The 56,458-nt window shown below is 44.6% G+C and carries 52 protein-coding genes; 30 read left to right on the top strand and 22 right to left on the bottom strand.

Going from position 1 to position 56,458, the window contains the following annotated elements; translation table 11 throughout:
* The coding region (locus MHM87_RS17790) for a valyl-tRNA synthetase (protein ID WP_081333992.1) at window positions 1–86 on the bottom strand (86 nt) is incomplete at its 3' end.
* Window positions 87–1,362: 1,276 nt separating this feature from the next.
* Here MHM87_RS17790 and MHM87_RS17785 point away from each other — a divergent pair.
* Window positions 1,363–1,860, top strand: coding sequence for an Hsp20/alpha crystallin family protein (locus MHM87_RS17785; RefSeq protein ID WP_239260453.1), 498 nt, complete (start codon window positions 1,363–1,365; stop codon window positions 1,858–1,860).
* Between the two features lie 40 nt (window positions 1,861–1,900).
* Window positions 1,901–3,274 (top strand): glucose-1-phosphate adenylyltransferase, encoded by a 1,374-nt coding sequence (gene glgC / locus MHM87_RS17780; protein WP_239260451.1) that lies wholly within the window; start codon window positions 1,901–1,903, stop codon window positions 3,272–3,274.
* Between the two features lie 86 nt (window positions 3,275–3,360).
* On the opposite strand, the gene MHM87_RS17775 is transcribed toward glgC, so the two are convergent.
* Window positions 3,361–4,014: a GNAT family N-acetyltransferase gene (locus MHM87_RS17775; RefSeq protein WP_044556927.1), complete on the bottom strand. Its 654-nt coding sequence runs from the start codon at window positions 4,012–4,014 to the stop codon at window positions 3,361–3,363.
* 221 nt (window positions 4,015–4,235) lie between these two features.
* Window positions 4,236–4,601, bottom strand: coding sequence for a DUF3192 domain-containing protein (locus tag MHM87_RS17770; RefSeq protein ID WP_014997556.1), 366 nt, complete (start codon window positions 4,599–4,601; stop codon window positions 4,236–4,238).
* A gap of 301 nt (window positions 4,602–4,902) precedes the next feature.
* On the opposite strand from MHM87_RS17770, the gene MHM87_RS17765 reads away from it, so the two are divergent.
* Window positions 4,903–5,214, top strand: coding sequence for a hypothetical protein (locus tag MHM87_RS17765; RefSeq protein ID WP_049585976.1), 312 nt, complete (start codon window positions 4,903–4,905; stop codon window positions 5,212–5,214).
* Between the two features lie 60 nt (window positions 5,215–5,274).
* On the opposite strand, the gene syd is transcribed toward MHM87_RS17765, so the two are convergent.
* Window positions 5,275–5,817, bottom strand: coding sequence for a SecY-interacting protein (gene syd, locus MHM87_RS17760; RefSeq protein WP_156086041.1), 543 nt, complete (start codon window positions 5,815–5,817; stop codon window positions 5,275–5,277).
* A gap of 146 nt (window positions 5,818–5,963) precedes the next feature.
* On the opposite strand from syd, the gene queF reads away from it, so the two are divergent.
* The 7 genes from queF to MHM87_RS17725 all read left to right on the top strand — a co-directional run bounded on the left by queF (window position 5,964) and on the right by MHM87_RS17725 (window position 13,907).
* A complete protein-coding gene (gene queF, locus MHM87_RS17755) occupies window positions 5,964–6,824 on the top strand; it encodes an NADPH-dependent 7-cyano-7-deazaguanine reductase QueF (RefSeq protein ID WP_049585974.1) in 861 nt (286 codons plus the stop codon).
* 73 nt (window positions 6,825–6,897) lie between these two features.
* Entirely contained in the window at window positions 6,898–8,454 is a 1,557-nt protein-coding gene (locus tag MHM87_RS17750; protein ID WP_239260449.1) for a GGDEF domain-containing protein, read from the top strand.
* A 10-nt stretch (window positions 8,455–8,464) separates the two neighbouring features.
* Entirely contained in the window at window positions 8,465–9,829 is a 1,365-nt protein-coding gene (ppnN, locus tag MHM87_RS17745; RefSeq protein ID WP_049585972.1) for a nucleotide 5'-monophosphate nucleosidase PpnN, read from the top strand.
* Window positions 9,830–10,028: 199 nt separating this feature from the next.
* Complete coding sequence (locus MHM87_RS17740; protein WP_014948536.1) at window positions 10,029–10,403, top strand: DUF3192 domain-containing protein; 375 nt, start codon at window positions 10,029–10,031, stop codon at window positions 10,401–10,403.
* 11 nt (window positions 10,404–10,414) lie between these two features.
* Window positions 10,415–12,025, top strand: coding sequence for a histidine kinase (locus MHM87_RS17735; RefSeq protein WP_239260447.1), 1,611 nt, complete (start codon window positions 10,415–10,417; stop codon window positions 12,023–12,025).
* A gap of 230 nt (window positions 12,026–12,255) precedes the next feature.
* Window positions 12,256–13,263 (top strand): isocitrate dehydrogenase, encoded by a 1,008-nt coding sequence (locus MHM87_RS17730; protein WP_014948534.1) that lies wholly within the window; start codon window positions 12,256–12,258, stop codon window positions 13,261–13,263.
* Between the two features lie 329 nt (window positions 13,264–13,592).
* Window positions 13,593–13,907: a helix-hairpin-helix domain-containing protein gene (locus MHM87_RS17725; protein WP_061484972.1), complete on the top strand. Its 315-nt coding sequence runs from the start codon at window positions 13,593–13,595 to the stop codon at window positions 13,905–13,907.
* Window positions 13,908–14,052: 145 nt separating this feature from the next.
* Here MHM87_RS17725 and galU read toward each other — a convergent pair whose 3' ends face one another.
* The 4 genes from galU to wecA form a co-directional block, all read right to left on the bottom strand.
* The gene (galU, locus tag MHM87_RS17720) at window positions 14,053–14,946 is read right to left on the bottom strand and encodes a UTP--glucose-1-phosphate uridylyltransferase GalU (RefSeq protein WP_239260445.1); all 894 of its coding nucleotides are present in this window, start codon (window positions 14,944–14,946) and stop codon (window positions 14,053–14,055) included.
* A 261-nt stretch (window positions 14,947–15,207) separates the two neighbouring features.
* Entirely contained in the window at window positions 15,208–16,104 is an 897-nt protein-coding gene (locus MHM87_RS17715; RefSeq protein WP_239260443.1) for a glycosyltransferase family 2 protein, read from the bottom strand.
* Window positions 16,101–16,988, bottom strand: a complete 888-nt coding sequence (locus MHM87_RS17710) for a glycosyltransferase (protein ID WP_101563627.1) — start codon at window positions 16,986–16,988, stop codon at window positions 16,101–16,103. Before MHM87_RS17710 ends, MHM87_RS17715 begins: the two co-directional genes overlap by 4 nt.
* Window positions 16,989–17,102: 114 nt before the next feature.
* Complete coding sequence (wecA, locus tag MHM87_RS17705) at window positions 17,103–18,164, bottom strand: UDP-N-acetylglucosamine--undecaprenyl-phosphate N-acetylglucosaminephosphotransferase (RefSeq protein ID WP_239260441.1); 1,062 nt, start codon at window positions 18,162–18,164, stop codon at window positions 17,103–17,105.
* Window positions 18,165–18,726: 562 nt separating this feature from the next.
* Here wecA and MHM87_RS17700 point away from each other — a divergent pair.
* The 8 genes from MHM87_RS17700 (at window position 18,727) to galE (ending at window position 26,706) form a co-directional block, all read left to right on the top strand.
* Window positions 18,727–19,125 carry a hypothetical protein gene (locus MHM87_RS17700; RefSeq protein ID WP_239260439.1) on the top strand — a complete coding sequence of 133 codons (399 nt, stop codon included), beginning with the start codon at window positions 18,727–18,729 and terminating at the stop codon, window positions 19,123–19,125.
* A 4-nt stretch (window positions 19,126–19,129) separates the two neighbouring features.
* The gene (locus MHM87_RS17695) at window positions 19,130–20,962 is read left to right on the top strand and encodes a polysaccharide biosynthesis/export family protein (protein ID WP_239260437.1); all 1,833 of its coding nucleotides are present in this window, start codon (window positions 19,130–19,132) and stop codon (window positions 20,960–20,962) included.
* Between the two features lie 2 nt (window positions 20,963–20,964).
* Entirely contained in the window at window positions 20,965–21,744 is a 780-nt protein-coding gene (locus MHM87_RS17690; protein WP_239260435.1) for an ABC transporter permease, read from the top strand.
* Complete coding sequence (locus MHM87_RS17685; protein ID WP_039230569.1) at window positions 21,741–22,415, top strand: ABC transporter ATP-binding protein; 675 nt, start codon at window positions 21,741–21,743, stop codon at window positions 22,413–22,415. Before MHM87_RS17690 ends, MHM87_RS17685 begins: the two co-directional genes overlap by 4 nt.
* 12 nt (window positions 22,416–22,427) lie before the next feature.
* The gene (locus MHM87_RS17680; protein ID WP_239260433.1) at window positions 22,428–23,546 is read left to right on the top strand and encodes a capsule biosynthesis protein; all 1,119 of its coding nucleotides are present in this window, start codon (window positions 22,428–22,430) and stop codon (window positions 23,544–23,546) included.
* A gap of 217 nt (window positions 23,547–23,763) precedes the next feature.
* On the top strand, window positions 23,764–25,284 hold the full coding sequence (locus MHM87_RS17675) for a peptide MFS transporter (RefSeq protein WP_239260431.1): 1,521 nt from the start codon (window positions 23,764–23,766) through the stop codon (window positions 25,282–25,284).
* Between the two features lie 100 nt (window positions 25,285–25,384).
* Window positions 25,385–25,687: a DUF6170 family protein gene (locus tag MHM87_RS17670; RefSeq protein WP_014975838.1), complete on the top strand. Its 303-nt coding sequence runs from the start codon at window positions 25,385–25,387 to the stop codon at window positions 25,685–25,687.
* Window positions 25,684–26,706 (top strand): UDP-glucose 4-epimerase GalE, encoded by a 1,023-nt coding sequence (gene galE, locus MHM87_RS17665; RefSeq protein WP_239260429.1) that lies wholly within the window; start codon window positions 25,684–25,686, stop codon window positions 26,704–26,706. The genes MHM87_RS17670 and galE overlap by 4 nt, the downstream gene beginning before the upstream one ends.
* Before the next feature lie 167 nt (window positions 26,707–26,873).
* On the opposite strand, the gene MHM87_RS17660 is transcribed toward galE, so the two are convergent.
* From MHM87_RS17660 to ccmA, 10 genes are all read right to left on the bottom strand, one after another.
* Window positions 26,874–27,836: a VacJ family lipoprotein gene (locus MHM87_RS17660; protein WP_239260427.1), complete on the bottom strand. Its 963-nt coding sequence runs from the start codon at window positions 27,834–27,836 to the stop codon at window positions 26,874–26,876.
* Between the two features lie 2 nt (window positions 27,837–27,838).
* A complete protein-coding gene (ccmI, locus tag MHM87_RS17655) occupies window positions 27,839–29,128 on the bottom strand; it encodes a c-type cytochrome biogenesis protein CcmI (protein WP_239260425.1) in 1,290 nt (429 codons plus the stop codon).
* A complete protein-coding gene (locus MHM87_RS17650; RefSeq protein ID WP_239260423.1) occupies window positions 29,125–29,616 on the bottom strand; it encodes a cytochrome c-type biogenesis protein in 492 nt (163 codons plus the stop codon). The genes ccmI and MHM87_RS17650 overlap by 4 nt, the downstream gene beginning before the upstream one ends.
* Window positions 29,617–29,618: 2 nt before the next feature.
* Window positions 29,619–30,320: a redoxin family protein gene (locus MHM87_RS17645; RefSeq protein WP_239260421.1), complete on the bottom strand. Its 702-nt coding sequence runs from the start codon at window positions 30,318–30,320 to the stop codon at window positions 29,619–29,621.
* Entirely contained in the window at window positions 30,320–32,377 is a 2,058-nt protein-coding gene (locus MHM87_RS17640; RefSeq protein ID WP_202941061.1) for a heme lyase CcmF/NrfE family subunit, read from the bottom strand. The genes MHM87_RS17645 and MHM87_RS17640 overlap by 1 nt, the downstream gene beginning before the upstream one ends.
* A gap of 3 nt (window positions 32,378–32,380) precedes the next feature.
* The gene (gene ccmE, locus MHM87_RS17635) at window positions 32,381–32,875 is read right to left on the bottom strand and encodes a cytochrome c maturation protein CcmE (RefSeq protein WP_039223316.1); all 495 of its coding nucleotides are present in this window, start codon (window positions 32,873–32,875) and stop codon (window positions 32,381–32,383) included.
* A gap of 74 nt (window positions 32,876–32,949) precedes the next feature.
* Window positions 32,950–33,159, bottom strand: coding sequence for a heme exporter protein CcmD (ccmD, locus tag MHM87_RS17630; RefSeq protein WP_014975830.1), 210 nt, complete (start codon window positions 33,157–33,159; stop codon window positions 32,950–32,952).
* A 1-nt stretch (window position 33,160) separates the two neighbouring features.
* Window positions 33,161–33,952: a heme ABC transporter permease gene (locus MHM87_RS17625; RefSeq protein WP_014948513.1), complete on the bottom strand. Its 792-nt coding sequence runs from the start codon at window positions 33,950–33,952 to the stop codon at window positions 33,161–33,163.
* The gene (gene ccmB, locus MHM87_RS17620; protein ID WP_069943849.1) at window positions 33,952–34,617 is read right to left on the bottom strand and encodes a heme exporter protein CcmB; all 666 of its coding nucleotides are present in this window, start codon (window positions 34,615–34,617) and stop codon (window positions 33,952–33,954) included. The genes MHM87_RS17625 and ccmB overlap by 1 nt, the downstream gene beginning before the upstream one ends.
* Window positions 34,617–35,240, bottom strand: a complete 624-nt coding sequence (gene ccmA, locus MHM87_RS17615; protein ID WP_049585958.1) for a cytochrome c biogenesis heme-transporting ATPase CcmA — start codon at window positions 35,238–35,240, stop codon at window positions 34,617–34,619. The genes ccmB and ccmA overlap by 1 nt, the downstream gene beginning before the upstream one ends.
* Window positions 35,241–35,520: 280 nt before the next feature.
* Between ccmA and MHM87_RS17610 the strand changes: the two genes are divergently transcribed.
* Both MHM87_RS17610 and MHM87_RS17605 read left to right on the top strand, forming a co-directional pair.
* On the top strand, window positions 35,521–38,118 hold the full coding sequence (locus tag MHM87_RS17610; RefSeq protein WP_239260419.1) for a flagellar hook-length control protein FliK: 2,598 nt from the start codon (window positions 35,521–35,523) through the stop codon (window positions 38,116–38,118).
* 11 nt (window positions 38,119–38,129) lie between these two features.
* Window positions 38,130–38,447, top strand: coding sequence for an EscU/YscU/HrcU family type III secretion system export apparatus switch protein (locus MHM87_RS17605; RefSeq protein WP_239260417.1), 318 nt, complete (start codon window positions 38,130–38,132; stop codon window positions 38,445–38,447).
* 152 nt (window positions 38,448–38,599) lie between these two features.
* Here MHM87_RS17605 and MHM87_RS17600 read toward each other — a convergent pair whose 3' ends face one another.
* The 4 genes from MHM87_RS17600 to MHM87_RS17585 all read right to left on the bottom strand — a co-directional run bounded on the left by MHM87_RS17600 (window position 38,600) and on the right by MHM87_RS17585 (window position 42,624).
* Complete coding sequence (locus MHM87_RS17600; RefSeq protein WP_239260415.1) at window positions 38,600–39,796, bottom strand: ABC transporter permease; 1,197 nt, start codon at window positions 39,794–39,796, stop codon at window positions 38,600–38,602.
* Window positions 39,780–40,601, bottom strand: a complete 822-nt coding sequence (locus tag MHM87_RS17595) for an ATP-binding cassette domain-containing protein (RefSeq protein ID WP_239260413.1) — start codon at window positions 40,599–40,601, stop codon at window positions 39,780–39,782. The genes MHM87_RS17600 and MHM87_RS17595 overlap by 17 nt, the downstream gene beginning before the upstream one ends.
* Before the next feature lie 316 nt (window positions 40,602–40,917).
* Window positions 40,918–41,964, bottom strand: coding sequence for a recombinase RecA (gene recA / locus MHM87_RS17590; RefSeq protein WP_014948506.1), 1,047 nt, complete (start codon window positions 41,962–41,964; stop codon window positions 40,918–40,920).
* Between the two features lie 120 nt (window positions 41,965–42,084).
* Entirely contained in the window at window positions 42,085–42,624 is a 540-nt protein-coding gene (locus MHM87_RS17585) for a CinA family protein (RefSeq protein WP_075176078.1), read from the bottom strand.
* Window positions 42,625–42,767: 143 nt separating this feature from the next.
* On the opposite strand from MHM87_RS17585, the gene mutS reads away from it, so the two are divergent.
* The 10 genes from mutS to MHM87_RS17535 all read left to right on the top strand — a co-directional run.
* A complete protein-coding gene (gene mutS / locus MHM87_RS17580) occupies window positions 42,768–45,389 on the top strand; it encodes a DNA mismatch repair protein MutS (RefSeq protein ID WP_239260455.1) in 2,622 nt (873 codons plus the stop codon).
* A 156-nt stretch (window positions 45,390–45,545) separates the two neighbouring features.
* A complete protein-coding gene (locus tag MHM87_RS17575) occupies window positions 45,546–47,177 on the top strand; it encodes a CTP synthase (RefSeq protein ID WP_239260412.1) in 1,632 nt (543 codons plus the stop codon).
* Window positions 47,178–47,236: 59 nt separating this feature from the next.
* Window positions 47,237–48,529, top strand: coding sequence for a phosphopyruvate hydratase (gene eno / locus MHM87_RS17570; RefSeq protein ID WP_049585952.1), 1,293 nt, complete (start codon window positions 47,237–47,239; stop codon window positions 48,527–48,529).
* Between the two features lie 145 nt (window positions 48,530–48,674).
* Window positions 48,675–49,409, top strand: coding sequence for a hypothetical protein (locus tag MHM87_RS17565; RefSeq protein ID WP_239260410.1), 735 nt, complete (start codon window positions 48,675–48,677; stop codon window positions 49,407–49,409).
* 451 nt (window positions 49,410–49,860) lie between these two features.
* Window positions 49,861–51,420 (top strand): 2-isopropylmalate synthase, encoded by a 1,560-nt coding sequence (gene leuA, locus MHM87_RS17560; protein ID WP_239260408.1) that lies wholly within the window; start codon window positions 49,861–49,863, stop codon window positions 51,418–51,420.
* On the top strand, window positions 51,421–52,518 hold the full coding sequence (leuB, locus tag MHM87_RS17555) for a 3-isopropylmalate dehydrogenase (protein WP_049585949.1): 1,098 nt from the start codon (window positions 51,421–51,423) through the stop codon (window positions 52,516–52,518).
* A gap of 9 nt (window positions 52,519–52,527) precedes the next feature.
* Window positions 52,528–53,928 carry a 3-isopropylmalate dehydratase large subunit gene (gene leuC, locus MHM87_RS17550; protein WP_239260405.1) on the top strand — a complete coding sequence of 467 codons (1,401 nt, stop codon included), beginning with the start codon at window positions 52,528–52,530 and terminating at the stop codon, window positions 53,926–53,928.
* A gap of 3 nt (window positions 53,929–53,931) precedes the next feature.
* Window positions 53,932–54,537 carry a 3-isopropylmalate dehydratase small subunit gene (gene leuD, locus MHM87_RS17545; protein WP_239260403.1) on the top strand — a complete coding sequence of 202 codons (606 nt, stop codon included), beginning with the start codon at window positions 53,932–53,934 and terminating at the stop codon, window positions 54,535–54,537.
* Window positions 54,538–54,882: 345 nt separating this feature from the next.
* Window positions 54,883–56,079 (top strand): HD-GYP domain-containing protein, encoded by a 1,197-nt coding sequence (locus MHM87_RS17540; protein WP_239260401.1) that lies wholly within the window; start codon window positions 54,883–54,885, stop codon window positions 56,077–56,079.
* Between the two features lie 99 nt (window positions 56,080–56,178).
* On the top strand, window positions 56,179–56,458 hold a 280-nt coding region (locus MHM87_RS17535; protein WP_239260399.1), incomplete at its 3' end, for a helix-turn-helix domain-containing protein.

Below are 56,458 nucleotides of genomic sequence, written 5' to 3'. Positions count from 1 at the left end.
TCTACACGCTCAACTACACCCAATTTAAAAGCTAAGGTGTAATCACGCTGTGTACGCTTAGGTCTTTGATTACTTGAAGTTGTCATAAAGAAATCCTCTTTATGTCAACGTATTTCAGGACGGGACAACAACGCAAAAAAAGGGGAACCTAGCGGCTCCCCTTTTTCCTGGAATTTTGAGTATCCTTCTCCGCGATCCTTTGCGACTAAAATCTTCCCGATTAAAATCCGTATACGCCCCTTTCCATCTACTCTCGCGCCTTCCTGTGCGAGCTACACTTCCATGCGTAGGTCCCTTTCCTTTTTTCCTAAATTACTGCACATCCTACATGCAGTGTTCCTCATCCTGAGGCTGTCCTTGTCAGGCTCCGCTGACGATCCCTTCCTTCGTTCCATTTTTCGCTGCACATCCTGCTACAGCTTTGCTAATCCTTTAGCATGTCCTTCTTTCATCCTTGGTTTGCTCGTCCATGCAAACTAGAAATTCCTTGATGGCTCTCCTGCCGTTGGCTCCTTGCCTCTAGCTCCTTGCTAGCTTTAGTCCCTTTATCCCTGCAACGTCCTGTTTGTGATGTCCTATCACGTTTCTCGTCCTTGAATTCCTTTATTCCCTATCAAATCCGTTTTCAACGTCCGTTTAATGCAGCATCCTATCTGCTTTCTCTTCCCTTTACTCACTGCCTTGTGAGAGTCTCATCCTTAAGTTGTCCTAACTTATTCCGTTGATGATTCCTTACTCAATCCGTGACTCGTCGTGTTTCCTTGTGACATGTTCATAGTATCCCTTCCAATTATTACCGCCATATTGAATTACAGGGATTTAAGAAAGTTTTTTGTACGACTTTCGACTACTTTTAAAAATATGCAATAGAATCAAAGACTTTATACTTTAGTATAATTTTTTCTTTCAGAATTTAGGTAAGATCACTCACAGCGTTTGTGGGAAATGTCTTACAAGCGAATGAGGCAAAAATGCATTTTTGTAAATATGCTAGGAAACGAGAGGACAACCAAGAAAGCGTTAACAAAGTTTACCTACATCTTGAGTTACTTTGAAAGCTAAGCTTGTGACTACAAGTTTAATGGACGGTACTTTTCCTCAATGGCATAGCAATGCAGACGACATATTAGTTATAAGCATATAAGAGCGAATATCTAATCGTGCTCCGTTTACGCTTGTCTAAAGCGCGGTGAAAATTTGCAATACCTTTTCCACTATCGATTAAAAAATAAACTATTCTTATATTGACTGGGATCAATATCATTAGCGATTAAATCTTGTTAACTATTAGCAGCTGATAAGTCAAAGCTTAGGTAGTTCGGCTCACCATAATCTACTTATTATTGCGATAGGAGACTTATTATGAGTAATTTACCCATAACTAATCGTTCCAGTGACAGTAAATCAAACAGCTTCTTGTCTAGCTTCTTTGGACAAAAGGCCCTTGATAACTTCTTTCAAGATTTTTCTAGTCATTTTCCCTTTTCAAAAGAGTCCTCCGGTCTTATAGACACCAAACTAGATTTCGTTACGCCCAAGGTCGATATTGTTGAGCGTAAAAAAAGCTATGAATTGACTGCGGAATTACCGGGGTTAGAGAGTAAGGACATAAAACTATCGCTGTCAGACGACATTCTCACTATAAGCGGGGAGAAGAAGTATGAAAGCGATGAAGATAAAGAAGACAACATACACGTGATGGAACGTAGTTACGGCAGTTTTCAGCGTAGTTTCAGGTTACCTGTGAGCGTAGAGCAAGATGCTATTAACGCAAATTTTAAGAAAGGAGTACTCAAGATACTTCTTCCTAAATCGGCTAAAACACAGGAATTACAGCGTAAGATTGAGATAACAGACTAGATACAAATAGCGCCAGGGACGGCTGAATTCGGAGCCTGATATGAATGCTGAAACAGATATTTACCAGATAATGAAAGATACCTTAGTTTTAGTCTTGGCCGGTGGCCAGGGCTCAAGGTTGAAAGAATTAACCAAAATGCGCGCTAAGCCTGTACTAGAGTTTGGGAGCCACTGTCGTATTATAGATTTTCCATTATCGAACTGTGTTAATTCAGGTCTAAAGCAAATTGCCGTGCTGACTCAGTATAAGTCACAGTGTTTAATTCGCCATTTGATGCAGCATTGGAGCCCGTTGAACAACAGCTTTGGCGGTCGATTGGATATTTTAGCGGCATCACAACAACGGTCTGAAAGCTGGTATCAGGGAACGGCAGACGCGTGCTATCAGAACATGGGTTATATTAAGTCGGTGGCTCCGAAAAACGTTTTGATTCTTTCAGGAGATCATGTCTATAACATGGACTACCGTAAACTCTTAACTACCCATGTGAAGAGTAATGCTGAAATGACAGTGTCATGCATCGAAGTGCCTACTGAGTTAGCCGTGAATCAGTTGGGGGTGTTAAAGGTTGATTGCAATAGTCAAATTACCGCATTTGATGAGAAGCCCCGCGTTCCCCATGCACTGGTCGATGCTCCTGACTATTGTTTGGCTTCCATGGGTAATTATGTAGTTAACGCTGATGTATTGTTCAAATTACTCACCGAAGATGCTGGCTCGCTTAACTCTGAGCATGATTTCGGCAAAGACGTCATACCTTCAATTATTGCTCAGCATCGAGTTTTCGCTCATCGCTTTCGTAGCCCCAATGGTGCGCAAATTCCCTATTGGCGAGATGTGGGCACCTTGGACAGCTATTGGCAAGCTCATATGGACTTGCTGAATAACTCAAGTTTATTAAACCTATCCGATCCCACGTGGCCTATTTGGGGAAGCTCTTTTTCACGGGCGCCCACCGAAATTACTAATGGTAGCCACTCGACCTGCTGTGAACTTAAACAAGTATTAGTGGGTTCAGGCTGTAAGTTAAACAGTTGCTCTGTGAGTCAGTCAGTTTTGTCATCAAATGTTAGTATTGGCACAGGGTCAATAATAGATAAAAGCGTGTTGCTACCCGAGGTAAATGTAGGCAGTGAAGCCAGGTTAGCTAATGTAATTGTTGATAAAGGGGTAAACATCCCGCCTAACTTCGTAATTGCTGATACCGCTATAGCAAAACAACAAGGCTTCACAGTTACCCGAGAAGGTGTCATTTTAGTCACTCAAAAAGTTATCGATCGAATCAACGGCTCGTTAGCGGATATCGATAATATACAAAGATTTATGAAATCGAGTTATACCGGCCCTTTACCGGCGAGAATTGTAACTCCGAAAAGTCACGAGTTCCGCGATTACGTACTGTCCGAAAGGTAAACAGTGTTTTGTTTAATGCGTTCAATTCTGAACGCATTAAATTAGAACCCATTTTAGAACCTCAGTATAGGTGTCCTGGCAATATACTAGTTTTGTTTTTTCCTAAACATTATATCGCCGTCTATATGTGACAAATGAAGTTGACTAACGATTTGATAATTGTCGTCGTTAAAGAAGTGACGATGGGAAGGCACGGTGACAAAAACCGCGATGCCTTCGCTTTTGGCGTCTTCTTCTACAACGCTGTCAATTGCACCTAATAAAATATGTCCAAGACCATGGTGCTGATAATCAGGATGTACTGCGATAAAGCTCAACATATGGAAATTGTCGGCGGGTACTAAGGCGCGTACTTTTTCTTCTTTTTCTAACATTTGCTTAGTACCAAATAATCCGGCCGTCAAAAGCATTCGCAATCTCCAATGCCAGTAACGTCCTGAACCAAATGCCGCATCGGGTGCGGTTAAACACGCCACAGCGATAAGCCTGTCGTCATCAAACAGACCTATCATGGGTTGTTCTGCAACCCAGAATGCGTTGAGTTCTTCGCGAATCGCGGAACGAAGGCGGCTTTCATAGCCTTCTTTCTCTGCTTGAAAAATGTCGATGAAAAGGGGGTCGTCTACGTATGCATTGTAAAGAATGGAGGCAGCAACTTTCAGGTCATCAACAGATAAGTAGATAGCTTTAACCGTATCTTGCAAGGGGGCTATTGCGTTATTAATCGCATCGGTATTCATCAGGGGCTCCTTGTACGCAAAGTTGTTAGTTGCAAATGCCCATTCAAATAAGATGGGCAAGGTGGATAAAAATGCGGCCGCATTTAACATTGCGCCAACCACCTCACAAGCTGTTCAAACTTTAGCCTACTCGAAAACCCCTCACATGTTAACTTTTTATTAACATTTAAAAGTAAAGATAAATTCTGCTTTTATATTTAGTCACTAAAATTGAAGCGTGTTTAGTGCATCAAGCTATAGGCGCTGTCACCCCAACCTACCAAATTGCCGTTTCTGAAAACTAATGGGGTGCACTCGTCTTTTGTAGTTATACCGTCGCCCATTGTTTTTTGAGTACGGTAGTAAAGTACGCGATAAGTGCCGTCTTGCTTTTCGAACAATTCGTTAAAGTCAGCAACACCCATTTTTCTCAGCACAGTTTCGTAGCTTGTCCCTGTCTCAAGATTCGCAATGTGTTTGCGATTATTAAACTCTCTATCTTCCCAATCGGCACCATAGTGACTATCTGACCCTCCACCTACAGATACCACACAGCCTGAAAGTAAAACTGAAGATGCTAAAGCTAAAGAAAGAAGAACCGTTTTCATGTGTATTCCTTAAATTATGTGTGTTGTTTTTATTTGATACTACGTCTACTTTGTGAACCGACACTGAATAGACATAAATACGCGAGAAAAGTAACCATTGTATGCACAAGTGATAACGTAATTTAGGACTGAATAAACAAGAATAAGGCCAAAATATAAGATACTGATATTTATATAAATTATAGTTTCACCAGTATTGAACTCTTAAAAAAAAGTAGTGAGATAAGTAACTTATTAGTGAAATTGACTATACACACAAGCTACACTGCTAACTTTGACGACATTGAATCATTTTCGAATTATGAGTAATTCTAATTTACAGCAGCTCCATATTTTATGCCTTCAAATGCATAAAGAAGGTAAAACACCGTCGGTGGGGATTTTACGTGCTAGGGCTCCTTTTAAAGTATCGGTAACCGAAGCCATTGAGGCAATTAAGCGATTTAACGCGCATAAACCTAAATTAGATGTGCCAAGCGAAAAAGAAGACTCGCAACAAAATTCAACTAATAGCGCGGGGCAAGTTAGTAGTCTGCAAGCACGAGTAGAGACGTTAGAAAAAGAAGTGGCAGAACTAAAACGTGTGCTAAATGAGGTAATTAGCGCAAAGTAGTAATGACTTTTGCCGGCAGGCTACTTTATACCTGCCAGACAATGTAATTAAATAAACAGCTTACATAGTGGGCGTAAGTTGCTCCAAAAATGCCGCAAGAGACGGAGCAAGAATTTGAGAAGGCTCTTTACCTACCTGCTCGAGTGCAACTTCACCGCTTTCATTGACAACCGTTAAGATAAAATCTTCTTCATCAGTCAACCCAAAGAACAACGTTGGCGCTTGCCCCAGCCTCTGCTTCATTAGCAAATGGCCAATCAAGTTCTGTTGTAGTCGCTCAAAGTCTTCGCTATTGAAAACTTGTAGAAGCTCGCAGCGACCTTGAGGGGCGGCAGCCCTTAAATTATCGCTGTAGTAACGAGTGAAGTATTCACAGTATTCTGGATTTAGCTTTAGCGATAGCGCCTCTTCAACGTTATTGAAAGACTGCGGGGGCGACTGCAGTGTTGGTGTCCATCTAACAAACTCCCCATCTTGCGCCGTCTTTTCATAGCACGGCGAGGGCCACTCGCTATCATATACGATCTTTAACCCTTCTCCCTTGGTGTGTTCGACATAAGATGATACAAATTTATCTAATTGTGCGGAAATTGTTAGAGCCATTATGACGTTACCTGCGTATTTTTGGGGTACACTATACAACTAAACAGTTAAGTCAATACTGGGGTTGTTTCGACTATACTGCACGACATTAGTTCGCCACTGCAGTTCTCTTATTCAAACCCCACGTAGATGGATAAAAGGTTCACATGTCGACTGACAATTCACCTCAAAAAATTACTATCACTGCACCTGATGACCTCTCTTTGGGTAAACAGGTTGACTACGAATTTGAATATAACCCCGGCTTGTTGCAAGGCGTCCCGCGCAGTTTAAGCCGCGACACATTGGATCTCGCTAACTCTAGTCTACCTTTCGACGGTATAGATACCTGGACTGGATACGAACTTTCTTGGCTTAATTTAAAAGGTAAGCCCAATGTTGCTATTTTAGAATGCCATGTCCCTATCACCTCAGAAAACTTAATTGAATCAAAATCATTTAAGCTCTATTTAAATAGCTTCAATCAGACAAAGTTTGCCTCGGCAGAGGACGTACGACAGGTGCTACAGGCTGATTTATCAGCATGTGCAGGCGAGACTGTTGAGGTAAAGCTAATTCTTCCCGAGCAGTTTACCTCTTTGCAATTTAAAGAATTTGAAGGGACATTGTTAGATAGTCTTGATGTAGAAATCGAACAATACTCCCCCAACACCCAGTTTTTAGCTCTGGCTAAGAGTGGTGCAGAAGTAAAAGAGACGCTTATTTCCCACTTACTTAAATCTAATTGTTTAATCACAAGTCAGCCAGATTGGGCTAGTATTCAAATTAGGTATGAAGGAAAAGCTATTGAACATGAAGGGCTTTTGAAATATCTGATTAGCTTTAGGCAACACAATGAGTTCCATGAGCAGTGTGTTGAGCGCATCTACAACGACATAATGCAACATTGTCAGCCAGATAAGTTAACGGTGTGCGCTCGTTATACACGAAGAGGCGGTTTAGACATCAACCCCTTCCGTTCGAATTATGAAGCGCCTTATGCCAATCATCGTCAAGCACGTCAGTAATATTACGGTGAAGTACACCCCTAAAGCTAACACAGCCGCGGCGGTAACAGTGAATTAGAACTAAGACGAGATTATGGAAGCAAAACAACTACAAACTTTAAAACAAAATAATGCGCTTCTTTGCCAGTTTATTGTGAAGCTCTCAGCATTTTACGAGGGCTTCTCCGATAAAATAGATACTGAACTCAAGGTATTGCGTGGCCATCTATCTGGCACACCAAATTTCAGCCTAGCGGCGGTCAGTATTGAAAAGCTTAATAAATCTCTACAGCACCAAGAAATAACTCTGAGAAAATACAGCGTTGATACTGTATCTTCGCTAGAAGATGCGATGAAACAGCTGCAGAAAATTGTTTTTCAAGACAGTGAGTTGAAAGGGCTGACAACACAAGAGTTGATTAAATTGAATCAGCCTGTGGGCGATATATTTAGTATTTATAAACTATACGCAAAAGCCATTGCCCTTCACCGCATTGCACTTAACAAGAAAATGGTAGGCCTCGAACCAACCGGGTCGGTTGAAGCGCCATCGAACAAGCAAGAAAATTCGACCACTCGCTCGCTTAAAGATGACAATCCTCACTACCGCTCTATATTAGTTGAACTTAATCATTTGATTACTTCATACGCGCAGAAAAAACCGAATGATCCTCAGCTCAATGACATAAAGCAACGTCTCGATGACGGCATGGATGAAGACCAGTTACTGAAAAGCTGCGTTGTAATTTTGCGGATGATTGTGCAAGACGCCATGTCAGAGGCTAGCCTGACAGGGAAAGTCATTCAGAGCCTACACCGTTCGCTAGGTGAAGTAAGCAACGATGTAAACAATACCATTCAGGGGAGTCAAGCCCAATTCGAGCAACGCCAAGCGGGCAATGAACAGCTTAAGCGTGAGATTAGCCACATAGAAGAAGCTGTATCAGAAAGCAGCTCCTTAGAAGCCCTTAAAGAGCAGACCCAGTTTCGGGTTGAAAAGCTTGTAAGCACCTTAAGCGAGCAGCAAAGCAACGATCAGCAAGGCCAAGAAGCGCTAATGGCATTGCTGTCTTCAATGCAGTCGCGCATAGATACGCTTCAGCAACAAACCAGCGTTTATAAAAAGAAACTCGCCGAGCAAGCAATGCAGAGTCGAACCGATCCGCTAACACGCCTTCCTAATAGACAAGCATATAACGAAAAATTAGACGCAGCGTATGCTCACTTTAAATCTAGTGGGGATACTCTGGCAGTTGCCGTTGTTGATATTGATCATTTTAAATCGATCAACGATAGGTTTGGTCACGCTGCAGGAGACAAAACTCTGCAAGTGGTGAGCAAGTTTCTGAAACAAAGCCTGTCAGAAAATGATTTTGTTGCCAGATGGGGGGGAGAAGAGTTCGTTACGCTGCTGCCTAACACGCAGATGGCAGATATTGATAAAAAGCTTAATGAAGTTAGAACAAAGCTCGCTGCTATGCCGTTCAAATTTAAGCAAGAAAAAGTAAAAATTACCGCTTCTTTCGGCGCAACCTGTTTCGGTGAAAATGATACTACAGAAACGGTTTTCGAGCGCGCCGATGAATACCTTTATAAAGCGAAACGTAACGGCCGCAATCTCGTAGTCACTGATTTAAGCACTGACTTATAGGAAGTAAAGTATGAAGAAAGTGCAGCTTAACCCTGTTGGCTGGATGAGCCAACTGTCGCAAGTAGAAGTTTCTCGCCTTCAAGATGCCACTAATAGCGAGCTTTTCGCTATGTTCAGAAACTGCTGCCTTGCTGTATTGAACAGCGGCGTTGATGAAGACAATTTCGAAGCGCTATTCGCCCCCTATGAGAATTTTGAAATTAAGCTCATACGTCGTGAACGAGGCGTAAAAATTGAGCTCGTCAATCCGCCCGAGGTAGCGTTCGTAGATGAGCAACTCGTACGTGGTGTACACGAACATCTTTTCGCTGTACTGCGCGACTTGCTTTACATGGGTAATAAGTATGCATTTCTTCACCAAACCGCACCGGCGGAAGGTAACGACATTACCGATATGGTTTTTGACATGCTACGCCATGCCAAAGCACTTGAGGGTAACGACGGCGTAAACACTATTGTTTGCTGGGGTGGCCACTCTATAAATCAGGTTGAGTATAAATACACTAAAGAAGTAGGCTATCAACTTGGCTTACGTGATATGAATATTTGTACCGGATGCGGCCCTGGGGCAATGAAAGGCCCAATGAAAGGCGCTACCATTGGTCATGCTAAGCAGCGCCATAAAACCGGGCGTTACATTGGTATATCAGAGCCGAGTATCATTGCTGCTGAGCCACCGAATGCCATAGTAAACGAGCTCATTATCATGCCGGATATCGAAAAACGCCTAGAAGCGTTCGTTAGATTGGGCCATGGTATCGTCGTGTTCCCAGGAGGTGTTGGTACAGCAGAAGAACTGCTTTACCTGCTTGGCATCTTGATGAATGAACGAAATGCACAGCAGCCCTTCCCTTTTATATTGACTGGCCCTGCTGGTAGCGAAGAGTATTTCGAGGCTATTGACGCCTTTGTCGGTGCAACGCTTGGTTCACAAGCGCAATCAAAATATCAAATTATTGTGAACGACCCGGAAGAAGTTGCCCGCACTATGAAGAAGCAGCTTGAAAAAGTGAAGCAGTTTAGAGGTGCCATGGGTGACGCTTTTAGCTTCAACTGGTCGTTAAAGATAGAGCAAGATTTTCAACAACCCTTCATTCCAACTCATGAAAGCATGGCTGCACTTCAGCTTCATTTGGATCAAAGCAAAAGTGACCTTGCCGCTAATTTGCGAAAAGCGTTTTCGGGTATTGTCGCAGGAAACGTTAAAGCAGAGGGTATTGCCCAAATTAAAAAACATGGTCCGTTTGAACTTACTGGTGACAGTGCACTGATGGAAAAAGTCGATACGCTGCTAGAATCCTTTGTAAAACAGCACCGAATGAAGCTCCCGGGGACGGCATATGAACCGTGTTACGTTGTGAAGAATGAAAAATAAGGTAATGAATAACCGATAACCGTGATAAGACGCATTTGCTTACGTTTACTACTTATGCTTGGCAGACGTTTTGCGTTACACTACTAAAGAGTATTGTTTTACGCATTAAAGCATCAAGCTTTCTCTCAACGTGATGGAAATGCGTCCCACTCGTGATTAACACTAACATTAAAGTAAAGAAAAACGAGAAGTAACGGTCATGAATACCAAGGTTATTCGTCTAATTTTAGCTGGCATCGCCCTTTATGCGGTGTTTGTTTTTATGGTTATCGCGTTCTATCCCGATAAGCCAGAAAATATGGATTGGAAAGACCGTGAAGAATATAACCGTGTGCAAATTACCAAGTTGAAGTTGGGCAGTACAAGAGAAGAGGTTTTGGCTTTGTTAGGCTCACCTGACATTACAGAAGCTAAGCGACAAGGAGCAACGGCGATACAGGTTATGTTTTTCAGGACACAACATGTGCGCGCTGACGGCTTAACCACGCAAGATGAATGTACACCGTTACTTTTTGAAAACGACAAACTTATTGCATGGGGTGAAGGGGCTTACTCCAGTTACCAAAAAAGTTAGAAGGATGGGGAGTGAGCGACATCATTTCCACGCTTAAACGCCTGGTTCAGTTAGGTAACACTGAACTTTCTGTCGAGCAGCGTATAAACCATTGGTTGAAAATCGCTAAACGGATCCTGACCTTAGTAAACGCCAATCCAGCGCTTGCTGCAGCAACGTTACACATCGATAATGACCTTCCCAAAGATACTCAACATCTTTTATTATTGGCGCTGTTTGGCAAGCTTTGCCGATTAAACGACCACTATTTACAACATGTGCTTGCGTCTTTACTCGCATCCCTCTGGCTTTCAAGTAAAGGAACACCAAGCGACCAAACGGCCAATATCATTCGCTTTTTGCGTAAACACAATCTCTCGATTTGGCTGGATATCATTAAACTTCAAAAAGCATTTCGGTCAGACAAGCCCATTAACTACGTTGCAGACATTCGGCTTAATATGGTTCAAAGGCTTTGTCTCCTAGCAAATGTTTTCGCTACTAAAACAAAAAAAGCAGATTATCGTGAGGTTTTCACTCAGATCGTTTTACGCCTTCCAGCACATCATCGTCACCTTATTGCACCACTTATCAACCTATTTAATGGTGTGCTACCTGGCGCAAAGGTTTACGCAAACGGCGTACCGGGCGCGCTAGTCGACATTCAGCAAAATCACGGCTACGTATTTATGCTTAGTCAAGACGATGAAGATGGAAAGTGGCTGCCTCTATCGTCAATACGCTCTCCCATTTCACTAACAATGCCGTTTGAGCACTTTGTTGCTCTTTACACTGATACCGCCACTGCGAGAGTAAATCATGGCGGCACACCATTTTTACCTTCTACATTCGCAATTCAGCATCCCCCTAAAGCTCTTATAACTATTATCGATGAGCTGCAAAAGCGCGATGTAGATATTGAACAACTTTGCGAAAAAATTGAAAGCGTGCCCACGTTTAATCACTTTTTGATGCACACTGCGAGTCAGGACAACCGTCTTCAGCTTCCGGTTAAAAGCATTAAACAGGCGGTTTTGACCTACGGCATTGAACGTGTGGGTGACATGCTTATTCAATTTGCTCTGTTAGAACGGCTAACGCAAAACCAATTTCCACTGATGGGCATGTGCAAGCAATTAACTTTATTGGCTTGTTCATTTGCAAGCTATTTCGCACAACTCGCCGATTCGAAGTTTTCGCCGCAATCTGCCGCATTGACTATGACCTTTGTTTGTACTCCCTTGTTCACGCTACCAGGGTTTAAAGTGTCACGAGCATTACCCGTCGACCTCAGCAAAGCTGTGTCCATTAATAGCGCATTCAAGGTCAAATCTGACACGCCTTGGCTAGCAATCGCTTCTGAACTTGCTGGAAGTTGGCATCAAAGCTCGACGTGGCGTGCCGTTATACACCAATGCAGTAAAGTAAGTACGGACGTTCCTAAATCACTTCAAAAGGAACAAGCAATTCTGGTGTTGAGCTTCGCTCTCGCCAAAGCGTGCTTATTTAATCAGGATATTTATTCATTACTTCAGGATATCAATATCAAAACACTTTTAAATATCCTAGGTATTCGACGAGATGATGTGGTAAACGCGCTAGACGCTAATGGGTCACTTTTGTTCTGTCCGCTCGCGCAGTAACGCCATTTACTCCTAAACATCGTACTCGGCTATTTAATTAATCTTTACGAATGGCTATAACTTGCGCCAGGTATCGTATAAAATACGGCAACTTTTGCAGTGCTTAACCCTTTTTCCCTACATTTTCCATTATAATAAGTAAGCAGGCAGAAATTGGCTCATAAACGCCAAGCTACAAATTGAATAAACCTAACGATTTTGACAACAGAATTACCAGAGGATCCCTCCACATGACTCAGCAACGTATTACAGTCATTCGCGGTGACGGCATTGGCCCGGACATTATCGATGCAACCACAAAAATTTTAGATAAGGTTGGCTGTGACTTTGCCTATGACTATGCCGATGCTGGCCTAGTCGCACTGGAAGAACATGGCGAGCTTCTACCTCAAGAAACTTTAGACCTAATCGCAAAAAACAAAGTTGCGCTTAAAGGTCCTTTAACGACCCCCGTTGGTGAAGGTTTTACTTCAATCAACGTTAGTCTTCGCAAGCAGTTCAAACTGTACGCAAACCTTCGTCCTGTGATGTCATTCAAAGGCACAAAAGCACGTTACGAAGACATCGATATCATTACCGTTCGTGAAAACACGCAAGGTATGTACTCTGGTCTTGGCCAAGTTGTATCAGAAGACGGTAACGAAGCTGAAGCAATGAGTAAGATCACTCGTGACGGCGCTGAAAAAATCGTTGTTTTTGCTTATGAATTAGCGCGCCGTGAAGGTCGTAAGAAAGTAACAGCTGTTCACAAAGCTAACATCCTTAAGTCAACATCAGGTCTTTTCCTTAAAGTAGCCCGTGAAGTTGGTGAGCGTTATCCTGACATCGAGTCAGCTGAAATGATCGTTGATAACTGCTGTATGCAGCTTGTGATGAACCCGCATCAGTTTGACGTTATCGTTACGACTAACCTTTTCGGTGACATTCTATCTGACCTATGTGCTGGTCTTGTTGGTGGTCTTGGTATGGCACCAGGTGCAAACATCGGTGAAGATTGTGCAATCTTCGAAGCCGTTCACGGTTCTGCACCAGACATTGCTGGTAAGAACTTAGCTAACCCGACGTCAGTAATCTTGGCAGCAGCGCAAATGCTTGAGTACCTAAACATGGGCGATAAAGCAGAGAAAATTCGCGCAGCACTAAAAGACGTTATCGAGTCTGGCGATCGCACAACACGTGACCTTGGTGGTGAAGCAGGTACAACCGAGTTCACTCAGGCGCTTCTTGACCGCCTATAAGCGTTTGAGCTTACACCTTTCAATTATTTCAAAACGGGCTTAATAGCCCGTTTTTTTATGCCTCTATTAATCACTCCCCTGCTTTAAACTGTACTAAAACTGGACTACCGCTTTTCTCGTTCACCTTTATTATTTCCTTTGTACACGTTGAAGTGTGCTGAGCTTTGTAACTTGGTCACAACAGAAGACAGGAAATTTTTAAAGAGGCCTGCTCCGCTTGCATCTAGGTTACAAAAGTCAGCGCGCTTTGGTACATGACTTAAACCATTTACTTAAATATTGCGCCGATAACGCTTTATGGCGCGCTTAGCAACATACAAGGAAAGATGATGAAAAAATTAATCTCAGGTTTACTCGTACTATCTGCACTAGCCATTCAAACGCCAGCGGTTCACGCTCAACCAGCGGATAGTGGAAATGCGCAAGCTAATGAAGGTACAAGCCAACAACAACGTATCGATTTAAACTCGGCGACCGTAGAGCAATTAATTACCCTACCCGGCGTTGGACAATCTAAAGCGAAAGCTATTATTAAATATCGTGAAGAAGTAGGCCCATTTCTTGAGGTCGCACAATTAACTCAAGTGAAAGGTATCGGTGAAAAGATGCTTAATAAAATTGAAGGCTATGTACAGGTAAGATAGAAGGACTAAAGCGAATAGGCGGTACGCTGGCTCCACACACAAAAAATGCGCCGCAAGGGCGCATTTTTAATCGTTTAAAGCTATTTAATTGCCTTAGGCCTGCTGTTCTTTCATCTACACTAAAGATCAACAAGCCCTAGTAAGACTATTTAACAACAGAAGCTAAGTATTCTTTAAATTCGTCGCCTAACGATGGGTGACGTAACGCATATTCAACGTTAGCTTTCATGTAACCCAACTTACTACCGCAATCGTGACTCTTACCTTTCATGTAGTAAGCATCAACTTGTTCAAGTTTCATCAATGCATCAATAGCATCAGTAAGCTGAACTTCACCACCGGCTCCTGGAGGCGTGAACTCTAACAGATCCCAGATTTTTTCTGACAGAACGTATCGGCCTACAACGGCAAGGTCAGAAGGTGCTTCGTCGCGAGGCGGCTTCTCAACCATTTTGTGAATCTTCGCTGACTCACCTGGCGCAATTGCCGCGCCGTCTAGGTCTGCGATACCAAATTTAGAGATATCTTCGTCTGGAACCTGCTCAACCATGACCTGGCTTACTCGGCTGGTGTTAAATTTGGCAACCATGTCTGCAAGGTTATCCTTCTTAGGATTACTTGCTGCATCATCAATAATGACGTCAGGTAGTACTACCGCAAATGGCGCATCGCCAATCAGAGGTCGAGCACAAAGTACTGCGTGACCAAGTCCATTCGCAACGCCTTGACGAATATGCATGATAGTTACATCTTTTGGACAGATTGACTGAACTTCTTCTAACAGTTGGCGTTTTACACGCTTTTCTAGTGTGGCTTCTAGCTCAAAAGAGGTATCAAAGTGGTTTTCAATACTGTTTTTACTCGCGTGCGTTACTAGGATAATTTCTTTTAGTCCTGCAGCAACACATTCACTTACCACGTATTGGATCAATGGCTTATCAACCACTGGCAACATCTCTTTTGGAATAGCTTTCGTTGCTGGGAGCATTCTCGTCCCAAGGCCCGCTACAGGGATTACCGCTTTTCTAACCTGACTCATAGTTAATATCCTTTTTTAAAATCCTAAATACACGCCTAAGTCGACTTTCAGCCGTTTGTTATTCCTTAAGCTGAGATATATTCACTGTTGTTCGCAAGACTAATGCAATCGATGTTCCAATTACCTTTTTAGAGCGTCTGTGTATTGAAAATGGGCAAAACAGCTCAAAACCACCGATAAAAGCACAAAATTAGGGATAAATAATATCTAATGCACCACGATAGTGAAAGTTTTTATGCTTTATCCTTCCTTTCCTACACATCAAGTGTCGCTTTTTTTCACACTACTTTTTGGAATTAATGCATGCTCTATGGGGCCGGTTTTGCGTTTTAATCCATCTTTGAGTCCTGCCCACATGAAAGCGCCTCGCATTTTGCCTTGCTCAAAGCAATATCTGTTTACAAGATACCTCAGAGGTATTGCACAAACATGACGAAGTTTCCAATAAAGAGGTACGTAATGGCGGCGTGCTAAAATGAGTACGTTGCGAAACTGATAGTAGAGCCTTATCGGTGCGCCCTGCTTGAATGTCACACCGCAAACTTTCACTCTATCATCGCCTTGTCGATGAGGCATACATGCACTGAGCGACTGATAGATAACCATGCCCTTGGCTCGAGCACGCCAGCACCATTCGTGATCAACGCCATCGATAAAGAGCTCATTTTCTTTTTCACCCACGCGTTCAAAAGCACGTTTGGAAATTAACATGCCTGAGGCAATGATTTGCTTTACTGTTTTTAACTTTTCGGAAACCTGCTTCCCTTTTTGCAGAACACCCTGATCGACACACTCTGAAAATTGGCAATAGATCGAAGGGCCTATGGCTGCAATTGGGGAACGTTGCTCAAGGTCTTGGAATTGCCTCACTAACTCAACAGCAATATCGGGAGAGAACAAGCTATCTTGATCAAGCAAAAAGGCGTAGTCGCTTCCCTCATTAAAGAGCACTTTCAAGCCGACATTCTGAGCGTGAGCGATACCAATATTTGAGGGGTAATGAAGATAAGTAACATCAGTTGTTAAAAGAGCCTGCTGAGGACTTGGAGAATTATCAACTAAGATGACGTTCCAGTCAGGGGCACAAAACGCATCGATGAGACTACGCACGTGCTCAACATCAGGATTAAATAGTATAACAACAACGCCGACGCTCAATGTTTACCAAACCTTTCCAGTAAATGTCTATCAAGTTTATAGGCAAGTTTAACCACTTTTCCAGGCATTAACCTCAATGCTAAAACACCACAAGCGTAAAAAAAGTTATAGGGTGAAAGTTGCTTTAATTTACGTATGGCATATAAACGTGCTCTGAACTCGTTGAGCGACTTACTTAAACCTCGACGTTTATAAAAGTTATTAACTCGTCTGAACTTCAAAAGTCGATCTTTTAAGTTCCTAAAGATATACCCCTTAGACGCTAAGTTTATCCAGAAAAAATAGTCTTGTGTGTTTAACAAGTCACTGTCGTAACGATGCCCATCATTAAATACATTGTAACGAATAACTACTGTTGGATGGTTTAGCGAGCATCGTCTCGGCAAGATACGAACGATCTGCCTGTGCGAAGCGGGCATTACTCGCGCGCCAACTTTAACACCACTTTCGTTAACTTCTGTTAGCGCTGATCCTAATACAGAAATATTGCTGTGCTTTTTGAGGTAGGTGATTTGACGTAGAAGGCGGTTTTCTTCAGAAATATCATCCGCATCCATTCTTATGAAAAACGATGGGTTAAATTGCATACCGAACTCAGCAACTGAGTTCATGCTACTTGCTAGTCCCACATTGTGACTATTCGACGCTATTATTACCCTGTCGTCTTTACTTACTACATCCTCTAGTACGCGAGTGATTTTTTGAGGTACAGGTCCGTCGGCGACAATAACGAAAAGAAAATCTGTGTAAGACTGCTCAGTCATGCTTTCAATGGCTTCGCGAAGCCACTTCGCATTGTCAGCTTGGTAAACCGCCATAGCAATTATCGATTCGACATGCTGTTTTTTATTGTTATTTTGAAGAATAGAGAATTGATTTATCAAGAAATTTTACCAACGTAAAAAAGTAACAAAGAAAATAAAAGCGCCTTAATTGTGCGCTTTTATTTGTTGGCATGTTACAGAGATTTTACTAAGCCTGCCACGATTTTACTCAAACTATGCGGTTAATCGCTTCACAAAGCGCAGTACACTCCAAATATGTTGGATAACAAGACTGTACACGACGAGTAGCCCAATAAAGCCCCAGAACATGACGGCTTCAGCTACCTGATAGACTTCTCCTAATATACCGATTAAGCAATAACATGCTCCGAGCAAAAGGATAGCAACAAGTGACTTTCTACTGCTAAGCCCTGCACGCATAAAGATATTGTGAAGGTGCTGACGGTCAGGTTTGAGCATTGATTGCCCCTTCCGTGCACGGCGATACATGATCGCGGCCATGTCCATTAATGGAAGGCCGACTAACCACACCGCAGTAATGGGCCTAAATGCGGCAGCTTCACCTTGAGTGTGATCAACAAGCAACCAAACGATAGTGAGCCCAACGAACATACTGCCAGCATCACCCATAAATATCTTATTGCCTTTAAACCCTTTCCAACTCAAATTAAAAGCAAGAAACGGAACAATAGCTGCAACGATGATAAGCGGCTCCATGATGGAGGCTCCGTTACCAGTAAAGATCAAAAAGCCCGCAACTGTTAATAGAATAACAAGGCTCATACCGCCGGCTAATCCATCAATACCGTCTATCATGTTAAACGCATTGATGACACCGACCACACAAATGATCGTAAAGAAATACCCACCTAGGTCGAGAAATACCTCACCTGTTCCGAAGATATTACCCAGAGATGTAATATAGTTTTGCGCGCTCCATGCCATGATCGCTGCAACACCAAATTGGCACATAAGGCGGCCTTTGGCACTGAGATCAAAGCGGTCGTCTAGCATACCAAGTAACACAACAAACGCCGATGCGGTAAAAAACAAGGGCTCGTTCTTCATCCAAACGTCAGTAACAACGCTGGCAACAAGGACGGCCATAAAAATAGCCACGCCACCTGTAAGAGGTACAATTCCGGCGTGACGTTTTCGCGCTGATGGTTGGTCAACTAAACCAAATTGATGCGCTAAAGGCGTCATGACCACCAAAAGGATAAGGGCGACGAAAAATGCAGTAAAAAGCGGGACAAACTGCAAGTAAGCTAGCATAAAACACACAACCTCGCGTTACCGACAAAAACACAGCTATTTGTAGTAGTTTCTGTCAATACACATGCAAATCTTGATAAAAAACTAAATGTTGCTTCCATTTATTTACAACTTCCATTTCTTCCAGCGTGATGAGGGCATCTTGTTATGAGTATGCGGATAGAAAACTTCGATATAATATAAAACATTTGTCTAAGTAACCACCCTTCATGCATAAATAACGTATCAAAACGTGTCAAAAACTCATTTGTTGCGAGAATAACCTTAATCACCGCTAAAAAGAGAACCTGTTGTGCGTCTTCTCGCCGCCTCTCTCGAACTATCTCAGCTTCTTTTGTAACGATAGAAAAACTTCTTTATTCCTTTAACCTGTTAACTTACTCGTCTATTTCCAGTCTTTGCAATGCCAAAAACATATCGAGTTACACTATTGATATGAACTTGTCTTCTATATTGCGGTCTTGGTGAAGACTCAGACAATTCAGCAACTGCGATAGCGAACATGCTTTTTTTAAAACTTATGTTATCCTAGCGCGAAATTGCTATATGGATATGAAAGCTAATGTTCAAACAATTATCTCGTCTAATTTTACCTATCGTAGTTACGGTAGGCGTAGCTGGGTGTTCTAACACTCCTACAGCCACTAAGGCTGACATTCCTTTGGTGCATTCTTCTCTTGCTTATTCCCTCGCACCGGACAGAGAGCTTGCAATAAATATTCCAAAAGCCAACATTTATCATGATACGCAGGAATCATTTTCAATACGCTTCAATGGCCACCAATACGAGTCCTTGAAGCACTATATATCCGCCACAGGCAATAAATGTATCCGATTTTCTTTACAAGACGGTGAAACAGCGTCTTCTGATATTCAGCGTAAAATGACGACATGTCAGCGAAACGGTCAATGGCGAGTTATTACTCCCTTAGTAGCTTCGGCAACAGTGCAAGGTGAATAGATAAATGCAGTCAACCAGCATCAAAAAAACTTTAAAGCGCCTGACGCTAGCGGCTTGTGCAACGTCACTTCTTTTCGCTTATGTGGGCACTGCAAGCGCGCAAAGCATGGAACAATTGCAGCAATTAAGAGAAAGAGCTCAGCAGAGCCAGAGTAGCGGCATTGCTAATCAGTCCGTATCGCCACTGAGTATTTCAACCCAGCGAACGCTTCCAGGCGCTAGCGGTTCTGCGAATGCCATGGGACAGTTTTCAACCCAGCCTCGTAATGGCGTAAACTTACCTGGCGAGCCAACTATTGATACTGTTTTTCCTGCGCAAGCGCCTATGGAAAACCCACCTTTTGCAGCCAACTTATTTATTGGTGGATTTGAGTCAGAACGCAGCACAGGTCTTAATGATAACTATCTCGTTGCACCGGGCGATAAAATTTCAATATGGCTGTGGGGGGCGGTTAACTTTTCTGACGTAGTAACCGTTGATAATCAAGGCAATATTTTTATTCCTAACATTGGTCCTATCCGTGTTGCAAATACACCTGCTGGCAGTGTAAATCAAACCGTTACTGCAAAAATCAGACAGGTTTATACAAACGATGTAAATGTTTACGTTAACCTTCTTACATCAACGCCCGTGTCAATTTTCGTTTCTGGCCCGGTGCTAAGACCTGGTCAATATGCAGGCCTCGCCTCAGATAGCGTGCTGTATTACCTAAAACGCGCTGGTGGTATTGATTTTCAGCGCGGAAGTTTTAGGCAGATAGACGTAGTGCGCAATGGTAAAGTAGTCGCTACTGCCGATTTATATGCATTTTTCAGAAATGGTAAGTTGCCTCAGATGTCGTTTAAAGATGGCGATACCATATTAGTGCACCCAATTGGCAACACTATTGTCGTTGAAACAGGCGCTCGAAATAGCTTCACCTTTGAGTTTCTTAACGAAGAATTGAACGGCGGCGTGGTGAATTACTTTGCGCGACCAGGTGAGTTTTCCTCCCATGCTTCGGTATCTGGTATTCGAAATAACAAACAGTTCGCTCGCTACTTGAGTTTGGATGAATTTGCTTCACTTGAACTAAGTGCAGGCGACACGGTTGAATACCTTGCTGACCACGAGCCCCAAATCTATCGCATTAATGTGGCTGGCGCATTTGCTGGCGCATCTCAGATTATGGTTGATAAAGGCACACGCCTTATCGATGTACTAGATCACATCGAAGCAGATACAGCCCTTTCTGATACCCAGAATATTTATCTGTTAAGAGAAAGTGTTGCTGTAAAGCAAAAAGAAATCATCGAAGAAGGTCTTCAGCGTCTTGAGCGGAGCATTTATACCGCTCCCATTAGCTCGACGGGTGAAGGAGCCATCCGTGCCCAAGAAGCTCAGCTTGTCGCTGACTTTATCGCACGTGCTCGCCAAATTGAGCCTCAAGGCAGAGTCGTAGTTTCTGAAAATGGTGATATCGCAAATATTCTGCTAGAACCGAATGACACTATTGTCATCCCAGAGGTAACTGACTTAGTGCACGTAGGTGGTGAAGTGTTACTTCCTCAGTCAGTAGTCTTTAACCCAGAAGCCACGACTGAAGATTATGTTGCTTGGGCGGGCGGTTTCACTGAACGTGCTGAAGACGAACGAATCCTTATTGTTCGTAAAAATGGTAATGTTACCTTTACCAGCATCAACAGCTCATTCCTAGCAAGCAACGATAGTAAGTTAGAACCAGGTGATCAGATCATCGTATTGCCTGCTATCGATACCAAGCTATTGCAAGCGGTTAAAGACATTACTCAGATTGTTTATCAAATTGCTATTGCAGCTAACGTCGCTACTAACTAAACATGGTAACTTTTAAAGATCAGCTCTATGCATGGAGAGGCGTGATATTCGCGCTTTTCCTGCGAGAGCTTCAAAGTAAATTTAACGATAAGTTTGGGTTGGGATGGGCATTCCTTGAACCTTTTACGTTCATATTTTTAATGTCATATCTACGGGGTTTGATAAGCGGGAGCGTTATACATTCTATACCTCTTTTTCTTTTCATGATGATTGGAATGGTGGGCTTGCAGTCTTTGACATCATGTTTGCAATCAGTTTCCACTGCAATTCGAAGAAATAAGCCGCTATACGCATTTCGCCAGGTTCAACCAATTTCTTCAGTACTCACTGCAGGCTTTCTAGAGTTCTCGATCAAAGTTTTAGTAGTAATACTTTTAATTGCGGCGCTATATTTGATGGGCGAAACATTTACCGTGAACGACCCACTGCTATTAATTTCTCTATTTCTTTTGTTATGGGTTTTCTCAATATCTGTCGGTCTCATATTTGCGATTGGGGCAGCTTTTATTCCAGAGGTAGACAAGATTAAATCTGTACTTACTCGTCCACTAATGTTTATTTCGTGCGTATTTTTCAGTCTACAAGACCTTCCTGAGGAATATTGGCCGTACCTTACGTGGAATCCATTAGTACATTTTAATGAGCTTGCTCGTTATGCATGCTTTGAATCTTATGGCACTAAGGGCGTATCACTGACTTTCCTTTACGAAGTAACAATAATCTCATTGTTTCTTAGCCTTGCGATGTACCACATTACGTGGAAGAAGGTGTTGTCACGATGATAAGAATTGAGAATCTAACAAAGAGTTACCCCAGTAAAATGGGCCCTCAATATATTTTCAAAAATTTGAATTTTGATTTTCCTACGGAAAACAACGTCGCAATTTTGGGTAAAAATGGCGCGGGTAAGTCGACTCTTTTCCGTATGCTAGCAAAAAGCGAATACCCTGACAGAGGCCGAGTTTTAACGAATAAATCCATGTCGTGGCCGGTTGCCCTTCAAACAGGTGTACACCCGCAAATGACAGGGCGAGAAAATACGCGTTTTGTGGGCCGAATTAACAACGTCAAATCGCTTCCAGAATACGAAGAGCGAGTGCAAGAATTTGCCGAACTCGGCGCACGCTTCGACCTTCCCGTGCGCACATACTCCTCAGGTATGCGCGCCAAACTCGTGTTTGCGTGCTGTATGAATATCAATTTTGATATTTACCTTATCGATGAGGCAACCTCAGTAGGCGATCCGCTGTTTAGAAAAAAAGCGCGTTTATCGCTAAAAGAAAAAAGTGAACAAGCGGGCGTTATTATGGTTAGCCATGAACTTGACCAAATCCGCGAGTTCTGTACGTCTGCCGTTATCATAGATGAAGGCAAACTTACTTATTATCACGATCTCGAAGAAGGCATCGACGTTTATACGCAGGATGCAGACAATAAGAAATCACTTAAATAGGTTCAAATCACAGTGGAAAAATCTCTTACACAGCTCAATGCCCTTCTCAGCAAACACAAAATGCTGTTGCTTGTACTTCCATGGGTGCTTTACGCCCTATATCTTTTTTTATGGGCTGCACCTCAATACGAAAGTAAAAGTCAGTTAATTGTAAAATCTAGCGATGGCGGCAGCAGTTTCGACCCCTCATCTCTCTTGATGGCAGCTGGTGTTTCTGGTGCATCCGGCGGCACGGAAAGTCAGCTTGTAGAAGCGTATATTCAGTCTGCAGATATGATTAAGTATCTCGATGAGACTATTGGCCTTCGAGATCATTACATGTCAGACAAAGCCGATTTGTTTAGTGGCCTGTCATCGTCACACAAGCAAGAGGACTTTTATCAGTTTTATCTGAACCATATTGAAGTTAGCGTGGACTCGGCATCTTCTGTAATTAGTTTGCGAACCCGCGCGTTCGACGCTGAATATGCGCAAATAATTAACCAAGCTATTGTTGATAAAGCGGAAGAGTTTATTAATAACATCAATAACAACTTGGCTAAATCAAAGCTTACGTTTGCTAAGGGTGAACACGAGATTGTTGAACAAAAGCTACAACAAGCAAAGACTGAAATTTTAGGCTTCCAATCCAAATACAACGTGCTCGACCCTACTGCTGAAGGTGCAGCGTTTCAGCAAATCGCTTTTTCATTGGAAGCGACCCTTGCCCAGAAAAAAGCTGAACTAAGCACAATGTCGACCATGATGTCTAACGTCGCACCAGAAGTGATAAACATTAAGCGTGAAATAGCTGCACTACAAAAAGAAGTAGAAAAGCAAAAAGAGCGTATCAGTACCGCTGAAGGAGAAAGTGAAGCCCTGTCAGTCAGTGAATTAATGGCGCAATACAGTAACCTTCAGGTTCAGCTTCAATTGGCCATTCAAGCGTACTCTTCATCGCTGATTACACTAGAAAATGCGCGAGTCGAGGCATATCAAAAACTACAACACTTGGTAACTGTAGAATCACCTACCCTTCCAGATGATAATGCTTACCCCACGGTTATCTATAACCTTGTTCTTTTTGGTGTGTCATTGCTGCTTATTTACGGAATAGTACGAATTGTAGTAGCTACTATCCGCGAGCTTTAGTGCCTCCATCTGTTTAGCAAGCCAACAGTTTAATCGACTAAGTCGCTCAAGACTTAGTCGGTTGACACAGCTTTAATGAAGTTTGTCGCCCAAATCTTGTGTCTTTAAGCAAGCTCTAGTATAAGAAGCTATCCGCCTTACGGACTACTATCAAAGAGCCTATCCTATAAGTGCTCTACAATAACAACCATAAGCAATATGGAATTAAAATATAATTATGAAACCATCTAACGATACTAGCTTTTTCGGCCATCCAGGGGGCCTAAGAACGCTATTCTTTACAGAAATGTGGGAGCGCATGAGTTATTACGGAATGCGCGCGCTACTCGTTCTTTTCATGACCGCGAGCTTACAGACACAAGGCTTAGGTTTTACTGTTGCAACCGCTGGCGCTATCTACGGCCTATACACAGGTGCGGTATATTTCCTAGGTTTACCGGGCGGCTGGTTAGCGGACCGCTTAATTGGTGGTAAGAATGCCGTATGGTACGGGGGTATTATTATCTTCGCAGGCCACGTGGTACTCGCCATAGATTTGCAAAACCTTTTCTTCGTTGGCCTTATCCTTGTTGCTTCAGGTACTGGCTTACTTAAACCTAACATTTCAGCAATGGTTGGCCAGCAATATGGTGACGACGACGGCCGTCGTGACAGTGGTTATGCGCTGTATTACATGGGCATTAACATCGGTTCACTCATCGCCTACCTAGTTACCGGTTATTTACAGGAAAACTGGGGCTGGCACTATGCATTTGGTGCAGCTGCCATCGGTATGGCAATCGGCCTAATTCAATATTACTTCAGCAACCGTTCGTTATCGGCTGATTCTGTTTCTCCTGCAAATCCATATCAAGGTGCGGCTAAACAGCGCGCATGGATGGGCGTATGGGCAGTGATTGCACTTGCTGTTGTGGTAATTGTGCTTGCGCACATGGGCACTATCGTTATTGAGCCTGTAGCTCTTGCTCAACAAGTTGCCGTTGTATTTACCATTATTTTCTTCGCTTACTTTGGTTTTATTTATTTCAAAGGTCAGCTAAGCGACAACGAGAAGAAGCGTATGTGGGCGTTGTTCTTAGTGTGTGTTGCTTCAGCGTGTTTCTGGTCTGGTTTCGAACAAGCTGGCTCTTCACTCAACTTATTCGCTCAGAACTACACCGACCGCGTACTTGAAAGCGGCTCGCTACTTACCTCTTGGTTTGGGATGGACGCTATCCCAACGGTATGGTTCCAGCTTTCAAACTCGCTATTTATCATTATTTTGTCGCCTTTCTTCGCTGCTCTTTGGATTAACCTTGCTAAGAAAATGATTGACCCGTCGTACACGATTAAGTGTGCCGTAGGTATCGTTATTATGGCGTCGGGCTTCTTGGTAATGTTTATGGCGTCGCAATATGCTGCACAAGGCCTTAAAGTTGCGCCTATGTGGTTGGTTACTACGTACTTCTTACACACTGTTGGTGAGCTGTGCCTAAGCCCAGTTGCACTAAGTGCAGTAAGTAAGCTATCGCCTAAGCGTTTCGCAGGGCAAATGATGGGGGTATTCGTACTGACTTACTCTATTGGTAACATCATTGCTGGCTTACTTTCAGGTAACTTCGACCCAGAAAACGTAGAGCAGATGCCAGACCTGTATCTTCAGATTGCCCTATTTAGCATTGCCATTGCCATCGTGATTGGTTTAATGAGCTTTAAATCTCGTTTCTGGGAAAAAGCAGGCATTGAACAAAAAGCGTAATTTATTGTTAGCATGTTTTAAGTGCTGACCAATTACCCTACAATAACCGCCGCAACGTAACGTTCCGGCGGTTTTTTATTAAGGGCATTTGCATAAACCTATGAAGTTTTATTTTTCTACCAGAGACATTCCTGCCTTAAAAGGTCTTCCACTGACAGAGCGCGTTAAGTTGCTTGATCAGGCCGCAAAGCGGCTATCTGTCCCTGAGAAGACTTTACTGAATGTGCTAAAGTTACTCGTCATTGTCCCCGTATTCGCATTTATTCTTCAAACCGCGTCAAATTGGACCTCGTTACTGTGGGCTTTTGTGGTATTTTTAATTTATCCATTGGTTGTAAAACCTATTCAATATTCCATCTGCGCTAAATACATTGCGCAACCGTCTAGCAAGGAGAATGCATGAAGACCATCTTAGTCACTGGTGGTGCAGGCTATATAGGTAGTCACACAGTTTTACAGTTACTTGAACAAAACTACGGTGTTGTAGTGCTGGATAACCTTGCAAACGCAAGTGCTGAATCACTTCGTCGCGTAGAAGCGTTAACAGGCAAGTCGGTTACGTTTGTTCAAGGTGACATTCGCGATACCGCCGTGTTAGATGACATATTCAGCGAGCATAACATTTATGCCGTTATTCACTTTGCCGGTTTAAAAGCCGTCGGCGAGTCTGTGCAAAAGCCACTTTCATACTATGAAAACAACGTGTACGGCACGCTAACGCTATGTAAAGCTATGCAGAAGCACAATATAAAAAATATTGTGTTTAGCTCATCTGCAACGGTTTACGGCGATCCAGCATCGCTACCGCTACGTGAAGATATGGCCACAGGCCACCCGACAAACCCTTATGGTATGTCGAAGCTTATGGTTGAACATATGCTTAGCGATCTTTACGTATCGGACAACGAGTGGAACATTGTATTGCTTCGCTACTTCAATCCCGTTGGCGCACACGAATCTGGCCAGATCGGTGAAGATCCGAACGGTATTCCGAACAACTTAATGCCCTATATCTCTCAGGTTGCTACCGGTAAGCTAGAGCAGCTAAGCGTGTTCGGTGACGACTACGATACCGTTGATGGCACAGGCGTTCGCGACTATATCCATGTTGTTGACCTTGCCAATGGTCACTTGAAAGCACTTGATCGTTTAAACCTTAACATGGGCTTAGACAAATACAATCTGGGTACAGGTCAGGGCTATTCAGTCATCGAAATGATCAAAGCTTTCGAAAAAGGCTCGGGTAGAACCGTATCCTATAAGATTGCACCGCGCAGAAGCGGCGATGTGGCAGCCTGTTATGCCGACCCAACAAAAGCTGCTACGGAGCTTAACTGGCATGCAGAAAAAGGCTTGGAAGACATGTGTGCCGACACATGGAATTGGCAGTCGCAAAACCCAATGGGCTATCCAAAGGACTAGTTTTGCATCTGAACGCTGCCGATAGGTCTGTTCAACTTTCCAGAACTAAAAAGCCATGCTGTTGAGCATGGCTTTTTTTATGCGGCGCATATATGGCTGGAGTGACGTTGAACGTGAGATTAGATAATAATAACTAAACCCTGCCCCGAACTTTATCCAACATCGTTTTATTTATTACTCTTTCTCTGTTTGCCGTCTTCCGACTTGGCGTCTTTTTCTTTTAGCTTCGCTTTCTCACTGTCTTCAGCTGACGCATCTTCTGAATCTGTAGACTCTTCGACTGTTTCTTCTGACGCTTCTTCATAGCTATCAAAGTCATTGCCTTCCAACATCGCTTCAAAATCAGCGAAGTCGTCTAGCTGCTCATCATCAATGGCTTTATCGCCGCTTTTACCGTCAGTAACACGAAATTCTAGATTCTCAAAATAAGCATTTTTCACAAAAGCATAGTCATCAACAGACTGCTCTAGCTGCGCTTCTTGATCAAGTAATTGGGCTCTTGTTTCAAGTACCGAAATACCAATACGCGCTAAGTTTACAGAACCTTCAAGTAACGACATTGGAAATGCAAAACCGTCGACATAATCACCGGTAAAGCTTCGCGGATCACTTGGGCCTAAAAACGGCAGCATTAAGAAAGGTCCGGTATCTAATCCCCACACAGCCAGAGTTTCACCAAACTGCTCACGTTTGCGCTCAATACCAATTTTAGACGCAACATCAAACGTGCCAACTAACCCTACCGTGGTGTTAATTAAAAAACGAGCCAAGCTATCTAAGCCATCATCAACCTTACCTTGAAACATATTATTCAAAAAGTTCGCAGGCTCTTGTAGATTGTCCGTGATGTTCACCAAACCAGTTCGCGCAGGCTGAGGCATTACCGTCACGTAAGTAACCGTTATTGGGCGTAAAATGTAGGCATCCAACACATCCCAGTTAAAATCCCAGATTTCACGGTTAACCGGCTCGAACGGGTCGCGGGGGTCTGAAGTATCCACTACAGCCGCGCTCGCCCCAGTGTCTTGAGAATACGCTTGAGCCTGATCTTGAGTATGGTTACTCGCACAGCCACCTAAAAGACTTGCGGCAATAATCAACCCAGTTGCGAGTGACTTAGACAGTTCCATACTTATAATTCCTTATCAATAATAACGCTTAGTGAAGATATTTCGTTGGCAGTAACGCTTGCACTCACACTGCCTTGCCATTCGCCTTTCGAAACAGCCACATTACCATCATTAGATATCCTTGCGGTAACCACCACATCAGAAAGCGTGGCTAGCGTAAATTGTGGCATCATTGCGTTCTCCGTGGTTAGAGTAACAGAAACGGGAAAGTCATCTATGGGCAGTTTAACTACAGCAGCGGGCATTTTGTTGTCAGAGCTTGCGTCTTGAGCGAAAACTATCAGAAAACCCTCTTTAGGCGCTTTTGTGTAAGCCTCGTCAGATAAATTTACCGTAATATTAAAGCCGGTTTGTGCTTCGCTGCTATCACTTTGAGCTGTTGACACATTCGCAGGCTCAATTCCCGTATTTTGTAGCGCTGCCATTTCATTGGTATTCCCTTTTAGCTCTTTTATACGCGCAACTAAACGCTGCGCCATGTCGCTATCTGCTGGTAACTTACCTTCAACTTGCTTATAAAAACGCTGAGTATTTTCAAGATCGCCAAGTTGAGCAGAGACCACCGCCATCATCAGCGCAAGATTATCATTCTCTGGATTGTCGTTTAGCAAGCCCAACAAGATAGATTGCGCACGTTCCAGATTATTTACATCCCCTGTGGTCATCAAGGCTTGAGCAAGCGTAATGCGATTAGCTGAATTAGACGGCGCCAAACTCACCGCTTTATCAATAGCTTCAATGGCCTGCACTTCTTGACCAATACTCAGCATCAATCTGCCAAAATACATCCATCCCGTGTCGTCTTCGGGCTCTTCTCTCAAACGCTGGCGTATAGCAAGAGCAAGGCTAGCAATGTCTTGTTGGGTCAGGTTATTCGCATTACCGCTGGCAAGCTGTTGACTCAATTCGGGCAACGCTTCAATAGCTTGGCTTGCCTGGGTAACACGACCCATTTGGTTTACCTGCGCATATACAATCACTCCACAGGCTATCGCAAGCACGGCGCCAATCGCGAGCGGAAGTTTTGCATTACCCGTTTTATGAGATTGAAATGCGCTTTCATCTACCAGCGCTAGTTTTAGTTCATCAATGGCTTGGCGCTTATCGTGCTCGCTGATGAGGCCTTCTTGTACTTCACGGTCAAGTTCAGCAAGACGCTGCTTAACAATTTGCGTATTGCTCAAACTGTCTTGTTTTGCGTGGTTTTTATTACGCAGCCATGGGAAAGCAACAATTAATAGAACAAGCGTAATTAAGCCTGAAACAATGATATAAAACTCAGACCAACTCATTCTTTCTCTCGCTCCAACATTTCATCTGCTTTAGCTAACTTAGCAGCCATATCTTCTGGTGGTGTTACCGATTTGCGGCGAACCACCACAATCAGGGCAATTAAAATAAACAAGACTGGACCGGCCCAAAGCCACAAGGTCGCAGCCGTAACCGGCGGTTGATAATGCACAAAATCGCCATAGCGCGACTTCATAAAATCAATCACCTCCTGCTCTGTTTTGCCTTGTTTTAACAACGCGTAAACTTTTCGGCGCATGTCATGGGCAATCATGGCGTCGCTATCAGCAATATTCTGGTTTTGACACATAGGGCAGCGTAATTCGGCGGTAAGCTTTAAAAAGCTCTCACGCTGAGCAGGCGTATCGAAAGAGAACTTATCTTCTGCCGCACTTATCGAAAAAGCGCTAAGCACAATCAGCAGCGTAAAAACGCTTAGCATAGTGGCTTTAAAGAACGCGAGACCGTGGGAGGAAGTGTCCGATAACATAATTATTCCCCTCCCTGTGCAATTGCAGTGCTCTGATTATTCTTTTCATTAAGCGTGTTCGACAATGTAGGCTCTGAGCCCATAACTGCATCCACATCTACCTTTTTATCATTGCCTGTTTTGCCAGACGCTTCTGCCACCAGCTTGTTGTATAGCGGGCCAACTTTGGAGTTCCAAACACGCTCGTTAATATCGCCTATGTGGTGCATGCGAATAATGCCTTCGGCGTCGATAACAAAGTGCTCAGGCGCTCCTGTTACGCCAAGGTCGAGCGACGTATCGCGATAGACATCAAAAATATTATACGCGTAAGGGTTACCGTAACGGCTGAGCATGTCGGTAACTTCTTGCTGAACACGGCTCAGTGTTTTTGTGCCAAAGTCTGGGTCTAAGTCCTGATCAAAATACAAACCCACAATGTAAACGTTTTGTTCGTTCTTTAGCTGAGTTAGGTACGGCATCTCAACAGCGCAGGTCACGCACCATACACCCCATACATTTAATATGGTTACCTTGCCCTTTAAATCTTCAGGCGTATAGGTCACCTCTGGCTTCATCAGGTCTGGCAGAGAGAATACAGGTAACGTCTTATCCTGAACCTGAGAATCTAACTCTCTGGGGTCAGAAAAAAGCCCTTTAAACAGAAAAATGACCAGCAAAGAAAACAACACTAACGGAATAGCAACGAGTGGTGCTTTTTTCATTATGCGCCTCCTTTCACTGACGTATTTGATGGAGTGGATACTTGACCATGAGATTGCTCTGCGTCGTTCTCACTTTTCCCACCAAATACACGTTTGATCTTCTTAACCTTAGCCATGCGGTAACGTTTGTCGCTAATAGAAAAAATACCGCCTATAGCCATAACCACTGCACCCGCCCATAGCCAGATAACAAACGGTTTAATGTAAATACGGATGGCCCATGCGCCATTGTCCAAAGGCTCACCCATAGCGATAAACAAATCCCTTGCGAGATTTGAGTGAATAGCGGCTTCAGTCATCGGCATACGCTGTACGATATACAAGCGCTTCTCAGGCTCTAGGTGCGCGATTAATTCTCCGTTTTGATAAACGTCGAATACGCCTTTGTCCGCCTCAAAGTTCGGGCCTTGAACTTTGACGACATCCCTAAAGCTAAAGTCATAGCCGCCAAGAGAAACGGTATCGCCAATGTCCATGCGAACATCGCGCTCCATTTCATAGTTTGAAACAAGGGTAATGCCGATAATGCAGATAGCAAAACCCACATGGCCCAGCACCATTCCCCAGTGACTTGGCGTAAGCTTGCGAAGTTTAGATAGTACCGAAGCATTGTCACTGTTACTTGATGGCATTGCCGATAGACGCTGCATCACCTCTTGCACCGTAGTGACTAGGATCCAAAACACCAACACCATGCCTAAAACGCCCATATAAGTTGGTTCATCATAGGCAAAGTTAACTAGTACACCGGCACTTAGCGCAATACCGCCAGCGATTAATAACTGTTTTTGTAATTCACTGGCTTTTTGCTGTTTCCAGCGCGTAAGCGGGCCAAGACCTAGCATTAGTACGAATGGCACAATCAATAACGTGAACATTTGATTGAAGAACGGGGCGCCTACCGAAATACTGCCTAGGCCTAACTCTTTATGTACAAGAGGCAGTAGGGTACCCAACAATACAACCAGCGTTGCTGCGCACAAAAATACATTGTTACCCATTAACAACACTTCACGGGAAAATGCTTGATAGCGGCCAGGGCTTTTAAGTGAAGCAGCACGCATAGCGTAAAGCAGCAATCCAAAGCCACTAAGTACAATCAATATTCCCAGTATAAATAAGCCTCGGGTAGGATCGCTTGCAAACGAGTGTACCGAAACAATCACTCCAGAACGTACTAAGAAGGTACCAAGTAAACTCAAACTAAATGCGGCAATAGCCAGCAGTACGGTCCACGACTTAAACGCCTTTCGCTTTTCGGTTACGGCTAGCGAGTGCATAAGTGCAGTACCGACCAGCCAAGGCATGAAAGAGGCGTTCTCGACTGGATCCCAGAACCACCAGCCACCCCAGCCAAGTTCGTAATACGCCCACCAGCTACCCAGCGCAATACCCACGGTGAGAAACGCCCAGGCAGAGATAACCCAAGGCCTTGACCAGCGTGCCCACGTTGAGTCTAGCTGCCCTGAAATTAGTGCTGAAATTGCAAAAGCAAACGCGACAGAAAAGCCAACATAACCCATGTAAAGCATAGGCGGGTGAATGATCATGCCAAAATCTTGCAGCAGCGGATTAAGATCTCGCCCATCGACCGGGAAAAATGGCAGCATGCTGTTAAACGGGTTTGAGGTAAGCAGCATGAATAAGTAAAAACCGATGCCCACCATTCCCAATACCGACAGCACCCGTGCGACCATAGCAAGAGGAATACCCTTGCTGAATATCGCCACTGCTACTGTCCATATGGAAAGCATCAGCACCCACAGCAGAAATGAGCCTTCGTGGCCGCCCCACACAGCGGTAATTTTATAATAGATAGGAAGTCGACTATTTGAGTGCTGGGCAACATAGGCCACACTAAAGTCGTCGGTTACAAAGGCATAGGTTAAGCATACATAGGCAATAAGCGTGAAGGTAAATAAGCCTATCGCCAGCGGTTTGGCCGTTGCCATTAACGCTTCGTGCTGACGGTGAGCGCCCCATAGCGGATAAACGGCCAACAATATAGAGAGCACTAGCGCAAGCGTCAGCGCAATATTTCCAATCTCGGGCACCATTATTTACTTGCCTCCGCTGCCGGTAGTCGACTCGTAGGATGGCATATTTTCAGGTTTAACGTGCTTAATGCCCTTCATTTTTTCAGCTAGCTCAGGCGGCATGTATTCTTCATCGTGCTTAGCCAGCACTTCCTGCGCTTTAATGTTGCTCGCGCCAGTGAGTACACCCGTCGCTACAATGCCCTGACCTTCGCGGAATAAATCAGGAAGGATGCCGGTGTAAGTCACAGTCACCGTTGGGCCGGTATCGATAAGGTCAAAGCTCACCGCTAAGCTTTCTTGATCCCTTTTCACACTACCAGGTACCACCATACCGCCTATACGAAGACGCTGGCCAACCTGCGGTTTCTGTCCGTTTTTACCTTCAATGATCTCGCTCGGCGTATAAAAAAGATCAATACTGTCGTTAAGCGCGTAAAGCATCAGTCCAATTGCACTTACTATTAAAAAACCGATAATTCCCACTACGGCTAGTCGCTGCTTTCGTCTCGGGTTCATGCAACTCTCACTTCGAAAAAACTAATAAACAATAAAAACGCAAATGAATGCTAAGTTCACTTTTCATATTAACACTAGGTGTTGTCTTGCTGTTGCTGTCGCGCTTTTTTAATACGCGCTTTGCGTTCTTTTTCCACCACTACCTGCTTTAACAGGTCGCGATGTTTACTAAAACTCTGAATAGCGATAATGCCCATTGCTAAGAACGTAACGCCAAACGAAAGCCATACATAAAATGCATAGCCTCCCATATTTAAAAAATCGGCAAAGGATTCAAACTGCATCTTAACTGCCCTCTTTTAAACTAGCAGTAGCCGCATCACCAGGTTGTTGATTTAATGCTTTATTCATTGCTAGCGCTTGTACCCAAGGTCGGTGCATTTCTCTAAGCACAATCTCATTACGTAATCGTACAGTGGTCACAGCCCCAATAAAAAAAGCGAAGCCCAGCAGGTTAATTAACAACGGCCACAGCATTTCAGGGGCAATCGAAGGGTTGTCGAATTTACTGATAGTCGCCCCTTGATGCAACGTATTCCACCACTCTACCGAGTAGTGAATAATGGGAATATTTACAACGCCCACCAGCGCCATTACGCCTGCGGCTTTACCCGCCTGTTGCTTATCTTCAAAAGCACCGTAGAGCGCAATCACGCCCATGTACAAGAAAAGCAGAATAAGTTCTGATGTTAGGCGTGCGTCCCATACCCACCAAGCGCCCCACATTGGTTTACCCCAAGCGGCGCCGGTGAACAGAGCAATAAACGTCATTACTGCGCCGATAGGCGCCATAGCAATCATGCTCATATAAGCGGTGCGCCACTGCCAAACCATACCCACCAAGGCCGCAATCGCCATGGCCACATAGGTGCCCATAGACAAAATGGCGCTAGGTACGTGGATATAGATGATTCTAAATGAATCGCCCTGCTGATAATCTTGAGGCGCAAAGGCCAGCCCCCACACGGTGCCTACGCTTAAACACGCTAGAGCGCCAACCCAAAACCAAGGCTGTAAAGTTAAACAAAGCTGATAGGCTCGCTCTGTTTTTGCGTAGGGATGTAACCACTTCCACATTAGTTTTGACTCACTTTTAAAGAATATGCGATGGCAAACGGTGCCAATGCCGCAGCCAATAAAAGCATGGCGGCAATAATAGCAAGTTGCGCATGATAAGGTAATTGCAGTGCGGCAGAATCCACAGCCGACGTGGCAAATATCAGTAACGGAATAAAGACAGGGATTAGTAGCAGTGCCAACAGTACTCCACCTTTTTGCAATCCAACGGTAAGCCCTACTGCAATGGCACCAATTAAGGAAAGTAACGGCGTCCCCAATATCAAGGTTAAGACAAGAGCGATATACATATCGACCGTTAAATTCAAAAACATGGCTAGTAGCGGAGACAACAGCAATAATGGTACAAAGCTAACCAGCCAATGGGCAGCCACTTTTACCGCACTCACCGCTGGTAATGGCATACCAGATAACATGTACTGCTCTAGCGCCCCGTCTTGAAAGTCATCGCGAAAAAGCCTTTCCATCGCCATGAGCGATGACAAAATTGCCGCAATCCATATTACCCCTGGTCCAATGCGTTGAAGGGTGTCGGGAGACGGACTAACGCCTAAGGGAAATAAGGTCACCACCATCAGCAAAAACATCAGAGGTTGCACTAATTCTGCTTTTTGCTTGAACGCAACCTGCATGTCGCGCTTAAAAATTCCTTGGTACAGTGACATTAAAAGCGGTACTCCAAATCGAATACACGGTGTTCCCCTGCAGTTTCTGATAGGTGTTGATGCGAAGTAGTAATGATGAGACCGCCGCGACCAACGTGCTCTTTCATACTTTTTTCAAGCATGTGAACCCCTTTTACATCAAGCGCTGTAAACGGTTCGTCCAGTATCCACACCTTTGCTGGCTTTAGCCACAGTCTCGATAGCGCCACACGACGCTGTTGACCGGCCGATAAATACCTTACGGGCACATCTTCAAGTCCAACTAATCCCACTTTCTCTAATACATCAAAAAGCGTGTTAACAGGCACCGATACATTATGTTGAGCTAGCCAGAACGATAGATTATCTAGGGCAGAGAGACTGCCGTTAGTTCCGCTTTTATGGCCAAGATAAAAAAGGTCTCGGTAGTAACCTGTCTTGTCCTCTGAAATGTCCATGCCGTTGTACAATACTGCACCTGAATCAGGTGAACTCAGTCCTGTTAATATGCGCAGCAAGCTGGTTTTCCCTGCACCGTTAGGACCGCGTAAATACAGCAACTCACCGGGTTCGACAACCAGTGAAAGCCCTTCAAAAAGGGTTCTGTCTCGTTTGCTGCAGGTTAATTCGCGCGCCTCTAACACTACCTGGCTACTCCAACCTTAAAAAGAGGTTCTAAAAAATGGCGCTAGTCTACCACATGAACGCTTTTTCGCAGTCGCGAATTCCAATTAAATATGATTTACTTCAGTGACAAAGGTATTTTTCCTGAGAGCCATCCGTCGTGAGTAAGTGTTATCCCTCCGCCTAAAGGATGAATTCTTTTGCTTCATCTTATCAACTGGTCAATAACGAAACTGCCAAACAGAGCTTTGCTATACTCAAATAAGTAAGGAAAAGCGCGACATTGCCGATATCTCAATTATGACAACACCACTATCATCTCTATTGGCAGCCGCTCTAAATCAAACAACTGGCCTGACGTCGCCTGTCTCGGCCGCTTTATCGTCTACAGATGCCGCTACTCAAGGCTCGAGTCGAGGAGCAACGCCTGTGATTGCCAACGCTGCGCTTTCGCAGGCTACCGTTTTAGACAATGCGGCGAAAGTGATAGTTGAACGCTTGCCTGAACGAGTGCTATCGATAACGATGACATCGAGTAATGCATCGTCAAATTTAGCGCCGTCGGTCGCCCAAGTATTGCACGTTGTCTTACCCGCAGAAGTTAGCGCTAAATTCTCCAAACACGCTATTCATAATGCGCAAATTGCTCTTCTGCCTCAAATTTCAGACCAGGTCTCAAACCCAGAAACGAAAAGTGTTCAAAATGCTCCGCAGAGTCAGTTAAGCGCTCAGTCTGCAATACTCCTTTCTACAAGTTTGTCTCAACAAGGCGCGTCATTGTCTGCGCCTGATAAAGCTGAATTACTGAAAGCCGTGGCACAAGCGCTTGCTGCAAATAACGCCGCCGTTACGCTTAAAGGTCAGCTTGCTATTTCTACAAAGAGCGAAAACTTTGGGCAACTCATTCTCACCACGGCTAAAAACGAGGGTGTTCCCCTTACAGACATAAACACTGAAAAGCTGGATAGCACGGCGAAAGCAGCGCTTCAAAAGCTGGTTGGCCAGCAGGTTGTTATAGGACTAAGCCGAGCTAACAACGGTGGAATCGCGCTGCAAATCTCTCAAGGTTTTTCCAATGAAAGTGCTGCCCCAAGAGCCAACCACAATAATTTCGCCGCTATAACCCATAAAAATGTAAGTACCAACTTACAGCAACAGCTAATTTCCAGCGCTCTTAAGCAAGGCGGCGTTGCAGTTGAGCGTAACTTGAGTAACCCGCCACAACTTAACGCGCTGTTACAAAGTTCAGGTGCAGACACCAGCGCGTTAAAAGTGCTTTCAGCGTTAACCTTAACGGGTAGCAAACTCTCAATTCGCACTGCGCAACAAAGCGCGTTATTACAAATAAGTTTGCCGCAGAGCAAGGCCCCTTCCCTTTCGGCTCCAACTTTGAATCTGGAGCAGGTAAATAAACTTGACCTTACACAATTACCAAAAGTGACGGCGAAAGGGCTCGATGCCGTCACGGGAAATAGCTCGCTCGAAGCCTCTTCATCCATTACAAACCTAAAAGCAGCGGCTCCCACATCGCTTAAAGGAACGGATGTACACAACGCAATTAGTACACTTTCTCGGGTATTATTGAGCCAAACAGGCAGTACGAGCCAAGCATTAAGCCAACTCGTTGCTATTGTTGAGAATGGAAAGTCACCGCCAGGCAGCGGCGCTCCTCAAGCACATGGAGCCCAGCATTTCGATAAAATTTTGCAGCACCTAAAAGGCCTTGATGCACTCAACGCGAAACCTTCGCAAGTCAAAATATCTAATGGAGCTTTTATCGGCCCGCCTAAGCCTTCCAGTGAACAACTGCTAGCAACGGCAAAAGCTTCTCTGACTGACGGAAAAGGTGTCATGTCACCCGAGACCACTGGCACGCAAGGAAAAGACAGCGGAAGTAAGCCTTCTCTTGTGTCATTTGCCTCTCTCGCACAAGCATTAAGCACACAAGCCAAAGGTTTATCGAATAGCTTACTGAGTAATATTGCTGCGCAACTAGCGGCTACACAAGGTAAAGGCGCAGAGATACCACCAGTGGTTTCAGATAGTCACGTCACTATAGCGGGTTCAAAATCAAACGAGAGCGTAGCTGGCGAGAACGTAGGCGCTGTCGGCGATGTAAAAAACGGCGCGAAAAAACTAACGCCCGATATGAACGAGCAAGGGTTGTCGCAACGCTTGCAGCATCTTATATCCTCACAGGCGCTGGTTACCACACCAATAAACTTATCCTCACCCGTAAACGCTTCCAGCTTCGTTCAAGGGCTGGTCGCCTTAGTTCAATTAGCACTAGCGGGGCGTGCCATGCAGCGTCAGCCTGGCTTAAAAACGCAAATAGATGCGCCTGACTCTATCGTTTCAAAAACGTTAGCGAATATGGGGGTAACGACTCAACCAAGTCGCGTTAGCCAAGACATGAACCAGCTAGACGGCCGACAACAGCTGCTTTCTCGACTTAAAACGCTGCTAAGTAGCCACCAGCAAAACAAAATTGCTAATGTAGATAGCCGTATTCAAGGGCAAGATAGTTTCTATTATGTATTGCCATCACTTTCACAACATCAAAGTCCACCAGAACTCTTGATAAAACGAGAGCAGGGTGGCCAAGACAATAAGCACGCACAAGCAGGCCAACGTTCTCTTTGGAATATCACGATGAAACTGGATATTGGTGACAGCGGACAAGTGTTGGCAAAATCTAAAATTGATAAAAGCACCATTACTTTAGATTTGTATGCCTCAAGCGATGAGGTACTTAAACGTATCGGAGACACCCTACCCTATTTACATAAACGTCTTACTTCCCTCGGCCTGGTTGTTGAAAACACCAGCTACCAGCGAGGCCACATTCCGGACACATTAAATTCGCGTCCTCATCAAATCTTTGAAACTAGGGTTTAGGTAAAGCGTTTATGACTGATTCGCAAAAGGCAAAACGCGCCATCGGACTAAAATATGACGGCGGCGATAAAAAAAACGCACCTAAAGTGGTAGCAAAAGGCTACGGAGATTTGGCGGAAGCCATTATAGCCATGGCTGAAGAAACCGGGATATTAATTCATGAAGACCCTTACTTAAGCGAAGTCCTTGCTACCCTTGATGTGGGGCAAGATATCCCAGAATCGCTGTATTATGTAATTGCCGAGTTGCTGGCCTATTCTTATGTCCTTCAAGGAAAAATCCCTCCCGGTTGGGAGGGAATTATCAAGCGTATCGACTTTGAAGTGTAGTAAACACAAAACTAAAGCGTATTGAACCTGCACTTCGAGTGTTGAATTGTCCACCTTGTAAAAAACCTTGATGCCACAAAGAATAAGCCCGCTTTTAGTAGGCTTATTACAAAGATGCTAAACATCCACATGGTGCTAGGTAAGCAGTTTTGTTATCTAAACAGGACCTTTTCCTTGTTAAACCAATGGATACAGAAGAAAATCAGTCCGGTTGCAATCACTGCGGTAGACGTAAATATGCCAAAGAGTGCAAAGTAGTCCATGGTACCTTTGAACAGCTCTTTCATCGCTAGGGCAACGTTAGTCAGCGGTACCCAAACCCAGCCGCCTTTAAGCTCTACACCAGGCATCATGGCTATAATTACAGGGAAAATAACCACCATAATTAACGACCCCATGTAGCTTTGCGCCTCTTTAAACGAGCGAGCATAAATTGAAAGTGATAGTAGAATAGCGGCGAAAACTGCCACCACTGGCACCAACATTAGAAAGATCAGCAGGAAGTCCACAAGACCAATCATCGACATGATCTTAACCACAAACTCAACGGCCATGCCTTGCGATAACACCAGTCCCCATATCGCCATGGAAGAAACGGTAATAAGCGCAGTAATTATCCCCGCAGTAGCGATAGTAAAGAATTTACCCAGTACCAGCTTATGACGGTCCATGGGCGATATAAGTAGTGTTTCTAATGTACCCCGCTCTTTCTCACCGGCACCTAAGTCAGCCGCTGGGGCCATAGCGCCTTGAAGGCACAAGATGAAGATGAAATATGGCAGCATACCGCCTAAGCGTTCACCCCACACTTCGCGATCGTCGGCGACATTTTGCTTTTCTATCTTGATTGGCTTTAGCAAGGCCTCTTGCTGAGTTTCATCTAAATTAAGCTGCGCAAAAGCGGTTTGTTGGAATGCATCGGTATATTCATCAATGATGTCGGATACGCGCCCCATCACCTTATTTAGACCAGCATCGTTGAGATAAAGCTCAATGTTATGCTGACCTGAACGCAAAACATCGCTATCAAAGGTTTCGGGAATAACCAAAACAAAATCTAATGTTTCGTTTTTGATGAGTTTAGCGTAGTCAGTCTCATCGCCAATCGCAACCGATTCGAATTTATCTGATGCGTCGTTAAAAGACTGAACAATTGCTGGCGCGTAAGCTTCACCAACTATCGCATATTTAAGCACTTTGTTTTCCGCTTTATCCGCCGCTGAACTCATGAAAAAGAACGCGACACCGAAAATAGCTGGGAATAATAAAAGCGGTAAACCAATCATGAATATGATGGTTTTCTTATCCCGTAATAGTTCTTTGAATTCCTTTTTAAAGATTAACCACATTACCCATCTCCTCAGAATCCATTGATAGTGTTTTTAGGAAGCTCTTATGCATTTGCCCGCCAGCCCCGGCACTACCAGACAAAGCGCTAAAGGCGGCTAGCGAATCGTTAAATACCGTTTCACCTTGGTTAATCACGGTCACCTTGTCGCAAAGGGTTTGCACCTCATCAAGGTGGTGAGTAGAGAAAATAACCGGGGTACCTTTATCTTTAAGGCGCTGAATAAATTCCATCACGGTACTCGTTGCCATAATATCAAGGCCGGTTGTGGGTTCATCAAGCACCACTAGTTCAGGCTCGTGTATAACGGCGCGAGCAATAGAAACTTTTTGCTTCATCCCTGATGAGAAATTCTCGGCACGTCTATCAAGGAAGGTTTGCATATCGAGTAAATCAGCCAACTCTTCAATACGCGCGTTAATCACATTTTTTGGAATACCGTGCAACTCACCGAAGTAGCTAATATTCTCTCGGCCACTCAAACGACCATATAGGCCCGTGGAGCTAGATAAAAAGCCAATTTTTTTACGGGCAATATTAGGGTTAGAAAGCACATCCTCACCACCAATGATAACTTTTCCGCTATCAGGCTTTAGTGCTGTTGAAAGCATGCGAAGTGTAGTTGTTTTGCCAGCTCCATTTGGCCCTAACAGCCCAAGTACCTGTCCTTTTTCGCACGTAAACGACACATCCCTTACCGACTGGAAATAGCGCCCTTTTAATCGCGGGTCCTTTTTTTCCTGTTCGCTAAGCTTTTTTGGGTTCTCCACCTCAAAACGCTTAGCAAGGCCTGATATTTCAATCATTTCCCTTCCCTCTTCTCACGTGTGAACAGCAGCACCGTTCATTATTGTTGTAGGCTTGCTTTGCTGTAGCCGCAAATTATGCCGTTCTATTTGTTTAAAGTTGTTTTAGCGTACTAACCAGCTTTGGCAGTAATGGCCATTGCACCCTAGTAGTCTGTACTTACAAATATTTATTACAGCATTCCTTGTTTTTATTTGTTGTACAAGTTTCAGCCTTGCATTAAGTGTTAGTAAATATTTCTTAATATACCCTTTGATGAAGCCATAAAAAAACCCACCTAGCGGTGGGTTCTTAATATGCGGTTAAGCGCTAATTTTACTCAGGAAGCACATCGTCTTCTTGCTGAGGTACCGCTTCCTCTGCTTTCATTGTTTTAGAAAGCAAAAGTTCTTGGCGGATCTTAGTTTCAATCTCGTTTGCGATCTCAGGGTTCTCTTTCAAGAACTTCATTACGTTCGCTTTACCTTGACCAATGCGGTCGCCCTTGTAGCTATACCAAGCACCCGCTTTATCAACTAGCTTTTGCTTAACACCAAGGTCGATAAGCTCAGCTTCTTTGCTGATACCTTCGCCGTAGCGGATCATAAATTCAGCTTGCTTAAACGGAGGTGCAACTTTGTTCTTCACTACCTTAACGCGAGTTTCGTTACCAACTACCTCGTCGCCTTCTTTCACTGCACCAATACGGCGAATGTCTAGACGAACAGAAGAGTAGAACTTAAGCGCGTTACCACCGGTTGTAGTTTCTGGGTTACCAAACATAACACCAATCTTCATACGAATTTGGTTAATGAAGATACACAGTGTATTTGAACGCTTGATGTTTGCAGTTAGCTTACGCAACGCTTGCGACATTAGGCGCGCCTGAAGACCAACGTGAGAATCACCCATGTCACCTTCAATTTCAGCTTTAGGTGTAAGCGCTGCTACCGAGTCAACAATAACAACATCTACCGCACCTGAACGTACAAGCATGTCGCAAATTTCTAGCGCTTGCTCACCAGTATCGGGCTGAGATACCAATAGTTCGTCGATGTTTACGCCAAGTTTTTCAGCATATACCGGGTCTAGGGCGTGTTCAGCATCAACGAAAGCACAGGTTTTACCCTTGCGCTGCGCTTCAGCAATAACTTGAAGTGTTAGCGTGGTTTTACCTGATGATTCTGGCCCGTAGATTTCAACAACTCGTCCACATGGCAAGCCGCCTATACCTAGAGCGATATCAATGGTAAGTGAGCCAGTAGAAATCGCTTCAATATCCATGGCTTGGTTATCGCCTAAACGCATGATAGCGCCTTTACCAAATTGCTTTTCAATTTGGCCAACTGCGGCGGTTAAAGCTTTTGATTTGTTATCGTCCACGTATGTATCCTCTAGGATTTGCGGTTAAATTCTGTATTGGTGTTTTCCATATCTTGTATGAAATTACCAAATAATGATCACATTCTATACTGTACAAGCATACAGTTTCAACCAGTGTTTTTAATTTTCACTCAACATTTTAACTAAGTGAGTAATCGCAAAGCTAATAGCGTGTTGACGTACTTCGTCGCGATTGCCGCTAAACACCTGTTTAATTTGCGCTTCGTGTTCTCCACATAAAAAGCCGAACCATACCGTGCCCACTGGTTTTTCTTTGCTACCACCGCCAGGACCGGCAATGCCACTCACCGTTACAACAAGTTGCGCTCCGCTATTACGGCGCACGCCGTCTGCCATTTCAATTACCGTTTGCTTCGACACCGCGCCGTACTCTTTTAGCGTCTGCTCTGTTACGCCCAGTATGCTTTGCTTTGCGTCGTTTGAGTACGTCACCCAGGATTGGTTAAACCAATCAGAACTGCCAGCCACACTGGTAAAAGCAAAAGCGACTCCTCCGCCTGTACACGACTCAGCGCTTGATACAGTCCAACCTTTTTCCCTTAGTGCGTCGCCTAACACCTGAACTTGCGCAGATAGTGCGCTATCAAGCGTTAAAGGGGTGGCGTTTGCTGTCGAATCAGTTGAAAATGTTGTGCTCATTTGGATATACCTAATTACACCTGTTGTGCTTTATCAGATCTTCGCTTGATCTTAGTGGGCGTGAGTTTATCATTTATTCCCCTCAACAGGCATTAAACCCAGCAACAAATTCGCAGAGGCATTTTTTGGAATCACATACTCCTATGATGCGCCAATACCTGACTATTAAGGCGCAGCATCCGAATATTTTACTGTTTTATCGCATGGGCGACTTTTATGAGTTGTTTTACGACGATGCCAAAAAAGCTGCTGAATTACTGGATATTTCATTAACAGCCAGAGGAAAATCTGGTGGTGAACCTATTCCTATGGCTGGTGTGCCTTATCATGCGGTAGAAAGTTATCTGTCACGCTTAGTGAAAATGGGCGAGTCAGTAGCCATTTGTGAACAGGTAGGCGATCCAGCCACCAGTAAAGGCCCTGTTGAACGCGCGGTACAACGCATTGTTACGCCTGGTACAGTCACTGACGAAGCGCTGTTAGAAGAACGTCGCGACAATATTCTGGCCGCCGTTTGTGGTCACAGTATGCACTATGGTCTGGCAACCCTAGATGTTACAAGCGGTCGTTTTGTTGTGTTTGAATGCGACAGCGATGAAAGCCTACTTGCTGAAATTCAGCGCATTAACCCGGCAGAACTTCTCTATCCTGAAGGATTTGAAAGCTTAGCATTGGTTGAAAACCGCAAAGGACTTAGACGCCGTCCTGAATGGGAATTCGACATTGATACCGCCACAGAGCAATTAAATGCACAGTTTGAAACCAAAACATTAGATGGCTTTGGAATAAAAGGCGTCACTAAAGGCTTAGGCGCAGCGGGCTGCGTTTTACAATATGTAAAAGATACCCAGCGCACTGCTCTGCCTCACATTCGCCGCATTCAGACCGAACAGCAAGACAGCCGCGTTCAGCTTGATGCTGCCACCCGCAGAAACCTAGAACTTACCCATAATTTGTCGGGCGGACAGGAAAATACGCTGTTCAGCGTGATGGACACCACCACTACAGCTATGGGTAGCCGCATGTTACAGCGTGTTATTCATTCGCCTTTGACTGATCAACATGAACTGCACAGCCGCTTAGATGCTGTTGAGACGTTTATTAATGATGACCCTGAAGATATTCGCGCAGCGCTCAAACACATTGGTGACATTGAGCGTATTATGGCGCGCTTAGCCCTTCGTTCAGCGAGACCACGCGACTTCGCTCGCCTAAAAAATGCCTTTAACGCCCTGCCTGACTTACAAGATGCTCTAGCTCGGTTCGACACAGGGCAAATCCGAAGTATTAGCGAAACCATTGGCACTTACCCTGAACTTCAAGCCCTGTTAAATGATGCCATTATCGATAACCCACCAGTGGTAATACGCGATGGCGGCGTAATTGCCGAGGGCTACAACGCCGAACTTGATGAATTGCGTAAGCTATCACAAGGAGCTACCGACTACTTAGACGCTATGGAACAACGTGAGCGCGAGCGCACCGGCATTTCTACGCTAAAAGTGGGCTATAACAAAGTTCACGGGTTCTTTATTGAAATTAGCCGGGCGAACAGTGCATTGGCGCCTGCTGAATATATTCGAAGACAAACCCTTAAAAACACTGAACGTTATATAACGCCAGAACTTAAAGAGCACGAAGATAAAGTGCTAAGCAGTCAGGGTGCTGCACTTGCTCTTGAAAAGCAGCTTTACGAAGCCTTATTCGACAACATTGCGCCACACTTAAACAACTTAATTGAAACTGCCGCGGCGCTAGCCAAGCTCGACGTGCTGTGCTGTTTTGCCGAACGCGCAGTCTCCCTTGATTGGTATCGACCTCACTTGAGTCAAGAATGTGCGCTTACTTATGATGCCGGCCGCCATCCTGTGGTTGAGAATGTAATGAAAGACCCCTTCATTGCCAACCCGCTACAGCTAGATACCGAGCGCCGCATGCTAATTATTACTGGCCCGAACATGGGCGGGAAATCAACTTACATGCGTCAAACAGCGCTGATTGCGTTACTAGCCTGTATTGGTAGCTTTGTACCTGCTGAAAACGCCCACATAGGAAAGCTTGACCGTATCTTTACCCGTATTGGTGCATCAGATGACTTAGCCTCAGGTCGTTCTACCTTTATGGTTGAGATGACAGAGACAGCGAACATTCTCAACAATGCCACAGAAAACTCTCTGGTATTAATGGATGAAATAGGCCGTGGCACCAGTACCTATGATGGATTGTCTCTGGCGTGGGCATGCGCGAGTTATTTGGCAAAACAGCTAAATGCTTATACGCTTTTTGCCACGCATTATTTCGAACTTACTGAACTTCCAGAAACGCAAAGCGGCGTAGTGAATGTGCACTTAGACGCGATGGAGTTTGAAGATACCATACGCTTCATGCATACCGTGTCAGAAGGTGCGGCGAGCAAAAGCTTTGGTTTACAAGTCGCCCAACTTGCAGGCGTACCGAAGGCGGTAATAAAAGCAGCGCAACAAAAACTTGCGGTGTTGGAATCATCACATCTTATGACCAGCACGGAAGATAGATCAGAGAAAGCCAACGATGAGTCTTTTGTAGCGAAGAGTTCGGTAAGGGGTGTAAATAAAACAAGCGCATCAGGTAAAGTCACATCAAATACCAAAGGCCAAGCTGAAATGCTATTCCCTGATAAGCCGCACCCAGTTGTAGAAGCCCTTGAAAACTTATCACCCGATGAGCTATCACCGCGCCAAGCGCTAGACCTTATCTACACACTTAAGCGCCTGAGCCAATCTTAAACCAAGCTTAAGTGCGTATAAATTGCGCATCATGTGGGCAAATTGATTGTCTGCCCACATGAATTTGCGTATACTATCGCCCCGTCCAAAGTGTAGCTGGTTTTGTTCTAAACTCAGCCTATATTTACCATACAACCCAAACGTTCTAGGTTTCGCATGACAAATTATATTTTCGTCACCGGTGGTGTAGTTTCATCGCTAGGTAAAGGTATTGCTGCAGCATCGTTGGCCGCAATTCTGGAAGCTCGCGGTCTCACCGTAACCATGTTAAAACTCGACCCTTACATCAATGTCGACCCGGGCACTATGAGCCCTATCCAGCATGGTGAAGTATTTGTTACCGATGACGGCGCTGAGACCGACCTTGATCTTGGTCACTATGAGCGTTTTATTCGCACCCGCATGACTAAGCGCAACAACTTCACTACCGGCCGTGTATATGAAGAAGTGTTAAAGCGCGAGCGTCGCGGTGATTACCTTGGCGCAACCATTCAGGTTATTCCTCATATCACCAATGAAATTAAGCGCCGCGTAATTGAAGGTGCTGAAGGTCATGATGTAGCTATTGTTGAAGTGGGCGGAACCGTTGGTGATATCGAGTCACAACCTTTCTTGGAAGCTATTCGTCAGCTTGGTACCGAAGTAGGCCGTGAACGTGCTATGTTCATGCACTTAACTCTTGTGCCTTATATGCCAGCATCAGGTGAAGTAAAAACTAAGCCCACGCAGCACTCGGTAAAAGAGCTTCGCTCGATTGGTATTCAGCCAGATATTCTAGTTTGTCGTTCGGTAGGTGCACTGCCGGCCAGTGAGCGCTCGAAAATCGCCCTATTCACAAACGTTGCTGACAAAGCCGTTATTTCTTTGAAAGACGTAGACAGCATTTACCGCATTCCTGCTGCACTTAAAGCACAAGGCATGGATCAGCTGGTAGTTGACCGTTTCGGTCTTGAGTGTGAAGAAGCCGACTTATCTGAATGGGAACAAGTACTTTACGCTGAGTCTAACCCTACTGCTGAAGTTAATATTGGTATGGTAGGCAAGTATGTTGAGCTACCTGACGCTTATAAGTCTGTAAACGAAGCGCTTAAACACGCTGGCCTTAAAAATCGCCTCACCGTGAATATTCACCACATCGACTCGCAAGACGTGGAAAGTAAAGGTACCCAAATTCTAGAAAAACTAGATGCTATCTTGGTACCTGGCGGCTTTGGCGAACGCGGTATAGAAGGTAAAATTGCTGCTGCTCGTTATGCCCGTGAAAACAAAGTCCCTTACCTTGGCATTTGCTTAGGTATGCAGGTAGCACTTATCGAGTACGCGCGCAATGTTGCAGGTATGGAAAATGCGAACAGCACAGAGTTCGACCCTGAAACGCCTTATCCTGTTGTGGGCCTAATCACTGAGTGGTTAGACGCAGCTGGTACAACTGAAACTCGCACTGAAAACTCAGATCTTGGCGGAACTATGCGCTTAGGCAGCCAGCTTTGCCACCTTATAGACGGTACAAAAGTGCATGAGATGTATGGTAATGCCGAAATTTATGAGCGTCACCGTCACCGTTACGAAGTGAACAACAACCTGCGTGACCAAATTGAAGCTGCAGGATTGAAAGTAAGTGGTTTGTCCACTGACAAGCGACTTGTAGAAGTGGTGGAAATCCCTGATCATCCTTGGTTCATTGCGGGCCAATTCCACCCTGAGTTCACATCAACTCCTCGGGATGGACACCCATTATTCACTGGTTTCGTTGCTGCGGCAGGAAAATACCAGAAAGAAAATCACTAATTTCTAATAAAAGGGGTGCTCTCTCCCGTTGCACCCCATTCAATTGTTGAGGAAAAAACATGGCGAAAATTAGTCGCATTATCGGACGCGAAATCTTAGATTCACGCGGAAACCCTACCGTAGAAGCAGATGTATATTTAGAATCGGGCGTAATGGGCCGAGCTGCTGCACCATCTGGTGCCTCTACTGGTAGCCGCGAAGCACTAGAACTACGCGACGGCGACAAGTCTCGTTACCTAGGTAAAGGCGTAACAAAGGCAGTTGCAGCAGTTAACGATACCATCGCGCCAGCGCTTATCGGCAAAGACGCACTAGCGCAAGCTGATATCGACGGCATCATGATTGACCTTGATGGCACAGAAAACAAAGAAACCCTTGGTGCGAACGCAATTCTTGCAGTTTCTCTTGCTGTAGCTAAAGCGGCTGCGGCGGAAAAAGGCGTAGCGCTTTACGAGCACATTGCAGACCTAAACGGTACATCTGGCCAATACTCTATGCCAGTACCTATGATGAACATCATCAACGGTGGTGAGCACGCTGACAACAACGTAGACATTCAAGAGTTTATGGTACAGCCTGTTGGCGCAAAGAGCTTCAAAGAAGCACTACGTATGGGTGCTGAAATCTTCCACGCTCTTAAGAAAGTACTGTCTGCTAAAGGTCTTAACACAGCAGTTGGTGACGAAGGTGGTTTTGCCCCTAACCTTAGCTCAAACGCTGAAGCGCTTGCAGTAATCGTAGAAGCCGTTGAAAACGCTGGCTATAAAATGAATGAAGACATCACCCTTGCACTAGACTGCGCGGCGTCTGAATTCTACAAAGAAGGTAAATACGTACTATCTGGCGAAGATAAGAGCTTCGATTCAGAAGCGTTTGGCGACTACCTTGCAGACCTTTCTTCACAGTACCCAATTGTATCTATTGAAGACGGCTTGGACGAAAGCGACTGGGACGGCTGGGCAAGCCTAACTAAGAAGATTGGTGACAAGGTACAATTAGTTGGTGACGACTTATTTGTAACTAACACTAAAATTCTTAAGCGCGGTATTGATAACGGTATTGGTAACTCAATCCTTATCAAGTTCAACCAAATCGGTTCACTAACTGAAACCCTTAACGCTATTAAAATGGCAAAAGATGCGGGCTTTACGGCAGTTATCTCTCACCGTTCTGGTGAAACTGAAGACGCCACTATTGCCGACCTAGCAGTAGGTACAGCAGCGGGCCAAATCAAGACGGGTTCACTATGCCGTTCTGACCGCGTTGCTAAGTACAACCAATTACTTCGTATTGAAGAAGCACTAGGTGACGCTGCAATTTACAAAGGCCGTAGCGAAATCAAAGGTCAATAATTTAAGCTTGAGACAATGATGAAAAGCCGCTTTATATAGCGGCTTTTTTATGTCTATTTTTCGCCTTGTTTAATGAAACCGTGTAGCAACAAGCGCCTAATCTTGCTAGGGTTAAAAGACTTTAGACAGGTATTTGATAATCCCGATGGCTTCAGGCGACAAACTTTCCCACTCTATACCCAACTCCCAAGTTGGCTTTTTCAGTGAAGCTGGTGAACTCGGCGGAAGCCACCCTCAGTTCAATGAAATATGTACTGCTCTGTATGAAAGAGAAATCGTCTCTCTAGCTCATTGCGAAATAAAAAACCTATCGCTGCTAAAGCGTCGAATGGGCGGGCTTCCTTATCACGTGAAAGCTATTGCTCGATATATGATTAGTAATGGCATCGCAAACAATCCATCCCCGCTAAAAACAGATACCCATAATGGAAGTTGGTATGCCAAGCAATCTGCAAAGTGCCCCGGCATTAATCATTTAGACGATGTAGAAAAGCGAGAAGCGTGGTATACGAAAAACGCTAGGTATGGTCTTGTTATACCTGTTTTAATTTTAAATATGGAAGGCTCTCACATTGAGCTTGATTCCATTGATATGGTAAACCAAGACAATACCCAGCTCCATCTGAACAAAAATGGATGGTTTGCCAATACAGGGGAGTGCATTTCTTCAACTCCACTACGCGATGAAATGGAAGCGGCCACGGCACTTTCAGTTCAAAACAAAATACTGCTGCGGTCTTCAAAGTCGATAATGACCGCTGCGTGCTGTGGCCACGCATGGAGCTTTAAATCCAAGCGTTCACCACGTGCCTTATCCCTTCGCGAAATGCGCTTATCGACTCAAATCAACTGGAAGAACTTTACGCTGCTTAATAGGTAACAAAGCCCCAAAAAGAATAAAAACCCAGCACATTCGCATAAAAAACCACAATCTCTTTTGCATCTCCACAGCCAAATTTAGTACAAACATCCTAACCAACATCATATATAGTAAATTAATCCCCTCATAAATGGCTGTAGTTACTGGTCACGTTGCTCTCAGGCCAAGATCGTTAGGACAAGTATCCTAAATAATTAAAAGAAAGTATTTATACACGAAAAATATACTCATTATTGTAAACAATGGTTGACCTCTTCATGCCACATGGGTACATTGTCGCTATCAACTTGGTCAGCAAAGAAACAACAACAAATGCGTATTCGTTTCCTTCTTCTATCTCTACTCCTTATGGCAGCCAGACTGCACGGGTAGATTGCGACCAGCGATTTAATTTCACAAAAACCCGTGCCAAGCACGGGTTTTTTTTTAACAATTCAACTGAGAGAGCGTCATGACAAATCAAGTGAAGATCTTTGATACCACATTGCGAGACGGCGAGCAGGCCTTACCTGCAAGCCTAAGTGCCAAAGAGAAATTGCAGATCGCGCTGGCGCTCGAACGGTTAGGCGTTGACATCATTGAGGCAGGCTTTCCTGTCTCTTCACCCGGCGATTTTCACTCTGTACAAATGATTGCCAAAGAAGTTAAGAACTCCATCGTTTGTGGCCTATCTCGCGCATTGCCGGGTGATATTGATGCATGCGGACAAGCGTTAAGCGTTGCTGAGCAATTCAGAATTCACACCTTCATCGCAACGTCAGAGATTCACGTAGGTGCCAAGCTTCGCAAGTCACAAGATGAAATTGTCGATATGGCAGTAGCCGCGGTGAAACATGCACGTAAGTATACTGACGATGTAGAGTTTTCCTGTGAAGATGCGGGGCGTACTCATATTGATTACCTATGCCGAATGGTTGAATCAGCGATTAGCGCTGGCGCGACGACGGTAAATATTCCGGATACCGTAGGCTATACAACACCTACAGAGTTTGGCGGTATTATTCAGCAATTGTTTAATCGCGTTCCAAATATCGATAAAGCAACCATTTCAGTACATTGTCACAACGACTTGGGCTTAGCGGTAGCAAATTCATTAGCAGCTGTTGAGCAAGGTGCCAGACAGGTTGAATGTACGATAAACGGTATTGGCGAGCGTGCTGGTAATGCATCACTTGAAGAAATTGCTATGATCTTGCAAACCCGTAAGAACATGTTGGGCTTTGAAACTAACATTAATTCTACCGAAATATCGCGCACATCTAAGCTAGTCAGCCAGCTTTGTAACATGCCAGTTCAATCAAACAAGGCCATTGTTGGCGCGAATGCGTTTAGCCATTCATCTGGTATTCACCAAGACGGTGTCTTAAAAGCGCAAAATACCTATGAAATTATGACTCCAGAAAGTGTGGGTATTAATAAGAACAACCTAAACTTAACGTCACGTTCTGGCCGTCATGTGATTAAGCATCGCTTAACCGAACTTGGCTATAAAACCGAAGACTATGACTTAGAAGCGGTGTATGACGCATTCTTAAAGTTAGCGGATAAAAAAGGCCAAGTATACGATTACGACCTTGAAGCCTTGTTGTTCTTCGATAAGCAAAAGCACGACCAAGCACACTTCCAGTTGCTTTATCTTCAAGCTAATTCAGGCCGTGAAATCATTCCAAGTGCTACCGTTAAAATGAAAGTGGGCACTGAAGAGATTACCCAGTCTAGTATTGGAAACGGCCCGGTAGATGCGGCTTATAAGGCCATCATGTCTATACTAGGTCACGAAGATTTAGAAGTTGTCGACTTTAAACTAGATTCAAAAGGTGAAGGTGCCGACGCTTTGGCGCAAGTGAGCGTTATCGCTACATATAAAGGCCGCCGTTTCCATGGAATCGGCTTGGCTACAGATATTGTGGAAGCCGGCGTTAAAGCCCTTATCTTTGTATTAAACAACACATATTTGGCCGATCAAATTGATCAGCAAAAAAATCAACAAGAACGCGTTGCAGGAGTATAAATGAGCCAGTATTCAATTGCCGTATTAGCCGGAGACGGTATCGGCCCAGAAGTTATGCAGGAAGCCAATAAGGTTTTAGATGCTGTTGAAAAGAAGTTTAACGTCACCCTAAACCGCACTGCATATCCTGTAGGTGGCTACGCCATTGATACTGAAGGCGAGGCGCTACCCTCAAAAACGCTTTTGGGCTGTGAGCAAGCCGATGCGATCTTGTTTGGCAGCATCGGTGGCCCTAAGTGGGACACCTTGCCGTTAGAGCAACGTCCTGAGCGTGCCGCACTACTTACCCTTCGCAGTCATTTTGACCTGTTCAGCAACTTGCGCCCAGCTCGCATTTATCCGGGACTTGAAAGCCTGTCTCCCCTTCGTGAAGACATTGCTAAATCAGGCGTAGACGTTTTAGTTGTGCGTGAGCTAACCAGCGGTATTTACTTTGGTCAGCCTAAGGGCCGAGAAGGTGAAGGCGAAGAAGAGTTCGCGTATGACACCATGCGCTATAGCAAACGTGAAATTCGCCGTATTGCTATTGCAGCGTTTGAAGCAGCACAGAAGCGTCGCGGCAAAGTGACGTCGGTGGACAAAGCCAACGTGCTGGTAACCAGCCGCTTATGGCGTGAAATTGCTGAAGAAGTCGCAAAAGACTATCCAGATGTAGAGCTTGACCACATCTATATCGACAATGCCACTATGCAGATTATGAAGAACCCAGCGCAGTTCGATGTAATGCTGTGTTCAAACCTTTTTGGCGATATCGTTTCTGATGAATGTGCAATGATGACCGGCTCTATGGGCTTGTTGCCTTCGGCAAGTATGAACGAAGATGGCTTTGGACTTTATGAGCCAGCAGGCGGTTCAGCCCCAGATATTGCTGGTCAGGGCATTGCTAACCCTATCGCACAAATTTTATCAGCCGCCATGATGCTGCGTTTTAGCATGAACCTAAATGATGCTGCCGACGCAATCGAAAAGGCAGTAGTCGCAACGTTAGAAGCAGGTGTACTTACGGGCGAGTTATTACCTGCAGACAAACGCAGCCAAGCGGCAAGCACGTCGCAAGTGGGCGATGAAATCGTTAAACAATTAATGGCGCAGGAGTAAAACAACCTCATGGCCAAGACCTTATATGACAAAGTGTGGCAAGCCCACATTATTGACCAAATCGGTGAAGACAGCTTAATTTATATCGACCGTCACTTAATTCATGAAGTAACGTCACCTCAGGCATTCGCTGGCCTTAATGAAAAAGGCCGTAAAGTACGACGCCCTGATCGCACGGTTGGTACTATGGATCACAGCATTTCAACCCGTTCATTGGCAATTGATGCCTGCGGACCAGCCAATGCGCTTCAGCTACAAACCTTGGCAAAAAACTGTGAAGAACACGGCATTCAGCTATTTCCAGTGGGCCACCAAAAGCAAGGTATTGTGCACGTTATGGGCCCTGAATTAGGTCTAATTCAGCCTGGTATGACGGTGGTGTGTGGTGACTCACACACTGCAACCCACGGTGCATTTGGTGCGCTGGCATTTGGTATTGGTACCTCTCAGGTAGAGCATGTATTGGCCACGCAAACGTTGAAACAAAGCCGCGCGAAAAGCATGCTTATCAACGTAAATGGCAAGCTTCCTGTCGGTATTACCGCAAAAGACATTATTCTTGCCATTATAGGAAAGATTGGCCACGCCGGCGCTACTGGCCATGTCATCGAATACGCGGGTGAAGCTATCCGCGGTCTAAGCATGGAAGAGCGCATGACGGTGTGCAACATGAGTATTGAAGCTGGCGCGAAAGCTGGCCTTGTTGCACCAGACGAGAAAACCTTCGCTTACCTTGAAGGCCGTGAATACGCACCTAAAGGCCAGGACTGGGAAGACGCCGTCGCTTATTGGAAAACCCTTTATACCGAAGAGGGCGCAACCTTTGACACTGTGGTTGAACTTGAAGCGGCGGATATCGCTCCTCAGGTTACTTGGGGTACCAACCCAGGTCAGGTTATTGGCGTAAACACACCTGTACCTGCCCCTGAAGATTTCAGCGACCCGATTGAAAAAGAAAGCGCGGTAAAAGCACTAGAGTATATGGGCTTGAAACCTGGTGAAAAGCTTGCCGATATTTCAGTAAACCATGTATTTATCGGCTCGTGTACCAACGGTCGAATTGAAGATATGCGCGCAGCAGCACAAATCGCCAAGCGCGGTAAAGTTGCAGATTCAGTAACAGCTATTGTTGTTCCGGGGTCAGGTAACGTTAAGCGCCAAGCAGAAGCTGAAGGATTAGATAAAATCTTTATCGATGCTGGCTTTGAATGGCGTTTGCCGGGCTGCTCAATGTGCCTTGGTATGAATGACGATAAGCTAGTAGCAGGCGATAGATGTGCCTCTACCAGTAACCGTAACTTTGAAGGCCGTCAAGGCCGTGGTGCGCGTACTCACTTAGTAAGCCCAGCAATGGCTGCCGCTGCTGCAATTACCGGTCGCTTTGCTGACGTTAGAGATTATCAGGAGTAAGTTATGTCTGAACAAGGTTTTACACAACACACAGGCATTGCTGCGCCGCTTGATCAGGCCAATGTCGATACTGACCAAATTATTCCAAAGCAATTCTTAACTGGCGTAACACGTGCTGGCTACGGCAAACACTTGTTTCACGACTGGCGTTATTTGGATTTAGAAGAGAAAGAGCCAAACCCAGCGTTCGCGCTGAATAAGCCTGAGCACAAAGGCGCAAGCATATTGCTAGCTCGCGAAAACTTTGGTTGTGGTTCAAGCCGGGAACACGCGCCGTGGGCACTTGCCGACTTTGGGTTTAAAACGGTTATTGCCACCAGCTTTGCTGATATTTTTTACGGCAACTGCATTAATAATCAGCTAGTGCCAGTGGCGTTATCAAGCGAGCAAATGGACGCTTTATTTGCTGCGGTTAAGGCAGACCCTACAACTAAGATCACCGTTGATCTTCCAGCGCAAACGGTAAGTTTTAACGATACCAGCTTCAGCTTCGATATTGCTGAGCATCACAAAAACAACCTTATTAAAGGCTTAGATGCTATCGGTCAAACCCTTGAACTTACAAGTGCCATAGAGGCTTTCGAAGACAACCAGCCTGCGTGGTTGTAAAAGCGTGGGGCTTTAGCGCTTAACAACGCCCTAGCATGACACATGGGTGCTGTCGCGAGATGGCACCCTGTTTATTTCTCTCATCTATGCCCCTACCTTAACTTCGCATCAAGACGCCTAATACCAATCCGCAATAAAAAATCAGTACACCTGATTTGAGCCATAAGCAACTTCTCGGCACATTTACACGTCACGCGTTTTCTCACGAATTCGGTAATCCTACATTCGCCGACTCTAGCTATACTAAAGACTAATAAACTCCTCACTTTTTTCACTGGAATATCGTACTATTCGTTTCTATTGTAATTGAAGGCTATGGCAACGTTGTGCCTCACAGGAGAGATAATGCTAGAACAGGTACCCATTGATGATTTGCAGCCAGGAATGTACGTCAATCAAGTACTTGAACAAACAGGTTCACTTAAAATGCGCTCTAAAGGCATTGTGAAAACCCAAGCCATTATTGATAGTCTAAAATCGAAAGGTATTTTAAGCGTCGAAGTAGATCTTGCGAAATCTAAGCTGCCCGCGCCAGCTGTGCCACCCGAGCCAGCTAAAGAAAAAGAGCCTGAAGTGACTAAACCGGTTGTTAAGCCAGTGGGTCGTGATTCAATTAACGAAGCCAACGAGCTTTACAGCAGCGCAATTGCCATTCAAAGCAGCTTTTTGAAGTCGCTTAAAAATGGGGCGGTAAAAGATTTGTCTCCCATGGAGTCGCTATCGCAAAGCCTGATCGAAAGTGTATTTGATAATAAAGATGCGCTGAGCTGCCTGACTATGATCAAGGATACCGACCAGTACCTTCTTGAGCACAGTATTAATTGCAGTGTACTAAGCGGCATTTTCTGTGAGTTTCTTGGCTATGACAGAGATACCACAGAGCAAGTGAGTTTAGGTGCCCTATTGATGGATATCGGCATGTCTTCCCTGCCTGATGAAATTCGCAATAATACAGGCGAATTTTCCAGTGATGATTGGGAAGTGATGAAAACTCACGTTGAAATTGGTGCTGACCTAGTTGAACAGTGTGGTGATATTTCTGACCTATCGCTACGCATCATTGAAGAGCACCACGAGCGCGTCGATGGAAGCGGCTACCCGAGAGGATTGGTTGGTGACGAAATCTCAGAGTTCGCGCGTATTGCTGCCATTGTGGATGCATACGATGCCATGACATCTAATCGTACGCACAAAAACAGTATCACGCCTACTCAGGCGCTAAAGCGACTAACTGCGACAGAGAACTTAGACCAAGAATTGGTAAAACAATTTATCCAGTGTATTGGCGTGCACCCTGTTGGCTCCTTGGTGAGGTTAAAGAGCGGTAAATTAGGTATTGTTAGCAAAATCAACCCTAAAGACCCCGTAAGCCCTCACGTTATGACCTTTTACAGCGTGACGTCGCAGCATTTCAATGAAGTGAAACGCGTTGATTTAAGTCAGTACGACGATGAGATTGTGTCAGGCGTTCGCCCCGAAGAGTTTAGTTTGAACTTACCAAAATTCTTTAAAGACGTTTTCATCAATCAGATGCCGCTGTAGAACACAAAGTATAACCAGCGAAAAGGCCCTTTTTTCAAAGGGCCTTTTTAGTGTTTTTTGTCCCGTCCTAAAATACGTTGACATAAAGAGGACTTCTTTATGACAACTTCAAGTAATCAGAGACCTAAGCGCACACAGCGTGATTACACATTAGCTTTTAAATTGGGTGTAGTTGAGCGTGTAGAAAAAGGCGAATTCACTTATAAACAGGCACAAGCTCACTTCGGAATACAAGGAAGGTCGACGGTATTAGTTTGGCTCAGAAAGCATGGTAGACTCGACTGGTCGAAACCATTTCAGCATCCACTTATGCCAAGTTCAAAAGAAACACCAGCCGAAAAAATAAAACGCCTCGAGAGAGAATTAGCTGACGAAAAGC

Source organism: Alteromonas sp. Cnat3-28, assembly GCF_022348265.1.
GTDB lineage: Bacteria > Pseudomonadota > Gammaproteobacteria > Enterobacterales > Alteromonadaceae > Alteromonas > Alteromonas macleodii.
Note: the sequence above shows the minus strand (reverse complement) of the source record. Positions and strands in the feature narration are given on the sequence as shown.

What these genes read in the sequence shown, in the direction of transcription:
- MHM87_RS17785 (WP_239260453.1), top strand. Translation starts at nt 1,363, where the DNA reads ATGAGTAATTTACCCATAACTAATCGTTCCAGTGACAGTAAATCAAAC.
- glgC (WP_239260451.1), top strand. Translation starts at nt 1,901, where the DNA reads ATGAATGCTGAAACAGATATTTACCAGATAATGAAAGATACCTTAGTT.
- MHM87_RS17775 (WP_044556927.1), bottom strand. Translation starts at nt 4,014, where the DNA reads ATGAATACCGATGCGATTAATAACGCAATAGCCCCCTTGCAAGATACG.
- MHM87_RS17770 (WP_014997556.1), bottom strand. Translation starts at nt 4,601, where the DNA reads ATGAAAACGGTTCTTCTTTCTTTAGCTTTAGCATCTTCAGTTTTACTT.
- MHM87_RS17765 (WP_049585976.1), top strand. Translation starts at nt 4,903, where the DNA reads ATGAGTAATTCTAATTTACAGCAGCTCCATATTTTATGCCTTCAAATG.
- syd (WP_156086041.1), bottom strand. Translation starts at nt 5,817, where the DNA reads ATGGCTCTAACAATTTCCGCACAATTAGATAAATTTGTATCATCTTAT.
- queF (WP_049585974.1), top strand. Translation starts at nt 5,964, where the DNA reads ATGTCGACTGACAATTCACCTCAAAAAATTACTATCACTGCACCTGAT.
- MHM87_RS17750 (WP_239260449.1), top strand. Translation starts at nt 6,898, where the DNA reads ATGGAAGCAAAACAACTACAAACTTTAAAACAAAATAATGCGCTTCTT.
- ppnN (WP_049585972.1), top strand. Translation starts at nt 8,465, where the DNA reads ATGAAGAAAGTGCAGCTTAACCCTGTTGGCTGGATGAGCCAACTGTCG.
- MHM87_RS17740 (WP_014948536.1), top strand. Translation starts at nt 10,029, where the DNA reads ATGAATACCAAGGTTATTCGTCTAATTTTAGCTGGCATCGCCCTTTAT.
- MHM87_RS17730 (WP_014948534.1), top strand. Translation starts at nt 12,256, where the DNA reads ATGACTCAGCAACGTATTACAGTCATTCGCGGTGACGGCATTGGCCCG.
- MHM87_RS17725 (WP_061484972.1), top strand. Translation starts at nt 13,593, where the DNA reads ATGAAAAAATTAATCTCAGGTTTACTCGTACTATCTGCACTAGCCATT.
- galU (WP_239260445.1), bottom strand. Translation starts at nt 14,946, where the DNA reads ATGAGTCAGGTTAGAAAAGCGGTAATCCCTGTAGCGGGCCTTGGGACG.
- wecA (WP_239260441.1), bottom strand. Translation starts at nt 18,164, where the DNA reads ATGCTAGCTTACTTGCAGTTTGTCCCGCTTTTTACTGCATTTTTCGTC.
- MHM87_RS17700 (WP_239260439.1), top strand. Translation starts at nt 18,727, where the DNA reads ATGTTCAAACAATTATCTCGTCTAATTTTACCTATCGTAGTTACGGTA.
- MHM87_RS17695 (WP_239260437.1), top strand. Translation starts at nt 19,130, where the DNA reads ATGCAGTCAACCAGCATCAAAAAAACTTTAAAGCGCCTGACGCTAGCG.
- MHM87_RS17690 (WP_239260435.1), top strand. Translation starts at nt 20,965, where the DNA reads ATGGTAACTTTTAAAGATCAGCTCTATGCATGGAGAGGCGTGATATTC.
- MHM87_RS17685 (WP_039230569.1), top strand. Translation starts at nt 21,741, where the DNA reads ATGATAAGAATTGAGAATCTAACAAAGAGTTACCCCAGTAAAATGGGC.
- MHM87_RS17675 (WP_239260431.1), top strand. Translation starts at nt 23,764, where the DNA reads ATGAAACCATCTAACGATACTAGCTTTTTCGGCCATCCAGGGGGCCTA.
- MHM87_RS17670 (WP_014975838.1), top strand. Translation starts at nt 25,385, where the DNA reads ATGAAGTTTTATTTTTCTACCAGAGACATTCCTGCCTTAAAAGGTCTT.
- galE (WP_239260429.1), top strand. Translation starts at nt 25,684, where the DNA reads ATGAAGACCATCTTAGTCACTGGTGGTGCAGGCTATATAGGTAGTCAC.
- MHM87_RS17660 (WP_239260427.1), bottom strand. Translation starts at nt 27,836, where the DNA reads ATGGAACTGTCTAAGTCACTCGCAACTGGGTTGATTATTGCCGCAAGT.
- ccmI (WP_239260425.1), bottom strand. Translation starts at nt 29,128, where the DNA reads ATGAGTTGGTCTGAGTTTTATATCATTGTTTCAGGCTTAATTACGCTT.
- MHM87_RS17650 (WP_239260423.1), bottom strand. Translation starts at nt 29,616, where the DNA reads ATGTTATCGGACACTTCCTCCCACGGTCTCGCGTTCTTTAAAGCCACT.
- MHM87_RS17645 (WP_239260421.1), bottom strand. Translation starts at nt 30,320, where the DNA reads ATGAAAAAAGCACCACTCGTTGCTATTCCGTTAGTGTTGTTTTCTTTG.
- MHM87_RS17640 (WP_202941061.1), bottom strand. Translation starts at nt 32,377, where the DNA reads ATGGTGCCCGAGATTGGAAATATTGCGCTGACGCTTGCGCTAGTGCTC.
- ccmE (WP_039223316.1), bottom strand. Translation starts at nt 32,875, where the DNA reads ATGAACCCGAGACGAAAGCAGCGACTAGCCGTAGTGGGAATTATCGGT.
- ccmD (WP_014975830.1), bottom strand. Translation starts at nt 33,159, where the DNA reads ATGCAGTTTGAATCCTTTGCCGATTTTTTAAATATGGGAGGCTATGCA.
- MHM87_RS17625 (WP_014948513.1), bottom strand. Translation starts at nt 33,952, where the DNA reads ATGTGGAAGTGGTTACATCCCTACGCAAAAACAGAGCGAGCCTATCAG.
- ccmB (WP_069943849.1), bottom strand. Translation starts at nt 34,617, where the DNA reads ATGTCACTGTACCAAGGAATTTTTAAGCGCGACATGCAGGTTGCGTTC.
- MHM87_RS17610 (WP_239260419.1), top strand. Translation starts at nt 35,521, where the DNA reads ATGACAACACCACTATCATCTCTATTGGCAGCCGCTCTAAATCAAACA.
- MHM87_RS17605 (WP_239260417.1), top strand. Translation starts at nt 38,130, where the DNA reads ATGACTGATTCGCAAAAGGCAAAACGCGCCATCGGACTAAAATATGAC.
- MHM87_RS17600 (WP_239260415.1), bottom strand. Translation starts at nt 39,796, where the DNA reads ATGTGGTTAATCTTTAAAAAGGAATTCAAAGAACTATTACGGGATAAG.
- MHM87_RS17595 (WP_239260413.1), bottom strand. Translation starts at nt 40,601, where the DNA reads ATGATTGAAATATCAGGCCTTGCTAAGCGTTTTGAGGTGGAGAACCCA.
- MHM87_RS17585 (WP_075176078.1), bottom strand. Translation starts at nt 42,624, where the DNA reads ATGAGCACAACATTTTCAACTGATTCGACAGCAAACGCCACCCCTTTA.
- mutS (WP_239260455.1), top strand. Translation starts at nt 42,768, where the DNA reads ATGATGCGCCAATACCTGACTATTAAGGCGCAGCATCCGAATATTTTA.
- MHM87_RS17575 (WP_239260412.1), top strand. Translation starts at nt 45,546, where the DNA reads ATGACAAATTATATTTTCGTCACCGGTGGTGTAGTTTCATCGCTAGGT.
- eno (WP_049585952.1), top strand. Translation starts at nt 47,237, where the DNA reads ATGGCGAAAATTAGTCGCATTATCGGACGCGAAATCTTAGATTCACGC.
- MHM87_RS17565 (WP_239260410.1), top strand. Translation starts at nt 48,675, where the DNA reads ATGGCTTCAGGCGACAAACTTTCCCACTCTATACCCAACTCCCAAGTT.
- leuA (WP_239260408.1), top strand. Translation starts at nt 49,861, where the DNA reads ATGACAAATCAAGTGAAGATCTTTGATACCACATTGCGAGACGGCGAG.
- leuB (WP_049585949.1), top strand. Translation starts at nt 51,421, where the DNA reads ATGAGCCAGTATTCAATTGCCGTATTAGCCGGAGACGGTATCGGCCCA.
- leuC (WP_239260405.1), top strand. Translation starts at nt 52,528, where the DNA reads ATGGCCAAGACCTTATATGACAAAGTGTGGCAAGCCCACATTATTGAC.
- leuD (WP_239260403.1), top strand. Translation starts at nt 53,932, where the DNA reads ATGTCTGAACAAGGTTTTACACAACACACAGGCATTGCTGCGCCGCTT.
- MHM87_RS17540 (WP_239260401.1), top strand. Translation starts at nt 54,883, where the DNA reads ATGCTAGAACAGGTACCCATTGATGATTTGCAGCCAGGAATGTACGTC.